This window comes from Candidatus Mycobacterium wuenschmannii, assembly GCF_030252325.1.
In the GTDB taxonomy this organism is placed as follows: Bacteria; Actinomycetota; Actinomycetes; order Mycobacteriales; family Mycobacteriaceae; genus Mycobacterium; species Mycobacterium wuenschmannii.
This window is the reverse complement of sequence record NZ_CP126981.1, coordinates 1,255,022-1,309,972: the sequence shown is the minus strand read 5'-3', so window position 1 is coordinate 1,309,972 and position 54,951 is coordinate 1,255,022. Positions and strand designations below refer to the sequence as shown.

The window sequence follows — 54,951 nt, the reverse complement described above, 5'->3', positions numbered from 1 at the left end:
GCATCGGCCCGCAGGATCGGCGGCGGTTCGTCGGTCAGGGGCGCGGCGGCCACGGCCGCATCTGCCACCGCTTGATAGGTCGTCATGGTGGTGGCGGCCTGAACCCACATGCGCACGTAGTCGGCTTCGTTGACGGCAATCGGAATCGTGTTGATGCCGAAGAAGTTCGTCGCAATCAGCGCTCCATGGACAACATGGTTGGTGGCCAGCTCCGGCAACGTCGGCATCGCGGCGAGCGCTCCGGTGTAGGCCGTCGCCGCTGTCTCGTGCTGCGTCGCGGACGCGGCGCTGTCCGCACTGGCCCGCGTCAGCCACGCGAGGTACGGGGCGTGCGCCGACACGTAGGACTCCCCACTGGGCCCCTGCCAGGCCGCCGCCTGCGTCGAGGCCAGAACCTCGGCGAGTTCCTCGGCAACCGAGGCGTACTCGACGCTCATCGACCGCCACGCCGCCGCTGCGGCGAACAACGAGGCCGGCCCCGGCCCGCTACTCAACAGCGCCGAATGCACCTCAGGCGGCGAGGCCATCCAGATTGGTGCGGACAGCAGGGTGCCTGCGGCAGGCGACGTCATCTCCGGCAACTCCTGGGCTGGACAAGCTATCGGGTCGCCGCCACGCTAAATGACAATGGTTGTCGTTATCAACGACGTTGACGGGATTCATGTCAAAGGCATAAATCCCCTATTCCGCGCCGCGCCCGGTGCTGTGCTGCAACTCGTCGATCAGGCTTGACGCGTCGGCCTTGCTGAGACCGTCGGGCACCTCGCGCCCGGCTTCCTGAGCGAGTGTGTGCAGGTAGCTGCGCTGCGGCCCCGTCATCGGCTCATCGCCGGTCACCCAGTCCGCCGGGTCTTTCTCCGCCGTCTCGTTCGGCGCTTGTTGCGTGTTGTCGCTCATCGTGCGATCACCTCCGGACAGGGAGTAACCTTCGCACGGATGTTCGAAACATCGGTCTAATCCGGTTCGGGAACCGAGGCCTGCCATCGGGCGGCGCGTTGCGCGTCGGTCTGCTCCCACCAGGGCGGCGCGCCGCGCTCCCCCAGCGCGACCTTCGCGGCATGCACACCGGCCCGGGCCGTCGACTCCTGTGGAGTCCCTTTGGTGGAGCGCACCTTTCGACGCCAGGCCATCAAGATGCGTACCAGCTCGTCACGCCGGTCTTGTGGAATCTTGGGGTCGGTGGCTCGCCACTTGCGGCCGTCGATCAGCAGGTAGTGCCCGTCGTCGGCGGTCGGGGGCTCAGCCATGAACGGATGGTAGTCGCGCGGACGCGACCGTTGTCTCCGCTTTGTGGCTACCGTGAGGTGCATGGCGGCATCCTGGAGTAACCGCGTGAAGTTCGCGCTGGCCGGCGAAATTCTCGAGGCGGCGAACCCGCTTCTACCCGGCCACCCCCACCGTCGCGTCGTGGATCTCGTCGCCGATTCGGGCTCGTCGCCGCGGGTCCTGGAGCTTTGTGCGGGCACGGGCTATGCGTCGCGGCTGTTGGCGCGCCTGCGGCCCGACAGCTCGATCGTCGGAATCGATGTCTCGCCGGAGATGATCAGCGTCGGCCGTAAAAAGCTTCGCGCCCAGCGTGTTTCGAACGTCGATTTGCAAGTCGGCGACATCGCCGCGTTACCGTTCGACGACAACTCGTTCGACGCGGTGATGGCGGTGTTCGGGTTACACGAAGTGCCGGAGCCGGCACGCAGCGCGGGCATCGCCGAGTCGATGCGCCTGCTGCGGCCCGGTGGCGTGTTCGCCACCGTCGATCTCGATCGGCCGCCGCCCCCGGCGGGTCTGCTGAGCGATGTCTACCTTGCCGTGATGGAACCGCAGCACGCCAAGGACGTCTGCGGCGATGGCCTTTCCCGGATGCTCACCGCCGCTGGGTTCGATGTGACGTATCACCGCGGTGCTCGGGGCCTGGGGATGGCTCAAACGGTGCTTGCGACAAGCTGATTCATGGCGACGAACGTAAAGCTGTCCCTCGCCCGCCACGGTGCGCGCGTAGTGCTCGGCGCCTTCCTAGTCTTTGCCGGGATCAGCCATCTGACCTTTGCGCGCGACACGTTTCGCGCCCAGGTGCCGCACTGGCTTCCGCTCGACGCCGACTTCGTCATCGTGGCTTCCGGGGTCGTGGAGATCCTGCTAGGCGCGAGCCTCGTGGTGCTGACGCGGTGGCGAGTGCTCCTCGGATGGAGCGCCGCCGCCTTCTTCATCATGATATTCCCTGGCAACCTCTCTCAATTCGTCACCCATACAAATGCTTTCGGATTGGACTCCGATCTCGCGCGTGGCGTGCGACTGCTGTTTCAGCCCGTCCTTGTCGTGTGGGCGCTGTGGTGCACCGGGGCATGGGCTGCCTTTCGCAGCTAGACGGCCCGGCCGAGCGTGCCGCACGCGCGCAGGTAACGTGACCACCGTGAACCTCTCGCGTATCTGCTCCTCTGCCGGCATCGCCGCCTGCGCCGCATCGGCCGTTGTCGCGGTCGCCGCGTGCAGCTCCGACAAGCCGGCCGCGTCGCACACGTCCACCGGACCGGCCAGCGCGCCCGCCATGACCGCGCCCGAGGCGCCGGCGACAACGGACACCGGCTGCCCCACCCAGGCTCCTGCACCAGGCGGTGCGCCGGAGTGGACGGTGAGCGGGGCGACCGGCAGTGTCGCCGTGACCGGTTCGACGGACAAGACCGCACCACTGATCACCGTGACCGAACCGTTCAGCGTTGGCGAGACCCAAGTGCACACGCTGCAGGCCGGCGACGGCCCTGTGGTGGCGCCCGCGGCGACAGTCTCGGTCTGCTACATGGGCGTCGACGGCCGCGATGGAAAGGTGTTCGACAGCTCTTACGACCGCGGCACCCCCGCCCAGTTCCCCCTCGACGGCGTGGTACCCGGCTTCCAGAAGGCGATCGCCGGACAGAAGGTCGGCTCCACCGTGGCCGTCGCGATGAGCTCCGCCGACGGCTACCCCGAGGGCCAGCCCCAGGCCGGCATCCAGAAGGGCGACAGCCTGATCTTCGCGATCAAGATCCTCAGCGCGGGAAGCTGATCTGGTCGATCGCCCGGTAGACGCGCTGTTCGCTGACCGGGCGAGGTGTGCCGAGCTGTTGGGCCCACAGGCTGACTCGTAATTCCTCGATCTGCCAGGCGATCTCGCGGATATCGGTGTCGGTTCGGCGCGCCGCGGGTAGCCCTTCGACAACCTCGTCGTAGGCGTCCTGGACCGCGCGCACGCGCTCCATCCGGTCGCGGTCGGCGTTGGTCGCGTGTGGCAACTGGTCGAGGCGCCGGCGAATCGCGGCCAGGTAGCGGGTGAGGTCGCCGAGGCGTGCGTTACCGGTGCGGGCGACAAAGCCCGGCGCGAGCAGGCGATCGAATTGTGAATGCACGTCGGCGACCGCGTCCGCCTGGGTGGGTGACGCCTGCGTAGGCAGTGCCAGGCGCGCTTCCTGCGCCGCCGCCAGGACCTTCTCGACGCGAGCCATCGTGGCCCGGGTATCCGCTGGGAGGCTTGCGGCCACCAGTTCACGAAGGGCGACGAACTCGTCGTGAGTCCACACCGGTCCGGCGATCGACGCGTCGACCGCCGCCTCTACGCAGTCGTCGATCAAGGCGTGCAGCGACCCATCGGGATTGGTGCCCAGCAGCAACTTGGTGCGTGGGTCGAGTTGCCGTTCAACGCTTTTCGGTGACATCGAAATGGTCAAACGTAGGAGACGGCGCAGGCCGGCGCGCGCCGCCTGTTGCTGCTGGGCGGACGTCGTGAAGACGCGTAGGTCGACGGCGTTACCGGTGTCGATGAAGCCGGGGAATCCGCGGACCGCGCGTCCGTCGACAACGCGCTCGATGACGCGGGGTAACTCCGCGAGCTCGTTCGGCCAGTCCCGCAGCCCTTTTCGTTCGACATCGCTCGCCAGCGCTGTCGCGACGGCCTGTCGGGCCGGCGCCGCCAGCCGCTCCTGCAATGCGGCCAAGTCCTTGCCGCGGGCCAGCTCCGTGCCTTCGGGTGACTCGACGGCGAACGTCACTCGCAGATGTGCGGGAAGTTTATCGAGATCGAACGCGTCGATCGGCACCAGAATGCCGCTGCGGCGCTGCAATTCGCGTTGTAAAGCCGCCAGCAACGGTTCCTGCTCGGTGTCGATCGTGGCAAGCACCGCTCGCGCGGTGTCCGGTGCAGGAACGAAGTTGCGGCGCAACTCTTTCGGGAGAGACTTGATGAGACCCGTGACCAGCTCCTCGCGCAGCGCCGGCACCTGCCAGGCGAACTCGTCGCCGCCCAGTCGGGCAAGCACGTCGATCGGGACATGGACAGTCACGCCGTCATCGGTCGCGCCCGGTTCGAAGCGGTAGGTCAACGGAAGCCGGACGTCGCCGCTCCGCCAGGTATCCGGGCGGTCGGTGTCCGCGTCGTCGACGGTGCGCAACAGGGCGTCGCGAGTGAAGGTGAGTAGCGCCGGTGTCTCGTGTCGTTGCTTGCGCCACCACCCGTCGAAATGACGTGCCGAGACGACGTCGGCGGGGATGCGACTGTCGTACCACGCGAAGACGTCGTCGTCGCTGACCAGGAGGTCGCGCCGGCGCGCCCGCTCCTCCAGTTCCTCGAGTTCGGCGCGCAGTGCGGCGTTGTCGCGGAAGAAGTGATGGCGAGTCTGCCAGTCTCCGTCGACCAGCGCGTGCCTGATGAACAGATCCCGCGCCACCGCCGGTTCGATCCGGGCGTAGCCGGTGCGACGGCGCGCCACCAGAGGAAGGCCGTACAGCGTGACTCGTTCGAAGGCCATCACCTCACCGCGCTTTGCGTCCCAATGCGGTTCGCTGTAGCTGCGTTGCACCAACTCCCCCGCGCTGCGCTCCACGATCTCGGGCTGAACCCGCGCGGCGGTTCGACCGAAGAGTCGGCTGGTCTCGACCAACTCGGCGACGACGACCCAGCGTGGCGGACGCTTGGCAAGCGCCGATCCCGGCACGAGTACGAACCGCGAATTGCGCGCTCCCAGATACTCGCTCGCGTCCTCGCGGCGCATTCCCACGTGCGACAGCAACCCCGCCAGCAGCGCAGCGTGGACCCGGCCAGCATCCGCCGGCTCGTCGCTTTCGGCGATCCCGAGGTCGCGGGCGATGCTGCGAAGTTGGCCGACCAGATCCTGCCACTCCCGGATGCGCAGGTAGTGCAGAAACTCGTTACGACACATCCGCCGAAACGCACTGCCCGATAGAGTGTTTCGCTGCTCACGCAGATAACGCCAGAGGTTCAGATACGACATGAAGTCGGAGTGCTCGTCGGTGAATCGGGCATGGCTCTGGCGGGCCGCCGCTTCACGGTCGGTGGGGCGTTCGCGAGGGTCGGGGATTGTCAATGCCGCGGCCACCACCAGGATTTCGCGCACGCACGCCTCGGTGTCGGCCGCCAGGATCATCCGCGCGAGCCTCGGGTCGACGGGCAGGCGGGCCAGTCGGCGGCCGAGGTCGGTGATGTCGCCCTGTCGATCGAACGCACTCAGTTCCTGCAGCAATTGCACGCCGTCGCGGATGCTGCGTCGGTCCGGCGGGTCCAAGAAGGGAAATTCCTCCACGTCCCCCAATTCCAGCGCCGCCATCTGCAACAGCACCGCGGCCAGGTTCGTCCGCAGGATCTCGGGATCGGTGAAGCGCGGACGCGTGGTGTAATCCTGCTCGGAATACAGGCGGATGCAGACTCCGGGAGCGACTCGCCCGCACCGGCCGGCCCGTTGAGCGGCGGAGGCCTGCGATATCGGCTCGATCGGCAGGCGCTGCACCTTCAGTCGGCGACTGAACCGCGAGATGCGTGCGGTGCCGGGGTCGACGACGTACCGGATGCCGGGCACCGTCAGGGATGTCTCGGCGACGTTGGTTGCCAGCACCACACGGCGTCCGGTGTGCGGCGCGAACACTCTTTGCTGCTCCGCCGTCGGCAACCGGGCATACAGCGGCAATACTTCGGTATTCTTCAGTGCGCTCAAAGCCTCAGCGGTGTCGCGTATTTCGCGCTCGCCGGACAAGAAGACCAAGACATCGCCCGGTGGCTCTGATTCGAGTTCGTGGATGGCGTCGACGATTGCCTCGATCTCGTCGCGGGTTTCGGTTCGCACGATCTCGTCGTCTGGGTCGTCCGGATCCTCCTGTGCCGCAAGCGTAACCGGCACTTCCAGCGGCCGGTAACGTACTTCGACGGGGTACGTGCGGCCGGACACCTCGATCACGGGGGCGCCCCCGAAATGCGCCGCGAAGCGTTGCGGTTCGATCGTCGCCGACGTGACGATCACCTTCAGTTCGGGCCGCCGCGGCAGCAGGTCGCGGAGGTAGCCGAGCAGGAAGTCGACGTTGAGGCTGCGCTCGTGGGCCTCGTCGATGATCAGCGTGTCGTAGCGCATCAGGCGACGGTCGCGCTGAATTTCGGCGAGCAGGATGCCGTCGGTCATGAGTTTGACCAGGGTGCGGTCGCCGACCTGATCGTTGAATCGGACTGTGTAGCCGACGGTTTCGCCGAGCGGGCTGCCCACTTCGTCGGCGATGCGCTGCGCCACGGTACGGGCCGCAAGCCGGCGGGGCTGGGTGTGCCCGATCATCCCCCGCACGCCGCGGCCGATGTCGAGGCAGATCTTGGGCAACTGGGTCGTCTTCCCAGACCCGGTTTCGCCGGCGACCACGACCACTTGGTGATTGCGCAGCGCGTCGGCGATCTCCTGACGCCGTTCACTGATCGGAAGCGCCGGATAGCCAATCGTCGGGACGGTGGCTCGACGCGCGACCACGAGGCTTTCCGCGGCGGTGATCTGGTCGGCGAGCTTGGCCAGTTTCGCAGGATCGGCGCCGCGGATACCTCGTAACCGCCGGCCGAACCGCGCGGCGTCTCGCAGGGTCAGACCGTCGAGGCGCGCGCGCAGGTCGGAGACGGACGGGGCAACCACCCGCGCCACGATAATTGGCGGCTGGTCAGCGGTCTCGCCCCAGGATCGGACGCAGATCGTCGAGGCGGTCGAACAGATGCCAGATGTAGTCCGACGATCCGTCCTCGCGATGCGGATGCAGGTCTTCGAGCAGCGGATCGTCGCGATAGGAGTCGAACGCCTCGCGCGACTCCCACTCGACGAGGATCAGCACCTGGCGAGGCTCGACATCGCCGAGGATCGCTTCCTGAAACTGACCCAGCGCGACGACCCGGCCACCATGGGCGTCGACGGCTGCCGGCGAGCGCCGCGCGTATTCGAGATACTCCGCGCGGTTCGCGACGTTGAAGAGGTTCAATGCGTAGATCGACACCTCGGGACCATACATCGCGGCCCTCGACAAGGACGTGAGCTACTGCGGGTGGGCGGCGATGTAATCCGCCGCCGGGATCGGCGAGGCTTCGGCATATCCGATGGGCAGCAACACATCTCCCGCGGTGGTGCGGCAGTAGACGTCCCACCGGTAATAGCCGGCGAACGCCGCGGGGTCGCCGCCGATCAGCGCGGCGTACTGGTTGACCGCGCGGACGTAGTCGGCGGCGTGGTTGTAGCGGTAGATGGCGTGGTCGTGGTCGTTGGCGAAATTGTTCGCGGCCAGGTAGCGGCCCGCGGCGAGGATGCTGTCGTGCGGAGAGTGGATGTCGCCGCCTTGTCCGTAGGCCGCGAACGTCGCGGGCAGGAACTGCATCGGACCCTGCGCGTCAGCGGTGCTCACTCCGTCGATGCTGCCCAGGCGGGTCTCGACGAGATTGATGGCGGCCAGGTAGTTCCACGCGACGCCGGTGTCCGATTCCGCCTGGTGGTAGTAGCCCAGCAGTTGGTCGGCCGGCGCGGGCGGCACGATGCGCCAGGCCGGCAGCGTCGTGCGGGCCGGGGTGATCGCGTTGAGCGCGCGGCGCGCGTCGACGTTGCGGTCGTACGTGTCGAGCAGCGCTGCGGGGATGCGCGGCCGGGCGGCCGCGTCCCAGTCGGGGTGCAGGCCGAGCGCGCGGTACGCGGCCTGCTGGCGGTGCGCCGCCGCGACGACGCCCGCTTCCCCGGTCGAGGGATCCCGCAGCGCGTGTTCGTCGGCCACCAGGTCGTCGGCGACCTGTGCGGGAGTTGATGCCAGCCGAGGCTGCGCGCCGTCGGGTGGCTTGGGCGCCGCGGCCACCGTCATCGTGGTCGGTGGATTCGGGTCAGCCGCGGCGCTCGGTGCCTGCGGTCCGGGCGGATGCGAGCAGCCCGCGAGTATCAGCGTGGTCGCGGCCAACGCCGGCAACACGGTCGCGCTCGTACGGCTCATCAGTCACTTCCGTCCTGGTTGCCGCCTGACTATAGAGCCCCCGGCAGCGCCGGCAACGGGAATTCGGGTGCCGGGTAGTACGGCTGCTGCGGCGCCGGTTGCGCCGCCGACGCCCCGCCGGCGATGTGCTGCGGGCAGTAGACGCTCTCCGCGATCTGGGTGAACCTGGTTGCCGCCGCGGCTGAGAACCCCGCATTCTGCTCCGACATGCTCTTCGCGATGTCGGGTTCGGAGTGGCCCTGATCCATCAACTGGCAGGCCCGCCGGCCGATCGCGACGGCGTCGGGGCCCGCCTTGTAGGTGATCCCGGCGTTGTTCAGCGCACCCAGGAAGGCGGTGTCCGCGCTCGGGTCGGCGTGGGCCGGCGCAGCCAGACCGATCATGGTCAGTGCGCCTGCGAGGACGACGCGAGTCCACATTCCCCCATCCTCCTCGGAACCGGGGGCGCGCTCTACGTCGATTTCTGAAGTACGGCAGCTATTTCTGTCCCATTCACCTCGGAGATGAAAAGCACGTCGCGCGCCGTAGCTGAGTATAGTCTAGTATATTCAGGGTGACGCCTCAGCTACCCCGCCGTCTTGCCGAGCATCCGACCGTACGCAAGGTGATCGCGGATCAAGCGGATCGCCCCGAACCCAGCGACGTCATCGACGCCGCCTGGCTGCGATCGATCTGCCTGTCGGCAGGTGCCGACGATGTCGCTTTCGCCTCGGTGAACAACCCGGATCTGGCGTCCGAGGCTCCGCATGTCCACCAAGCGCTGCCAGGTGCCCGCAGCTATATCTCGCTGGTAGTCAAGATGAATCGCGAGAATGTGCGATCCACCGCGCGCAGTGTCGCCAATCAGGAGTTCCACCGCAGCGGCGAAATTCTCAACGAGGCCGCTCGGGAGATCACCCGCACTCTGGAGGATCGTCGGTACCGGGCGCTGAACCCGTCGGCGACGTTTCCGATGGAGATGGACCGCTTCCCGGGCCGCATCTGGGTGGTGGCGCACAAACCCGTCGCCGTAGCGGCCGGCCTCGGCGTCATGGGCATCCATCGCAACGTCATCCACCCGCGGTTCGGCAACTTCGTCCTGCTGGGAACCATCCTGGTCGATGCCGAGATCAGTTCGTACGGGCAGCCTTTGGACTACTCGCCGTGCCTGGAATGCAAGCTGTGCGTGGCAGCCTGCCCCGTAGGCGCGATCGGCAAGGACGGCGAGTTCGACTTCTTCGCCTGCTCGACGCACAACTACCGGGAATTCATGGGCGGCTTCACCGATTGGGCGCAGACCATCGCCGACAGCTCCGACGCGGCCGACTTCCGGTCCAAGGTCACCGACTCCGAGAACGCGTCGATGTGGCAGAGCTTGTCGTTCAAGCCCAACTACAAGGCCGCGTACTGCCTCGCGGTGTGCCCGGCGGGCGACGAGGTCATCGAGCCTTACCTCGACGACCGCAAGGAGTTCATGGACCGAGTGCTCAAACCGTTGCAGGACAAGCGGGAAACGCTCTACGTGCTACCCAACTCGGCCGCAAAGGCGTACGCGGAGAAGCGGTTTCCGCACAAACCGGTCAAGGTCGTCGACGGTGGCGTCGCCGGCCGCGCCGCCGATCCGCCCACTGCCTAGGGCACGTCCGACGGCGGCCAGTGGGTCCCCGGGGACACATCGCCCGGGTCCGAATGCTCGCCCCGCGACAACGGCACCCACTGTTCGCTCGGAGCGGGCTGCTTCGATGACGGGAAGTCGCTGAGCTTGCCCGATGGGTGGGCATCCCATTTCGCGAACGTCAGCGGGGTCTGCAGCCACGCGTGCAGCAGGTTGTAGGTCGCCTCGAGCGACTCGATGTGGGTGCGCTCCCAGCCGTGGCTGCCGTCCAGTCCGAAGCCGACCAGCGCGGCCCGGGTGCCCGCGCCGGCCTCGATGGCCGCGGCGGCGTCGGATCGGTAGTAGCGGAACACATCTCGCGCGTAGGGAATCTTGTGTTCTTCGGCGAGGCGGCACAGCTTGCGGGTCAGGTGGTAGTCGAACGGACCGTGCAGGTCGGCCATCGGGATGGTGACGCCGTCTTCGATCGAATGCTGTCCCGGCGCGCACACCGCGTTGTCGACCGACACCAACTCCGCGACGTCGGACGGCAGACCGTCGCTGGCGCCGTGGCCGACCTCCTCGGTGATCGTGACCATGATCGTGGTGCGGTGTGGCAGCACGATCTTCTCTTCGGCGAAATTGCGCGCCAGCGTCAGCGCGACTGCGACTCCGGCCTTTCCATCAAGATGACGCGAAACGATGAAGCCGTCGGCGGCCAGTTCCGGACTGGTGATCAGACCGACGAAATCGCCCACCTGGATGCCGAGCTTGACGAGGTCCTTGCGGCTGGACACCTTGCGGTCGATGCGGACCTCGACGTGCTCCCAGTCGGTCGGCTGGGTGTCGATCTCGTCGCCGAAGGCGTGACCGCTGGCCTTGAGCGGCATGACCGTGCCGGTGATGAACTCCTCGGGGTCGTCGCTGAAGATGCGCACCCGCGCCCCGGTGGCGAACCGGGCCGAGAACGTGCCGACGGGGATCAGCTCGAGGCGGCCGTTGTCTTTCAACGCCCGGACCATGCAGCCGATGGTGTCGGCGTGCACGACCAGGGCGCGGTCGGTGGTCTCGGATTTTCCGGGGAGCTCGGCGATGAGCGCGCCGCGGCGGGTCAACGAGAACGGCACGCCGAAGTCGTTGAAGATGTCGCCGATCAGCTGCATCACGGCGTCGGTGCGTCCGGATGGGCTCGGGGTCTGCAGCAGGGCCAGCAGCGTGTCGATCATCCACGCGCGGTCGGACTTGGGCATGGCCGCGGTTTTGCCCACGTTGTCTCCCTCATGCTCGTTTCGAATGACATCCAACCAGCACCGTTGCTGTGCGTCCGGCCCGCACCGCGGGCTCGACGCTCAGCATCGAACGTAATGGTCAGGTTTCAAGACCGGCGTCCCGGGTGATACCTCTCGCCATGGACAAGACCGGCTTCATCGCGAGTCTGAACGAGGATCTGGGCACCGAATATCAATCGATCGTCCAGTACATCCAGCACGCCGCGACGATCAAGGGGCCCGAGTACCACTCGATCGCCGAGGAGATCGACACCCATCTCTCGCAGGAGTTGGAGCACGCGAAGATCCTGGCCCAGCAGATCGACTTCCTCGGCGGCAAGCCGACGGTAAAGGTGCCGGACGTGCCCGACGTGGCGGACGGTGTCGCGGCGCTGCGGGCCGACGTCGAGTTGGAGGAGCGTCAGCTGCAGCGGTACCGCAAGCGGGTGGCCGAGGCCAACGACTTGGGCCTGCCGGACGTGGCGGAAGCGTTGCGGCCGTTGCTGCAGCAGACCCAGGACCACGTTCGCGAGTTGCAGGACGCACTCGAGGGCTGACCGCCCACCCGCGGCTGGGCGCTGGCAGTATTGCCCGCATGGCTGTCACCGAATCTCGTCAGGTCGTCATCGAGGCGACGCCCGACGACATCATGGACGTGCTGTTCGATCTCGAGTCGCTGACCGAATGGTCCTCGGCGCATCAGCGGGTCGAAATTCTCGAACGAGATGACGAGGGCCACCCGACCAAGTCGCGGCAAGTCGTCAAGATCGTCGGCATCACCGACGAGCAGGTGCTCGACTACTCCGTACATGATGACGGTGTCAGCTGGACATTGGTCAGCTCCAAACAGCAGCGTGCGCAGGAAGGTCGCTACCGGTTGACGCCCGACGGCGACTCCACCACGGTCGATTTCGAGCTGACCGTGGACCCGACCATCGCCATTCCGGGGTTTCTGATCAAGAAGGGCGCCAAGGGGCTGATGGAGACGGCCACCGACGGCCTGCGCAAGCGTGTGCTGAAGGTGAAGAAGGGTGCTAAGTAGCCGGTCCGAGCCAGGTGTGGAGCGCGTCGGTCAGGCCGGCGTCGGAGCCGGCGCCCACCCAGGCCACGTGGCCGTCGGGCCGGATCAGCACCGCACTCGGGCCGTCGATCGTGCCGATAGCCGGAAGTTCCCACGGGCCGGGGTATTTCGCGTCGACGACGCGGAGCCGATCCGCCCAACCCGATACCGAAACGGTGCCGGGGTCGCCCAGATTGACCAGCGCGGCGCGTCCGCCGTGCAGCAGCGTGAAAACCCGCACCGGCTCGTCATCGACGATCAGATCCACATCCGGCATGCGACGCCCGACCAACGGGTGCTCGGCGCCGAGGTCGTAGTGGATGTCGAGCCCGGACATCATCGCGGCGAAGCGCCGGCGGGGTTCGCCCATGGTCAGCAGGTCAGACATGATGTCGCGGAGCGCTTTTGACCGGGCGTCGTCTGGGCGGCGCAGCAGATGCATCTGGGCCATGGTGTTTCGCAGCACGCGCGCGCCGATCGGATGCCGTTCGGCGTGGTAGCTGTCGAGCAGGCTGTCCGGCGCCGCCCCGCTGACGACCGCGGCCAGCTTCCAGCCGAGATTCACCGCGTCCTGGATGCCGGTGTTCAAGCCCTGACCGCCGATCGGATGATGCACATGGGCGGAATCCCCCGCGAGCAACACCCGGCCGGCGCGATACGACACGGCCTGCCTGGCCATGTCGGTGGCGCGGAAAATCCAAGTGGGACTGTGGATTCCGTAGTCCGATCCAAACACGGCCACCAGCGCCCTGCGCAGATCGTCGAGACCGGGTTCGGTGCCGATTTCGATCTCGGCCTCGGTCACCATCACCCGTGTGGGCCCGCCGTCGACCGGTGCGCTCAGCGCATGGACACCGACGGCGTCGTGCCGGATGCCCCACTCGGGTTCCTCGCGGGCGTCGAACGACAACTCGACCTCGGCCAACAGGTAGCTCATCGTCGCGTCCCAGCCGGCGAAATCGATGCCGGCCGATTTCCGGACGGCGCTGCGTCCGCCGTCGCAGCCCGCCAGATAGCCCGCCCGGATCCGGTGATCGCCGGAGATGAGCACATCGACCCCGGTGGCATCCTGGGTGATGCCGAGGACCTCACGCCCGCGGTAGATCGGCACACCCAGTTCGTCGACCCAGTCGCCCAGGATGCGTTCGATGTGGCTCTGCCACAACGCAAGTCCGTACGGGTGGCGCGTCGGAAAGTCGCCGATGTCGAGCCGGATCTGCGCGAAGCCGGCAAGCTGCGCAACTTGGCCGCACGCCAGAAAGCGGTCGGCGATCCCCCGTTGATCGAGCACTTCGATCGTGCGAGCGTGTAAGCCGCCGGCTCGCAACCCGCGCAATTCCTGACTGGCGCGGCGTTCGACGATCGCGACATCGATTCCGGCCAAAGCCAATTCGGCCGCCAGCATCAGACCGGTCGGTCCCGCCCCGGCGATGATCACGCAATGTTCGGTCCGCACGTGACTCCCCCACAGTCGCTGAGTTGTTGCTTTGAGCTGCGATTTTGCGCCGTCACCCGGGTCTTGCCGCAAGCCCCCGGTTGCGCTATATGTTGAAAGTGGAACGGGGTCTGATCTCCGTTCTTCTTTTGTATCTGGCCCAACTGCCATTACCTCTGCATACGATGGCCGCCGTGATCGCACTGCTGTGTGCCATGCCGCTAGAGCTGCGCCCGCTGCGACGACGGCTACGGCTTCGCAAGACCGAGTTCGGCCACGTCGGCCGGACCGGCGACCGGCAGGTGATCGCGACCGTCAGCGGGATCGGCACGGAGTTGGCGCGCGCCGCGACAATCCGCCTGCTCGACGCGGTGGACGTCGACTGGGCGATCGTCGTGGGAGTTGCCGGTGCCATCGACAACCAGACGCCGATCGGGACTTTGGTACACCCTCGGCTGGTGATCGGCGCCGCGGACGGTGCTGTGCATCAGCCGACGCCGCTGCAGATCGGCACTCCCCACGGAAAGCTGTTGACCACCGACGAGTTGCTCCTCGACCACGAGCGGCATGCCGCCCTACGGCGGGACGGCGTGCTGGCGCTGGACATGGAAACCGCTGCCGTGGCGAAGGTGTGCAGCGATCGGGGCGTCCCTTGGTCTGTGGTGCGGGGTATCAGCGACCGGGCCGGCGACGGCACCGTCGACGCGGAGATTTTCGGCCTCACCCGCCCCAACGGCCGGGCCGACGTGCCCGCCGTGGGTCGCTATGTGGTCAAACATCCTGGTGGCCTTGCTCGCCTGCTCCGCCTCGGCCGAGGGTCCAGCCTCGCTGCTCGCCGGGCCGCCGACGCCGCGATTACGGCCGTAAGCAGGTCGATTAATTCTTGATCAAATCCAAATTAGGTCTTGACTGACTCCAGACGGGAGCGAATATTTGGGGTCGTGTCGTCATCGTCGACGGATTTCTCGGCACAGCTACGGTTGGCCGATCTGCGTGTGACCCGTCCCAGGGTCGCGGTACTCGCAGCCGTCCACGACCACCCGCACGCCGATACCGAGACGATCCTGTCGGCGGTTCGCAGCGGCCTTCCCGATGTCTCCCGCCAGGCGGTGTACGACGTCCTCAACGCGCTGACCGCGGTGGGCCTGATTCGCCGGATTCAGCCCCTCGGCATGGTGTCGCGCTACGAGTCGCGAGTCGGCGACAACCACCATCACGTCGTCTGTCGTTCGTGCGGCGTGATCGCCGACGTCGACTGCGCCGTCGGTGACGCGCCGTGCCTGACGCCGTCGGATGAAGACAACGTGCTCGCCGGCTTCGTCCTGGACGAGGCCGAGGTCATCTATTGGGGACTATGTCCCGACTGCTCGACAGTGACGTCCCGATCACAACCGTGATCACAGCCCATTTCACCCACCCCTGAAAGGAACGCAGTGTCCGATACAGCCCAAAAGGGCAGCAACAGCGAGAACCCGGCGCTCGACAGTCCGTCGCCGAAAGGCGATGCGCCACTGACCAACCAGGACTGGTGGCCCAACCAGATCGACACCACCAAGCTGCACCCACACTCCCCGCAGGGCAACCCGCTCGGCGATGACTTCAGCTACGCCGAGGCGTTCGCCAAGCTCGATGTCAACGCGCTCAAGGCCGACCTGACCTCGCTGATGACCACCTCGCAGGACTGGTGGCCGGCCGACTACGGCCACTACGGCGGCTTCTTCATCCGGATGACCTGGCATGCCGCCGGCACATACCGCATCTACGACGGCCGCGGCGGCGGCGGCCAAGGCCTGCAACGCTTCGCCCCGCTCAACAGCTGGCCCGACAACGGCAACCTGGACAAGGCGCGCCGGCTGCTGTGGCCGGTGAAGAAGAAGTACGGCAACAAGATCTCCTGGGCCGACCTACTGGTGCTGGCCGGCAACGTCGCCCTGGAGTCCATGGGATTCAAGACATTTGGGTTCGCCTTCGGTCGCGAGGACGTCTGGGAGCCCGAAGAGATCATCTTCGGCGAAGAAGGCGAATGGCTGGGCACCGACAAGCGCTACTCCGGCAAGCGTGACCTCGCGCAGCCCTATGGCGCCACCACCATGGGCCTGATCTACGTCAATCCCGAAGGGCCCGAAGGTAAACCGGATCCCGTCGCGGCTGCCCACGACATTCGCGAGACCTTTGGCCGGATGGCGATGAACGACGAGGAGACCGCGGCGCTGATCGTCGGCGGCCACAGCTTCGGCAAGACGCACGGCGCCGGCGACGCCGACCTGGTGGGTCCGGAGCCCGAGGCGGCGCCGATCGAGCAGCAGGGTCTCGGTTGGAAGAGCGCCTACGCCAGCGGCAAGGCCGAGGATGCCATCACCAGTGGGCTCGAGGTGGTGTGGACGCCGACGCCGACCAAGTGGGACAACACCTACCTGGAGACGCTGTACGGCTACGAGTGGGAGCTCACCAAGAGCCCCGCGGGCGCCTGGCAGTTCACCGCGAAGGACGGCGCGGGTGCGGGCACCATCCCCGACCCGTTCGGTGGGCCGGGCCGTAACCCGACCATGCTGGTCACCGACGTCTCGCTGCGGGAAGACCCGATCTACCGCGAGATCACCCAGCGCTGGCTCGAGCACCCCGACGAGCTGGCCGATGCCTTCGCCAAGGCGTGGTACAAGCTGTTGCACCGCGACATGGGACCGGTCTCGCGTTACCTCGGGCCGTGGATTCCCGAAACGCAGCTGTGGCAGGACCCGGTCCCGGACGTGGACCACAAGCTGGTCGACGACAAGGACGTCAAGGCCCTGAAGAAGAAGGTCCTCGACTCCGGGCTGTCGGTGCCGCAACTTGTCAAGACGACGTGGTCTGCCGTCGCGAGCTACCGCAACACCGACAAGCGTGGTGGCGCGAACGGCGCACGGATTCGCCTTGAGCCGCAGAAGAACTGGGAGGCCAACGAGCCATCCGAGTTGGACAAGTCGCTGGCCGCGCTGGAGAAGATCCAGCACGAGTTCAACGACTCGGCCTCCGGCGGCAAGAAGATCTCGCTGGCCGACCTGGTGGTGCTGGCCGGGTCCGCGGCGGTCGAGAAGGCCGCCAAGGACGCCGGCTACGAGATCGACGTGCACTTCACGCCGGGTCGTACCGACGCTTCGCAGGAGCAGACCGATGTGGAGTCGTTCGCGGTGCTCGAATCGCGCGCCGACGGATTCCGCAACTACTTCCGCGCCGGTGAAAAGGCACCGCTGGAGCACCTGCTGCTCGAGAAGGCCTACCAGCTCGGTGTGACGGCTCCGGAGTTGACGGTGCTCGTCGGTGGCCTGCGGGCCCTCGGCGCCAACCACGGCGGCAGCAAGCACGGGGTGTTCAGTGACACCACCGGCGTGCTGAGCAATGACTTCTTCGTCAACCTGCTCGACATGAACACCGAGTGGAAGGCGTCGAAGTCCGCGGAGAACGTCTACGAGGGTCACGACCGGTCCTCAGGCACGCTGAAGTGGACGGCAACGGCGAATGACCTTGTGTTCGGGTCGAACTCGGTGCTGCGCGCGCTCGCCGAGGTGTACGCCCAGGACGACAACAAGGGCAAGTTCGTCGAGGATTTCGTGGCGGCATGGGTCAAGGTCGTCAACAACGACCGCTTCGACCTGAAGTAACGCCGGATCAATCAACAGACTGCGCCCCGCGAGCTTCGGTTCGCGGGGCGCAGTGCGTTCGTTTGACAGCGCTACACTCGTCGCCCGATGAGGTATGTGCTGGCCGCGTACGGGAGTCGGGGCGATGTCGAGCCGTGTTCGGTCGTCGGTCGCGAACTGCAGCGCCGTGGTCACGACGTGCGTATCGCGGCACCGCCCAACCTGCTCGCCTTCGTCGAATCGGCCGGCCTCGAAGCGGTCGCCTATGGACCCGACTCGCATGCGCAACTGGACGATGCCGCGGGCTTCTTCGGTGGTCATGCGGGAAATCCGTACGGGGCGCTGCCGGAGGTGGTGCGGCGTGTGAGCCAGGTCTGGCTGGACAAGGGCACGGTGCTGGCGTCGCTGACCGACGGAGCCGACCTGCTCGTTGCGGGAATGAACGAGCAGCGGCTTGCGGCGAATATCGCTGAATACCAAGGCATTCCGTTGATCGCTTTGCACTTTTTCCCGTCCCGCGTCCAGCCGACCGGGGTGGTGCATGCTCAGTTGTCCAAGCGATGTGAGGAGCCGCTGCGTCGCTCGCTCGGCATGGCGGAGGCATCCGAGCCGCCGCCGCCGCTGTTCGAGATCCAGGCCTACGACGAGCGGTGCCTACCCGGGCAGCCCGACCAATGGGCGGAGCCCGGCCGGCCGTTCGCGGGCGCGCTCACCCTGCAAGCGCCCGCAGACGACGACGCCGCCGTGCTGTCGTGGATCCGCGAGGGCACCGCGCCGATCTACTTCGGCCTTGGCAGCACACCGATTTCGCCGCCGGCCGACATCGTCGCGCGGATGATCGCCGCGTGCGCGCGGCTGGGTGAACGGCTGCTGGTCTGCTCCGGGCCCAACGACCTGTCGGCATACGACCACGTCGACGGCGTGAGGTTCGTCAGCGCGGTGAACCACGCGGCCGTCTTTCCCGCGTGCCGGGCGGTGGTCCACCATGGCGGAGCGGGAACCACCGCGGCGGCGATGCGTGCCGGCGTGCCGTCGCTGATCCTGTGGCTGTGGCTCGACCAGCCGGTGTGGGGTGCCGGCGTCGAGCAGCTCAATATCGGTGCAGCCATGAGCTTTTCGGATGCCACCGAGGAGTCGCTGATGGCGAACCTTGCCGCGATCCTCGAGCCGAGGTGTCGCGACCGGGCCCGCAATATCGCCGCCCAGATGATGACGCCGGCCGAAAGTGCGACGTGCGCAGCCGATCTCATCGAGAGCGCCGCGCAGCGCGGTTAGCTCATCGGTTCAGGTCCCACTGCCCGTAGTCCGCCGCCAACACCTCGTCGACGTCGATGTGGATGCCCCCGAGCAGCGGGCCGGGATTCGCGGCGCTGTTGACCACCTCCTGGTACAGCACCGCGGCGGATTCGCGCTGGCCGTGCGACCACGTTCGGGTCTGCCACGCCCACAGGTGCCCCGCGGTGCTGGACCGACCGATGACGCCGTCGTTGATCGCCCAGTGGCACGCCTGGGCGTGCCCGTAGATCCCGGTGCGCTGCGCACCCAGCACGGAGTTGATACCGCGAAACCAGTTGACGGCCGGGCCATTCCAGATATCGAGGTTGATGTCGTCGTCGACGCTGAAGAAGATCGGCGCCGACGCGCTGCCCCCGGCGGCGGAGTGCAGGCGCAGGGCAGTGCGTGCATCGGCCACGCCGCCGTCGAATCCGCGGGTGAAGTCCGAGGGCGCGGTCCCGCCCGGCTTGCCGTACTGAAAGTTGCTGACGATGTGTAAACCCGCCGCGCGCAACGAGTCTGCGTACTCCCGGGTCAGCGGCTTGGCCTCGAAATTCGCGCCGGGCCGTGATTCCGACACGTAGTTCACCACCCCGGCATAACCGGCCGCGGTGATCTCTCCGGGGGCGATCCGGCGTTCGGCAAAATCGATCAGCCGCGGATTGTCGGCTTTGGCTCGCGGCAGGCTCAGCGGGGTCAGGCCCAGCACCGCCGCCGCCGCACTGTATTTCGCAAGATCGCGTCGTGACAGCATCATTCAGCCTCGCCGGGTGAGCAACGCGGTCGCGCTCCAGGGCCGCCGGCCCGGATGGCGCGGATTCGGCTGCGGACCCCACATCGCGGGCCGCACGAACCCCGGCAGCCGGTGAAATCGCTTGGCGGCCGCCATCAGGTGTTCCGCTTCGAGCACCCGCCAGCCCAGGTCCTCGAAGAAGGCCAGCCCGTTGTCGGGTGCGAAGACGAATGGCGCGTTCTGCTGCAGGTCGGCCATCTTCTTGTTCATTAGCCTCCTGAGACCCGGGCCGACGAAGTCGAACATCCACCACGCCACCTCCGGTCGGTCGATGGATTTCGAAAGTGCCCGCACGTCATGGTCTTCCAGGTACATCAGCAGACCCTCGGTCAGCACCAGCGCATTCGTCGCCCCGTCGAGAGCCTCGTCGAGGAACTGTGCGCGCGCCAGCGGGTCGGCGAGGTCGACCGCCGCGCGGGTCAGCCGGCACCGCGGCGTCTGGTCGGCGAGCAATTCCGTCTTCTCGGCGAGCAGCGGCGCCAGATCCGCTTCGACCCAGCCCAGATCAGGCGGCAGGTCCAAGCGATACGGCCGGGTGTCGAGGCCGGCCGCCAGGTTCAGCACCCGGTCGCAGCCGTTGCCGATCGCCTCGGCGATCGCGTCGTCGATGATCTTCGTGCGGGCCACCAGCCACCAGCCGTTGCGACTGGTCCTCGGGGTGTTGGCGACGATCGCGTGCCCCTGCTCCCCCGCCAGCAGGCCCGCGAGCGGGTCGTGGAACAACGCGTCGGCCCGTGCCGATTCGGTCGCTCGATACAGCGCGGTCCACCTGGCCGTGTCCGAAACGTGGGTGATCACATGCCCGGCGTCTGACATACGTTGCGTTATAGCATTCGGCCGCTGGTGAAACCGGGGTTGGGTCGTGTACAAGGGTCTGATGGACGTTCCGGGGGCCAAGTCCATCGATCCGTCCGTGCTGCGTGAGGCGGTGACACGGCGGTTGTATCGCCGGGCGGTGATGACCGCGCAGATCACCGTGCCCGCGGTGCCCAGCATGATCGACGAGTACGTGACGATGTGCGACAACGTTTTTGCCGCTGCGGGCGTCCAATACACCCCCGAACAATCCGCCCAGCTGAGGTCGGTGCTGACCGCGGAATTGGACAAGGCCTACGCGGCGTCGTCGCGGTCGAACATCGTGATCTCGTTCCACGCTCCGTTCGGCGTCGGGATGAACTACCGGGTCGCTACGGAATCCGTGACGCTGGGCGGCGCCTACGACGGCTGGGTCGAGACCCGCGAGGGACCGCTGTTCGGCACCGAACCCGACGCCCGGGTGTGGGCGCTGGCCGCGGAGATGGCCGACGCGGAAAGCCGTCCGGTGCTCGACATCGGCGCCGGCACCGGCCGCAATGCCTTGGCCCTGGCGCGGCGCGGACACCCCGTCGACGCCGTCGAGATGAGCCCCAAGTTCGCCGACATCATTCGCGCCGAGGCCGAGCGCGAGTCCCTTCAGGTACGCGTGCTGGACGGCGATGTCTTCGAGACCATGGACGGCGTCCGCCGCGACTACCAGATCATCGTGCTTGCCGAGGTGGTCCCCGACTTCCGTACGACGGGCGAACTACGGGGAATTTTCGAACTCGCGGCGGACTGTCTGGCCCCGGGCGGATGCCTGGTGTTCAACGCATTCCTGGCTCGCGACGGCTATGTTCCGGACGAGCCGACGCGCGAACTCGGTCAGCAGTGCAACACGATGATCTTCACGCACGACGAGTTAAGCTCTGCCGCAAAGGATTTGCCGCTTGAACTCGTCGGTGACGACTCCGCCTACGAGTACGAGCACACTCATCTGCCAGCCGATGCCTGGCCGCCGACGAGCTGGTTCGAGGGATGGGCCAGTGGTCTAGACGTGTTCGACGTCGACCGTGACGACTCGCCCATCGATTTGCGCTGGCTCGTCTACCGGCGGGCGTGAGTGCTCGCGAAACAGCGGCCAGGGCTGTCGTTGCGACCTAATGTCGACCGCTGCTTCTGTTTCGCGATGCGGCGCCGCCGCTGCTAGGGTGCTGTGCCTATGCCGGAGATGGATCGTCGCTCGTGGTTGTTGATGGCGGGAGCCGGCGTGCTGGCAGCCGCCGTCCCCGTCGCGGAGGCCGGGGCGCGCCCCAGACCACCCGCCGCCCCCGCGGGCGGCTACCTCTTCGTCGACGAATTCGACGGTCCCGCCGGATCGGCCCCCGACGCCTCGAAATGGGCGGTGGCCACCGCGCGTGAACACATCAAAGACCCGACGCACTGGGAGCTGCCCGAAAATATCGGCCAGTACCGCAACGATCGGCGCAATGTCTTTCTCGACGGCAACTCCAACCTGGTGCTCAAGGCAGCGAAGGACGGGCCCACTTTCTACAGCGGGAAGGTCCAGAGCCACTGGCGCGGCGGCGTCGGCCACACCTGGGAAGCGCGCATCAAGCTCGACTGCCTGACCCCCGGCGCGTGGCCCGCGTACTGGCTGGGCAACGACGATCAGGGCGAGATCGACATCGTCGAGTGGTACGGCAATGGGAACTGGCTCCCGGCCACCACCGTGCACGCCAAAGCCAACGGCGGCGAGCATGTGTCCGAGCGGATCACCATCGACAGCGCCTGGCACACCTGGCGATGCCAGTGGGATGCGACCGGCATCCGGTTCTGGAAGGACTACGCCGAGGGCGCGGCGCCGTACTTCTCGGCGTCGGCGGACTCGCTGCCCGATTGGCCGTTCAACGGCCCCAATTACACCGTGTATCCAGTGTTCAATCTCGCGGTGGCCGGCTCCGGGGGCGGCGATCCCGGGCCGGGACACTACCCAGCGCAGATGCTGGTCGACTACATCCGGGTCTGGTAGCCGCCGGAATGCGAATGGCGGGGCGAACCCGTAGGTTCACCCCGCCATCGGCGTAGGTCAGAAGCCGTTGCAGGTCGCAGCGACGTTGTTGATCACCGGGTAGAACACCGTGGCCTGGCCCGGGTGCTTGGCCGCTTCCTGCTGCGCCTTCACACGGCGGGTGCCGGGATCCGAAGCCAGATAGTCCTGCAGGAACTGGATTGCATCGGGGTGGCTGTCCAGGATGTTGGCGTAGCCCGGGTTCTGCTGCTGCAGCGCCGCGTGGACCTGTCCGTAGTTGCAGGTGGTGTTGATCGCCTGCTCCGACAGGCCGTCCGCGGACGCGATCCCCGCGCCAGCGAGCGCCGACAGTGCCAAGCCCCCAACTACACCAGCCAGTTTGCTCATCGAACGCGTGACCATATGTGGAACACCTTCCGGGATACGAACCGCCGAACCTCGGCGTCGAGAATCTCAGCTTACCGGACGGTAGGAGTGTCGGGATTTCTCGAAGACTTGACTCATAGACCTCACAGGTCACACTTAGCTTTCCTAAGCGCGGGTAGCTTCGGGTGATGACCGCAGGCCCGGTCCGCGCCCAGGCGGTGGACTTCTACCGCGTCGTCGGAGTCATCCTGATCGTTCTGGGCCACTGGATAGCCGGATCGGTGACCTACCGGGATGGCACGTTCGGCCGTCAGAACCCCCTGTTGGACCAGCCCTGGACGCAGTGGCTCACGTGGCTCTTCCAGGCCGTGCCGATGTTCTTTCTGGTTGCGGGCTATGCCGGCGCCGTCTCGTGGGGCAATCGCCGAATCGGCGACGAGATGACCCGGCAGGTCTGGGTCCGGCATCGGCTCTCCCGGGTACTCGGCCCGTCCGCCGTCTACGTCGCCGTGGTGTCGGTCAGCGTGGTGGCGTTCCACGCGGCCGGGACGGCAGCGTCGCTGCTGGAATACGCGGGCTGGGCGGTGGCCATGCACCTGTGGTTTCTCGCGGTCTACCTCGTCGTCGTGTCGTTGACGCCGATAGCGATTGCGGCACAACACCGTTGGGGGCTTCGCGCGCCGGCCGCCCTCGCGTTGGGCGTGGTCGCGGCGGACATCGCCGCGCTGGCGGCCCATCTCCCCTACGTGAACCTCGTCAACTACCTGCTGTCTTGGGGACTGCTCTATCAACTCGGGATCGCTTGGCAAAGTGGGCTTTTGGCCGGGCCCAGGGCTGTCGCGCTGGCGATCGGTTCGGCGGGAGCGCTGTGGCTGTTGATCTGGCTCGGTCCGTACCCGGTCAGCATGATCGGCGTTCCCGGCCAGGCCGTGCAGAACACCGAACCGCCCTCGGTGGCGATGGTTGCGTTCGGCTGCGCGCAAGCGGGGCTGGTGATCGCCGCCGCGCCGGTCGTCGAGCGCGCACTGCGCGGTGCGGCGGTTCGGCGCGTGCTGGCCCGGGCCAACGCCAATGTGATGGCGTTGTACCTGTGGCACATGATTCCGGTGGTGATCGTCGCGGTGATCGCCTACCCGGCCGGATGGTTGGCGCAACCCGAGCAGGGCGGCGTCGCATGGTGGCTCGGCCGGCTGGAATGGGTGGCCGTCCTCAGCGTGGTGACTGCCGCGGAGCTCGCGCTGCTGTGGTGGGGTCGGCGGGTGTTCGCCGCGCCGCTGCCGGGTGCCGCTGTGCTGGCGCGGCGCTGGGCCGAACCGGCGATGGTGGCCGGGGTCGTGCTGGCGTCCTACGGGTTCTCGGCCTTGGCCGCGGCGGGCTTCGCGCCGAGCGGGCGATTTCCAGGTCTGACCTCGGCGATATTCGCTGCCGGGGTGCTACTGGTGGCGCTGCGCTCGCGTGCTCCGGCCGCGGCAACATCGTTGCGGCACTGACTGTTTGGTGGCTACCTCACGAATGCGAGGTAGCCACCACAACCGTCAGGACGCGGAGTTGAGCGCGGCCAGCGCGGCGTCGTAGTTCGGCTCCTGGGCGATCTCGGGCACCAGTTCCTCGTAGGCGACGTTGCCGTCGGCGCCGATGACCACGACCGCGCGGGCGAGCAGGCCTGCCATGGGGCCGTCGGTGATGGTGACGCCGTAGTCCTGACCGAAGCTGTCCCGGAACGCCGAGGCGCTCTGCACGTTCTCGATGCCCTCAGCGCCGCAGAACCGCGCCTGGGCGAACGGCAGGTCGTTGGACACGTTCACCACCGACACGCCGCCCGCGGCGGCACTCTGGTTGAACTTGCGGACACTGGCCGCGCACACCGGGGTGTCGACCGACGGAAAGATGTTCAGCAGCACCGGTTTACCCTGGAACTGGTCGCTGCTCAGCGCGCCCAGATCCGATCCGGTCAAGGTGAACGCAGGGGCCTTAGCTCCGACAGCCGGCAGGTCGCCGACGGTGTTGATCGTGTTTCCGCGCAAAGTTATCTGTGCCATGCGCACAGTCTGCCAAGTTCCGCGGATCGGCATTGGATCGGGGCCGCCGAGACGGGCCGACATCGGTCCGACGCCACGCCGTACGCGCTGCAGGTTGTGGTGGCCGCTATATATATTGTCTGACTGTGCCCGAGATGAATCGACGCAACGTCATGATGACGTTCGGGGTTGGCGCGCTGGCCGCCGCCGTCCCCGCCCCGAAAGCCCTGGCCTACACGTCGCCACGAGTGCCGGCGCCGACCGCTCCCGCGCCCGGCGCGCAGACCGGCGGCTATCTCTTTCATGACGAGTTCGACGGACCGGCCGGCTCGGCCCCCGACCCGTCGAAGTGGGCGATCTCGGCCCACCGCACGCCGATCAGGAACCCGGTCGGTTTCGATCGCCCGGAGTTCTGGGGCCAGTACCGCAACAGCCGCGAGAACGTCTTCCTCGACGGCAACTCGAACCTCGTGCTGCGCGGCACCAAAGAGGGCAACAAATTCTTCGGCGGACTGGTCAGCGGCAACTGGCGCGGCGGCATCGGCACCACCTGGGAAGCCCGGATCAAGCTCAACTGCCTCACCGGCGGCGCGTGGCCGGCCTGGTGGCTGTCCAACGACTTCCCGGACCGCCAAGGCGAAGTCGACCTGATGGAGTGGTACGGCAACGGCGAGTGGCCGGCCGGCACCACCGTGCACGCCGACCCGTTCGGCACCGCCTTCGAGACGCGCCCGATCGGCGTGGACGGCGGCTGGCACACCTGGCGGGTGACCTGGAACCAGGGTGGGTTCTACTTCTGGCAGGACTACGCCGACGGCATGGAGCCGTACTTCACCGTTCCCGCGACCGGCATCGAGGATCTCAACGACCCGATCCGCAAGTGGCCGTTCAACGATCCGGACTACAACCTGTTCCCGGTGCTGAACCTCGCGGTCGGCGGCTCCGGTGGTGGCGACCCCGCCTCGGGCAGCTACCCCGCCGAGATGCTGGTCGACTGGGTGCGCGTCTTCTGACCCGTCGTCGTCAGCGTCGTGCCTGACGCACCTTGTAGGTCGAGGGCCAGGAGTGCCGGGTCTCGTCGCCGACCAGCGCCGTGCCTTTGCCGCCGACCTTGACGGCGTAAGCCTCTTCGCCGGCCCCGACTTCACGGTTGGCGTGCTCCTGGGCCAGGTAGTAAAGCTCGTCGATGGTGGCCTCGTGGTAGGCGACGAACGTGGTCTTGCGCTCGATGTCGCCGGCGCTGGCGATCATCCAGTCCGGCAGGACGCGGGTGGCCAGCGCGCCCAGGCCGAACAGCACGGCCGGCAGTACCCGGTACCCGAGGTAGGACGCCGTCGACTGGGCGCCCGGGAGCGTCACCGCGACGACCGAGACCGACACCGTCATGCCCGCGAACACGGCGATCCAGATCCAGGTCAGCCGCGCGGTGATCTGGCCGAACACGTCGCTGTTGACCATCGACGGGGGTTGGTTCGAAGCGGCGTACTCGTGCACGAACGACGCACCGAATTGTCGACCGAGCAGCGTGGTCGCCAGCAGCGCCGCGAAACTCAGCGGCAGACCCCATCGCTGCAGCGCCGGGCCGCCGGCTGTCGCGGTCAGCACCGTCAGAACCAAAAACGTTGCACCAGAACCTATTTCGAGCGACCGGCGGGGTGTCCGGGCGAGATATCCGGCGGCCAGTCCGGCGACGGCTGTCGCGAACGCGACGACCGCCGCGATCAGTGGCGGCGCGTCACCCACCAAGATCCAATAGACGATCCACGGTGCGAAGCCAAACAGAATGCCCACGGTCGGTCAGTGTATGGGCGCGGATACGGCGGCGGGAACGTAGGGTAGCCGAGCGGCTAAGAACGGGCGGTCGCCTCGGCTAACCTGAGTCGGTGCCGGACCAGCAGCTACACCCAGCGCGATCGCTGAGCAGCGTCGCGCGCACTCCTGCGCAGGCCCGCATCCTGGCTGCGGCGCTGGACCTGTTCGCCGACCACGGGGTGAGCGGGACGTCGCTGCAGATGATCGCCGATGCGATCGGAGTCACGAAGGCGGCTGTCTACCACAAATTCAAGACCAAAGAAGAGATCGTCGTGGCGGTCGCCGAGACGGAAATGGCGGCGCTCGAGGTCGCGCTGGAGGCAGCCGAAGCCGAGGGCGACTCGGTGCGCGCTCGCAAGGTGCTGCTCATCGAAGTGGTGGGAATGGCGGTCGAGCGCCGCCGCTGGGTGATGAGTCTGCAAAACGACCCGGCGATGGTGCGGGTGCTGGGCGAGCACGCGCCGCTACGTGACCTCACCACCCGGCTGTACGCGATCCTGCTCGACGAGCCCGACGACACCGAGATGCGCATCGCCGCCGCGCTGTTCTCCGGCGCGATCGCAAGCACGGTCGTCAGCCCGTTGGTCGACAGCATCGACGATGCCACCCTGTGCTCGGTACTGATTGCGCTGCTCTCGCGGATGTTCCGGCTGCCCGATTGACCACCGGCCCGGTGATCGAAAGCTGTTCAGCCGGTGAGTTTTTGCGCCAACTCCCACGCGGCCCCGGCCATGCCGCGATAGCGGTCGCGATATTCGTCGGTGCCCGCCCGCGCATCCGCGGCGTTGCCCTGCACCCCCCGGCGCCAGACGCCGGCCGTGATGGAGGCCAACCGGAACATCGAGAACACCACGAACACGTCGAGCGAGTCGGGAAGCTCCCGGCCGGCGTGCGCGCAGTAGCTCTGCAGGAAGGCGTCTTGGCTGGGATGCCCACTGTCAGCGAGGTTTTCGTCCAAGACGCCGCTGCGCCCGCCCGGCACGTGGTAGGCCACGCAGAAGTAGCCCAGGTCAGCCAGCGGATTGCCGATCGTCGACAGCTCCCAGTCCAGCACCGCCACCACACGCGGTTCCGTCGGGTGCAGCAGCACGTTGCCCAACCGATAGTCACCGTGTGCGATGCACGCCGGCGCGTCGTCGGGCGGTAGGTGCTCGGGTAGCCAGGCCGCCAGTTCGTCCATCGCGGGCATGTCCTCCATGCGCGCGGCGTCCCACTGTCGGGTCCAGAGCGCGACCTGCCGCTGCATGTAGCCTTCCGGTCGACCGAATCCCTCGAGTCCGACTGCGCGCCAGTCGACTCGGTGCAGAGCGGCAAGCACCCGGGCCAAATCTTCGTAGACCGCGGCGCGGTGGGCCGGAGTCTCCTCGCGCATCACCCGGTCCGGGAAGACCCGGCCCGGCACATGATCCATCACGAAAAAGTTTGTGCCGATTACGGATTCGTCGTCGCAGAGCAGCTGCATGCGCGGTACCGGCACGTCGGTGTCGGCCAGTGCGGCCATGACGCGATGCTCGCGCTCGACCTCGTGCGCCCGCGGTAGGAGCTTGCCCGGCGGCTTCTTGCGCAGCACGTATTCGCCGCCGGCAGTGCGTAGATGAAATGTGGGATTGCTCTGCCCGCCCTGGAATTGGCGAACCTCGAGGTGACCGTCGAAGCCGGGCAACCGGCCGTGCAGATAACGCGCCAGCGCCGCCTCGTCGAAGCGATGTGCGGGCAGTACCGGAACCAGCTCAGCCATTCCCGCCATCCGCGACCCCTTTGTCGTCCCGTGCGTTTCGGCAAACCCTACAGAGCGGCGCACCCATGACGGCAGCCAGACGGCGTCGCCTCGATTAGGGTCCGGGACATGGACATCTCGTGTGCGTTCGCGACCTCATCGCAGACCCCGGAGCACGTCGAACTGGCGGAGTCGCTCGGCTACCGGCGGGCCTGGCTCTACGACTCCCCCGCGCTGTATCCCGACGTCTGGATGATTCTGACTCGGTGCGCCGAACGGACGTCGAGAATCGGCCTGGGTCCGGGTGTGCTGGTTCCGAGCCTGCGGCACCCGATGGTCAACGCCGCGGCCATCGCCGAACTCGTCGACCAGGCGCCGGGCCGGGTCGCGGTTGCGATCGGGTCGGGCTTCACCGGGCGGTTCTCGTTGGGTAAGCGGCCCCTGCCGTGGCGGTACGTCGCCGACTACGTCCGCTGCCTCAAGTCGCTGCTGGCCGGCGAGACGACGGAATGGGACGGCGCCATGATCCGGATGATGCAACCGTCCGGCTACGGGTCGGCGCGACCGATCGAGGTGCCGATCCTGATCGGCGCCGATGGCCCGAAGGGACTCGCGGTGGCCGCCGAACTGGGCGACGGTGTGTTCTCGGCGGCCGTGCCACAACCCGATGCCGTCGACGCCGCCGACTGGCGGGCGCTGCTGTCCTTCGGCACCGTGCTCGACGACGGCGAGGAACTGTCGTCGGCACGGGTCATCGACGCGGCCGGACCGGGCGCGCTGATGCTCTATCACGCGTTCTACGAGCGCGGCGGCGCGGCGGCGGTCGACGGGCTGCCCGGCGGCCTCGGATGGCGGCAGGCGATCGAGTCCCACCCGGAGAACGAACGGCACCTCGCCATCCACGAAGGCCATCTGGTGAAGGCCAATGCCCGCGACGAGCCGTACGTCGCCGACCTCATTCCGATGGCCTCCAGCCTGTCGTTGACCGGCACCGCCGAACACGTTGCGGAATGGCTGAACGGCCTCGCCGCCGTCGGGGTCACCGAGGTCGCGTATCAGCCCTGTGGATCCGACATCGCACGCGAGTTACGAGCCTTCGCATCCGCTTCCGGCGTCGCTGGCTGAGGCCGCGACCGAATGCGGGCTATTTCGAGCTGATTTCGTCTTCGTACTTCTTCGCCATGTGTGCGACGGCGTCGATCTGAGACTGGGCGAGGCCTTCACGCGCCTCGCTGGCGCGGGCTGCGGCATCCAACGTCGGCTGCGCCTGCCCCTGAAAGTGCGGCATGACCTCAGCGGCGAACAATTCCGCCGACCGCCTGGTGGCGGCCGGGTTGGCCCACTCGTGGCCCATCTGCAGCATGCAACCGAAACCGCCGGACTGGTCCCACATCCGCTGTACCTGTTCGCGGGCCCGCTCGGGTGTGCCGATCACGCCGGCGCCGTTGTCGTTGATGACGTCGATCATCTCGTCGATCTGCTCGCCGGGCATCGTCATCTGCGGGAACGCCGCCACCTTCTGGAAGTAGTTAAACCACGGTGCCAGACCGAATTTCACGTCCTCGCGGGCCTGCTTCTCGGTCTCGGCGATGTGAAACGGGCTGACCAGGCTCCAGTTCCTGCGATCGACCGCCGTGCCGAAGACGGCCGCGCGCTCCTCGACGATGTCCCAGTGGTACTGCAGGGCGTTGAATCCGTCGACGGTCAGCGTCGCCCCGATCGACAGCAACCCGATGCCGTGCTTGCCGGCCAGCCGCGCACCGGTCGGTGAGGCGACCGCGGCCACCGCCAGCTGGACGCCGCCCTCGGAGTACGGCGCGAGTTGCAGGCGGGCGTTGTGCAGTTCGTGGGTCGGCGTTTTCGCCGATACCGTCTCGCCGCGCAGCAGTCGCACCACGATGTCGAGGTTGGTGTCCAGCAGTTCGCGGGTGTCGGTCGGGGTCAGGCCGATCATCGACGAGTCGCTGGGCAGCGATCCGGGGCCGACCCCGCCGATCACTCGGCCGTGGGTGAGGTGGTCCAGCATCATCAAGCGATCGGCCACCCAGAGCGGGTTGTGGTAGGCGAGCGAAATGACGCCGGTGCACAGCTTGATCCACTTGGTCCGCTCCGCTGCGGCGGCGATGAAGATCTCCGGCGACGCGATGATTTCGCTTCCGGCGGAATGGTGTTCGCCGATCCAGGCCTCGTCGAAGCCGAGCGCGTCGAGGTGCGCGACGAGTTCGAGGTCACGCTGCATGGCCAGCGTCGGATTGGTGCCCGCGCGGTGGAACGGAGCAATGAAGTACCCAAAGCGGAGCTTGGCCATGGCGGTCCCCTAGCGGTCGAGTTGCCCCGACCCTAATCCCGTCCGCGCGCCGGGACTACGGAGTCAGCGCTTCCGGCAGAAGCTCACGGAACGTGGACGTTCGGCCCGCCCGGGATGCTGCCGCCGCCGCCACCCGGGCCGCCGCCTCCGCAGCCGACTCCGGGCAGACAGCCGCTGCCGCCGCCGGGCCCGCCGCCGCCGCTCGGGCCGCCAGGGATGCTGCCGCCGCCGCCACCCGGGCCGCCGCCGCCGGTGGGACCGCCGGGGACGCTGCCACCGCCGCCGTTGGGTCCTCCGCCACCGTTGGGTCCGCCGCCCCCGGTGCCACCGCCGCCCGGGCCTCCGGGCGCCGGCGCCACGCTCGACGACGGCGTGGTCGTGGTGGTCGTCGTCGTACTGCTGGGGCCGCCTTTGTCACCGCCGCCGCAACCGACGGCCAGCGCCATCAGGGCCGCGCCGCAGGACAGCGTCATTGCCGTGCGAACAGACTTCATGTGTGATCCCCACTCTCGACTGGTGCACCCGGAGGTACCCCTGACGAGCGGGCGTGAAACGGGCGGAGGTCAGCCTCGTCGCGACAGCTGCGCGTGGATCAGTGGGGCGATCTTCTCCGCCATGTAGGCGTGTCCGGCGTCGTTGGGGTGCACGCCGTCGGGTCCGATCAACTCGGGCCGCCCGACGAACCAGCCGTCGCTGATCGGGTCGACGAACGTCGCGCCGAAGTCGTGGGCCTGCCCGCTGAGAATGTCGCGGATGTAGAGGACATCCATCGGTGGGTCGGAGTCGGTCCACGGTGGGCCGATCACCAGCAGCTTCGCCGACGGCGCGATCCGCCGGGCCAGGTCCAGGGTGTCGTGCGTCATCGCGGTCATCTGCAGCGGGTCGACGCCGTGGTCGTTGCGGGAGCCGAAGAACACCACCAGCGCGTCGTCAGGGTGGACGGCGCGATTCGTCAGGTCCTCGAAGACGCTGCCGTGATCGCCGCGGACCACGTATCCGGCCCGTCCCTCGGAGGCCACATCGGGCGCGACCTGAACACCCTGGCGGGCCAGTGTCGACCACGTCCGGTTGGTCCAGGTGTTCGGTCCCCAGCCGCCTTCGTCGGTGCCCGTCGTGTAGGAGTCCCCGATGACAGCAACGTGGTCGATGGGCGTTCCGCGGGCGACGGTCTGGAAGGGCTGCGGTGCGGCCGGGCCGTGAGTCACCATCCCGGCCGTAACTGCCGCGACGACAGCTGTAGCCAGACGACCGACCGTTACCTGCACTGTCCACCACCTCGGCCGCGTGTCACATCCGTACAAGCGGAATCGTAAAAGTACGACGCTGGATTTCGCTGTCGACGCGCGGACATCTGGGCTGTCGACGAACGCGGGGCCCTCGGGCCTCGCGCCTCAGGCATGTTACTTGATCATCGAGCGGCGCAGTATCGGTCGCGTCACAGCACCAGGGGTCAGCCGGCGCGCGCCGACAGCGGCTTCGGGCGATCCTCGTTCGGGCCGTCGATCGACTGCAGCTTGCCGGTGCGAGCCGCGTCTTCGGAGTCCCCGGCGTCGACCACCGGCCGGCCATCGCCGACCATCCTGCGCATCCAGAGGCGGGCCGGCTCCTCGACAACGTGGTAGAGAATGGCGGCGCCGACCAGCGTCACCGCGAGGACCGCGGCCAGCAGCAGCCTTCCCTGGCCGCCGAACATGGTCAGCTCGAATTGCTGCGCCGTCCAGATCCACGCCGTGTGCACCAACTCGTGAACCATGTAGAGGCAGAACGAGATCTGTCCGCCGTACACCAGCGGCCGGGTGGCCAGCAACGCCGGCAGGCTGCCGGTGCCGATCGCCAGCGTCAGCACCAGCGGTACGAACAGGATGTCCACCAGTCCGCCGGTGTCGGACACCCCGTGTAGCGGATGCGCGTCCGCCCAGTAGAGGAAGCCCACCACGCCCGCGATCAGCAGAGCCGACGCGAAGCCGGCCACCGTGCGTCCCCGATCGGTGAGCTTCAGGCGGCTGACCGCCGCGGCGACCAATGCTCCCGCGGTGAATTGCATGACGATGCGGGGCAGCCAACTCCACGGCGTGTAGAACTGGCCGGTCACCAGCAGCGACACCACCGGAGGCAGCGAGGCGGCGACCCCGAGCCAGACCAGGTTGCGGGCCCGGGTCGCGCGGGCCATCCGGAAGATCACCAGCACGATCAGCCCGAACAACAGATAGGCCAGCCACTCCGCGCTGATCGACCACGCCGGGCCGTCCCAACTCGAGTCGTCGAAGAACGGCTGGAACCACAGCTGCGTCATCAGGACCTGCCGAACGTAGCTGATCGCGGTGAAGCGGTAGATCTCCTGCGACGGGATGTGACCGACGTGCAAGGTGAAGATCACCCACAGCGCGGCCAGGTGCAGGGTGACCAGATAGACCGGCCACACCCGCGCCAATCGGAGCCAGAGGAAATGCAGTGTGGCGCGCGTCGACCACGCCCCGCCCATCCGGTCGAGGTAGTTCCAGGTCAGGACGAACCCGCTGAGAATGAAGAAGAGGTCGACGCCCTGGGCGCCGCAATTGAGCACCGGAGTGAGTGCGTCGAGGAAACCGGGGGCCGCGTCACGCAACAGCGGACGAAAGTGAAACAGCACGACCCAGACGGCGGCGACGATGCGAAGTCCCGTGAGGGCCTTGATATCTCCGCTGCGCACAACAATCTTTCCGTGAGACCACAGGTGTTTCGTTCACCACTACGTCTTTGACGACGGCGTTGGCAGGGTATCAGTGCCCCTGAGCGATAGCGAGTCGTCGCTCGGTGCGTCTCGGCGGCAAATATGCAGGCAGGAACACGGAAGTGATCGTTGCGCATCGGCGTTGGCGTTACCGTCAGCACCAATCCGCACGCCGGGAGAGATCATGCCGCTGTTGTACGTCGACCAGTTCCGGACGGGAGAGCCGTCGTGAAGACCCGGCTGACCGAACTCTTCGGCATCGAGCACCCGATCGTCTCCGCGCCGATGGCGCTGATCTCCGGGGGCAGGCTCGCCTCGGCCGTGACGGCGGCAGGCGGCCTCGGTCTGATCGGCGGCGGCTATGGCGACTCCGACTGGCTGCAGCGCGAATTCGGACTGGCCGACGGGGCGACGGTCGGATGCGGCTTCATCACTTGGAGCCTGGCCCGCAGGGCCGAACTGCTCGACGAGGTCCTCGAACACGACCCGGCGACGGTGATGCTGTCGTTCGGCGACCTGCAGCCGTTCGCAAAACAGGTCCATGCCGCCGGGATCCCGTTGATCGCACAGGTCCAGACCCTCGAGCACGCGCGTCAGGCGCTCGACGCGGGCGCGGAGATCGTGGTCGCGCAGGGCGGCGAAGCGGGCGGCCATGGCATGACGGTGCGCTCGACGTTCACGCTGGTGCCCGAGGTCGTCGACCTGGCCGCCGGACGCGCTCCCGACGCGCTGGTGCTCGCGGCGGGTGGCATCGCCGATGGACGCGGGCTGGCGGCGGCACTGATGCTCGGCGCCGACGGGGTCGTGGTGGGCACCCGGCTGTGGGCGTCCCCCGAGGCGCTGGTCTCGCCGCGGGCCCACGAGCGGGCGATCGGAGCCAGCGGCGACGACACCTATCGCACCCGAGTCTATGACCATGTGCGCCAACTCGATTGGCCGCTGGAATACAACGAACGCGCGTTGAGCAATCCGTTCGTCGACCGGTGGCACGGGCACGAAGCGGAATTGCTGGCCGCGCTGCCCGGCACGATCGAGACCTACGAGAATGCGGTCGCCGCAGAGGACTTCGAAGCTGCGGCCATTCTGATCGGAGAGTCGATCGGCCTGGTCGACGCCGTCCGGCCGGCCGGGGACATCGTCGCCGGCATCGCCTCGCAGGCGGACCGAATCCTGAAAACGGCCAAGCGCTTTACCGGAGAAGGGTGACCGACGATGGACCTCGCAACGGTGGACGAACTGCTGACCACGACCCGGTCGGTGCGCCGGCGCCTCGACCTGAGCAGGCCGGTCGGCCGCGACGTGATCATGGAATGCCTGCAGATCGCGATGCAGGCACCCACCTCGAGCAATGCGCAGGACTGGCGATGGCTGGTGATCACCGACGCGGGTAAGCGGGCCGCGATTGCCGACATCTACCGCAGCATCGGCGAGCACTACCTGCCCCGGATGGCGGCATCGGAATCGGACCCGCAGACCCAGCGGGTGCTGAGCAGCGCGATGAGCCTCACCGAGTCGCTCGCGGACGTGCCGGTGCACGTCATCCCGTGTCTGCAGCGCAGATTCGACGGCAACGACCTGGTGGTGGCGTCCTCGGCGTGGGCGTCGATCATCCCGGCCGGGTGGAGCTTCATGCTGGCGCTGCGGTCCCGCGGCCTCGGATCCGTCTGGACCACAATGCATTTGGCCAAGGAGCGCGAGGTGGCCGAGCTGCTAGGCATCCCCGACACCGTCACGCAGGCCGCACTCTTTCCGGTGGCGTACACCGTCGGCACCGACTTTCGGCCCGCCTCGCGGCCACCGGCCGACACCGTGACGTACTGGGACCACTGGGACCGCGGCTGAGCGAAACCGGCCTGTGCAGTGGGTGGGCGAAAACGTTTCTTAGCAAAGTATTAAACGCCCTAACAAGTGACCTTAGAGTAGCCAATTAGCGTCTCAATCAGGTTGGGGTCGCCGCCGATCCCGATACCGCAAAAGCAGTGTTTGGGAATGGGGGCCCGTCGCATGAAGAACTCGGCTAGCACGAAAACTACGCACGTGTCGCCGCGACACGCCGACCTTCCTTTCGACTGCGACGGGGCGGCGGTTCGGGCCCAGTGCCGCCACCTGGCCACGGTCGTGACGATCGCCGGCGCGATCGATGCCAGCAACGTCGATCAGGTGATCGCGTACTCGGAGCGCTTCAACCTTCCGGACAAGCCATTCGTCATCGACCTGACGGGTGTGGAGACCTTCGGAGCCCAGGCTGTGCGACTGCTGTACGCAGTGGACGAGGCCTGCAACGCTGCGGGGCTGGAATGGGCACTGATTCCCAGCCAGGCTGTGAGCCTGACCTTGCTGCTGACTCACGAGGACGACAGGTTCCCGACCGCGACCACGGTCCACGAGGCGCTGCACTACTTCGCCGACGCCACCACGGCCCGTCGCCGGCTGTTGCTCCCGTTGTTCAACAAAACCGCCTAGTCGCGCATTCGCGCACCGCCGCGATTTCCGCAGAGTCCGTATGCTGCTATTTGTGACGTCTAAGCCAACTCTTGCTGCCGCGCTGATGACGCTGGCCTGGGGCGTATCGACCGCTGTCGCCGGCGCCGATCCCACGCCCTCGCCGTCGCCCGGCCCCGCCCCTGCTCACGCGGGGGCGCCGGCCCCGGCCAAGACGACCATCGACAAGGACGGCGTGTACAACGTCGGCACCGACATCGTGCCCGGCGTGTACACCTCGGCCGGCCCCGTCGGCACCGGGGTCTGCTACTGGAAGCGGCTGGGCGAGGACGCCAAGCAACCCCTCGACAACGCGATGAGCAAGAAGCCTCAGGTCGTGCGTATCGAGGCGACCGACAAGACGTTCAAGACAAACGGCTGCCAGATGTGGCAGAAGAACGACGCCGCGGTCCCCGACCCCGGTAAGTCGCCGGAGCAGGCCGGTATCGGGCTGGGCATTCTCAACACGCTCATCGGCGGTGGCGGCGGCGCGCCGGCCCCGCAACAGCCCGCCCCCGCCCAGCCGGCTCCACCCAAGTAGCCGCGAGGCCGACCGACCCCATATGCAGACCGTCGAATACGCCGCCGGACGCTGCGCGGACGTATTCGGAGAACCGTCTCAGCCCACCGTGTTGCTGTGGCACGGGCAGCAAGCCGACGCGCGCGCCTCGGTCCGCGCGCTCGCCGAGCTGATCGCCGGACACGGCCTAGGTGTCGTTGCCCCAGACTGGAATTCTCACGCCGCAGACGGTGGCCGCGCCGATCTGCTGGCCTCGGTGCACTTCACCCGTGACCGGGTCGACGACCCCGACCACCTCGTGCTGACCGGCTGGTCGATGGGCGGCCTCGCGGCGGCGGCGCTGACGATCCAGGCCAATCAGGTCGGTATGCGTTTCGCCCATACCGTCTGTCTGGCAGGTGCATTCATGGTGCCCGACCCGATCTTCAACGAACTCCCGGCGAGTCTGCTTCGGGACGCCGCGCAACCGACGCCCTTCACGCTGCTATCCGGCGCCGACGATCCCGTCATCCCGCTCGCGGTCGCCCACGACTTCGCCGGCGCTCTGCGGGGCGCCGACTGGCCGGTCGCGGTCCGCGAGTTACCCGCTGACCACGGGTCGATCGCCGGGGCCGTCTACGACCCGGCCGCGCGCGCCTATCACGCCGTGACCGACGCCCGCTCGTTAGACGTCGCCACTGTCGTCGCGGCCCACATCGCCGAGGCTGCCCGGGCCGATCGCTAACGGCGACAGCCAATCCCGCAGCTTGGCGTACACCAGTGGGTGGTTGAGCAGGTCGAAGTGATTCAACCCGGTCAGCACCAGTCCCTGTTCTGCCAGGAAGGGGACGCGCCGTGATCGGCCAAGTCCCGCAGCGCTTTTCGAGCGCACCAGATGGTCGCCCGCCAGCATCCCGAGCAGGGTCGGGGTCACCGTTGTCGACACGTAGTGATAGGTGGCGTGCGGCAGAAACGGCGCCTCGTGGCAGCGGTCGCGCAGAAACTCGTCCGGATCGGTGTCGGCCCAGTCCTCGTCGAGGCAGGCGCCGAACCGCAAATCCTTCACGCCGTCGCTGCGGGCGTTCAAAAATGCTGCGATCGCCCGGGTTTCGGGCAGTTTGGCCAGCGCCCACGCCGCGATGTTCACGCCTTTTTCCAGGTCCGCACCGAGATGCGGCGAACCCAGGCACACCACGCGGGTGACCGCGCCGGCCCAGTCGTGCTGCTGCTCGGCGCCGTAGTAGCACGCGCTGCGCACCACCAGTCCACCCATCGAGTGGCCCACCAGCACGAGTTCGGAGATCGGAACCGGCCACTGGTCGCTGAGCAGGTCGAGTAATCCGGCGAGGGTCCGGCCGTTGATCGAGATGTGCAATCCGCTGTTGTAGCGCAACAGGATTGGGCTGAAGCCGAGGTCGGCCTGCAATCGGGCGCCGTAGCCGCGGACGTCGTCGGTGTCGCGCGGCACTCGCGACCATCCCCGCTCGGTCATGCACCAGCCGTGCACGAAGACGACGACCCGGCCGGTCGCGTCCGGGTAGGCGGCCGCCAGCGCATCGGTGGTGAGCGCCACCGGCTTTCCGTCGCGGCGAATCACCATCGCGCCGGCGAGTGGATTCTCGAGATCGGTCAACTCGTCGCCGTAGATGCCGTTGACCGCGGCCAGTACGGCGCCGATCGAGTCGCTGCGCGATTCCAGCGCCTCGTCGACCTCGTTACCCCAGATCTCCGCCGCCACGCGGCCGGCGACGCGACTCGCGCCGCGCAGTCCGCGGTCGACACCGGTGTAGACCGCCCGCGAGATGCCGTCGTGGATCACCCGCGTCGGTTCCGCCGACGGGCCGATGGAGTCGAAGACCCTCGTGGAGATGCCGTCGTGCATGCCCCGAACCAGGGTGGTCAGTACCGAGGTCGCCTCCCCCGCCAGTTCACCGACGGCGCGAATATCGCTGCGTTGCATATGGCCCCCGCTCGGGTAGACAGATGTCAAAATGGCCTGGCAACTTGCCGAACTGCCTGAACCCCGTGGCTGGAGTCGGTTCTGAGCTGCCGGTTTGATCGTTCAGTATACAAACGTTTACTGTATGCGCCAGTGGCCGAACTGTTCGGGCACTACCCGCATCCGGGCGCAACGCCTGATAGGAGCACTGATGGACACGACCTTTTCGCTGGACCTGTCCGATGAAGTAGTGCAAGTCCGCGACTGGGTGCACGAGTTCGCCGACTCGGTGATACGCCCCGCCGCGGCCGAGTGGGACGAGCGCGAAGAAACGCCGTGGCCGATCATCCAGGAAGCCGCCAAGGTCGGCCTCTACACCCCGGACCTGTTCGCGCAGATGGCCGGCGAGGCGAGCGGGCTGGGCATGCCGACCGTCTTCGAGGAGATGTTCTGGGGCGACGCCGGTATCGCGTTGTCCATCATGGCGACCGGTCTGGCCGCGGCGGCACTGGCCGCCAACGGCACCCCGCAGCAGATCGGTGAGTGGCTGCCGCAGATGTTCGGCAGCCCGGGCGACCCGGCGCTGGCCGCGTTCTGCTCATCGGAGCCCGGCGCCGGCTCCGACGTCGGCGCCGTTCGCACCCGGGCGAAGTACGACGAGGCCTCCGGCGAGTGGGTGCTCAACGGGACCAAGACCTGGGCGACCAACGGCGGGATCGCCAACGTCCACGTCGTCGTCGCATCGGTCGAGCCCGAGTTGGGCACCCGCGGTCAGGCGACGTTCATCGTGCCCCCCGGCACCAAGGGCCTGTCGCAGGGCCAGAAGTTCAAGAAGCACGGCATCCGTGCCTCGCACACCGCCGAGGTGGTGCTCGACGACGTCCGCCTTCCCGGTGAGCTGATCCTCGGTGGCCGCGAGAAGTTCGAAGCGCGGATCGCCAGAATCAAGGAGGGGCATCGCACCTCGAGCCAAGCCGCGATGATGACATTCGAACGTACGCGCCCGACCGTGGGTGCGATGGCTCTCGGCATCGCCCGTGCCGCTTACGAATACGCGCTCGACTACGCCGGCCAGCGTGAGCAGTTCGGCCGCAAGATCGCCGAATTCCAAGCTGTCGCATTCAAATTGGCCGACATGAAGAGTCGCATCGACGCGTCGAGGATGCTGGTATGGCGGGCCAGTTGGATGCAGCGCAACAACAAGCCGTTCACCTCGGCCGAGGGATCGATGGCGAAGCTGTACGCCAGCGAGACCGCGGTCTACGTCACCGACGAGGCCATCCAGATCCTCGGTGGTAACGGCTACACCCGCGACTATCCGGTCGAGCGGATGCACCGAGATGCGAAGATCTTCACCATCTTTGAGGGCACCAGCGAAATTCAGCGGCTGGTGATCGGGCGCGCGATCACCGGCCTGCCCATTCGCTGACGCAGCCGACTAGTTGTGGGCGTGGGCCTCGTCGCCGGCTCCGTTGAGAGCCAGCGCCTCGTCCCAATCGGTGCCGTTGGTGCCGTTGACGTGCTCATCGGCGGCCGGCGGCGCGGCCTCGAATTCGCCCTCGTCCAATCCGGCGACCACCCGGATCGCGGCGATCAACTGCTCCACCAACGGCGTCTCCGAAGCGGTGGGCGTGCCGCCTTCTTCGAGCTCGTCGGGTAGCTCACGCCGCAGCCCGAACCCGTTGGCGGCCTCGTGCGCCGACAGTTTCGCGTGTACGCGGGCGTTGTAAAGCTGTTGTCCCAGAGTCGATCCGGGGGCATCGGCGGTCCGCTCCATCAGATCGTCGTAGCGCCGCCGGACGTCGCTGAGCGCCATCATCACGGTGGGGGTAGGCCTGCTGTGGCTGGCCGCCTCGGTCAGCGCGGAACGGAGTTTCCGCATACCGGTCAGCACGATTTCCGCGCGCTTCTGAAATTTCTTGTCTTCGGGGAACGGCAGCGAATCAATCGCCGCCCGGTACATGTGCATCGCCGCTTCGGCGAGATTCACAATTGTTTGCGCTTCACCTTCGTGCTTATCGAATTCGCCCATGATCCCTCAACTCTTTGATGGTCTTCAGCTCAAGTCGCGACGGGCTGCCACCACTTCTCTTGTACCGACAGCTCCCGAGAAGAGGTTATTGGTAACGGCATCGACTCGACAACCGTGGTACGCACCCAGTTGCCTGCCGGACCGACCTCGTCGAGTGCCAGAACGGGATAACCGCAGTTGGCGCCCACTATTCGTGTAACACTGCCGTCATGGCTTATTCGATCGCCCGCCCGAAGCTGGAGGGCAACATCGCCGTCGGCGAGGATCGTCAGCTGGGATTCGCCGAGTTCGGCGACCCGCAGGGGCGCGCGTTCTTCTGGCTGCACGGAACACCTGGCGCGCGTCGGCAGATTCCGGCCGAGGCGCGTCAATACGCCGAGGACAATCACATTCGCCTGATCGGCATCGATCGGCCCGGTATCGGTGCGTCAACCCCGCACCAATACGAGAATGTCCTCGCTTTCGCCGACGACCTGCGCACGATGGCCGACATTCTCGGTATCGACAAGATGACCGTCATCGGCCTGTCCGGCGGTGGCCCGTACACGCTGGCCTGCGCGGCCGCGATGCCCGATCGGGTGATCGCCGTCGGTGTGCTCGGTGGCGTCGCACCGACCGTCGGGCCCGAGGCGATGGGCGGCGGCTTGATGGGGCTGGGGACGATGGTCGCCCCGCTGTTGAGGGTCGCGGGCCTGCCGATCCGGTTGGCGGCCGCCGGTTTCATCAGGCTGCTCAAGCCAGTGGCCGAACCGGCGCTCTACCTCTACGCCGGGGTGTCCCCGGAAGGCGACCGCCGGCTACTGGTGCGCCCGGAATTCAAGGCGATGTTCCTCGACGACTTGCTCAACGGTTCCCGCAAGCAGCTGGCGGCGCCGTTCGCGGACATCCTGGTCTTCGCCAAGGACTGGGGTTTTCGGCTCGACCAGGTCAAGATTCCGGTCCGTTGGTGGCACGGGGACAAAGACCACATCGTGCCGTTCGCGCACGGACAACACGTCGTCAGCCGATTGCCCGACGCGGAGTTGTACACCCTGCCCGGCGAAAGTCACCTCGCCGGACTGGGATTCGCGGAGGAGATTCTGCGCACCATGGTCGAGTTGTGGGACAGCATCGAAAAGAAGTGAATTCTCGTTTAGCGCGCGACACCACCGCGTGCCGTGTGATAAACGGTGCGAGTGCCTGGTAACCCACCGCTGACCAAGGACCAACGCAACTCGTTCCTCGCCGCGATGCTGGGCTGGACGATGGATGCCTTCGACTACTTCCTCGTGGTCCTGGTCTATGCGGATATCGCGAAGACGTTCCACCACAGCAAGGCCGAAGTCGCGTTCTTGACCACCGCCACGTTGCTGATGCGACCGGTGGGCGCGCTGCTGTTCGGGTTGTGGGCCGACCGGGTGGGGCGACGGCTGCCGCTGATGGTGGACGTGGTCTTCTATTCGATCGTCGGCTTTTTGTGCGCGTTCGCGCCGAACTTCACCGTCCTCGTCGTGCTGCGACTGCTGTATGGCATTGGTATGGGCGGTGAGTGGGGTTTGGGTGCCGCGCTGGCGATGGAGAAGGTTCCCGTCGAGCGACGAGGGTTCTTCTCCGGCCTGCTACAGGAGGGTTACGCATTCGGCTATTTGTTGGCCACGGTGGCGTCGCTGGTGGTGATCGACCACCTCGGGCTGTCCTGGCGGTGGCTGTTCGGGCTGAGCATCATCCCGGCGCTGATCAGCCTCATCATCCGCTACCGGGTACAGGAGTCCGAAGTCTGGGAGGCCGAGCAGGACCGAATGAAGTTGACGCGCACCAGGATTCGCGATGTGCTCCGCGACGCCAAGGTCGTACGACGGTTCGTCTATCTGGTGCTGTTGATGGCGGCGTTCAACTGGATGAGCCACGGCACCCAGGACGTCTATCCCACGTTCCTGTCGGCCACGCACGACGGCGGTGCCGGCCTGTCCCACGCCACCACGAAATGGATTGTGGTGGTGTACAACCTCGGAGCCATCGCCGGCGGGCTGATCTTCGGCTCGCTGTCGCAACGATTCGGCCGCCGTCACACCGTGGTGTTCTGTGCCGTGCTGGGGCTGCCGATCGTGCCGCTGTTCGCCTACTCGCACACCGCGGCGATGCTGTGCCTTGGCTCGTTCCTGATGCAGTTCGCCGTGCAGGGCGCCTGGGGCGTGATTCCCGCGCACCTGACCGAAATGTCGCCCGACGCCATCCGGGGCTTCTACCCCGGGGTCACCTACCAGTTGGGAAACCTGCTGGCGGCGTTCAACCTGCCGATCCAGGAACGGCTGGCCGAAACCCACGGCTACCCGTTCGCTCTCGCGGCAACAATCGGACCCGTACTGATCGTGGTCGCGGTCTTGACCGCGGTCGGCCGCGACGCCACCGGTATCCGCTTCGGCAGCAGCGAAAGCAGTGCGACGCCGACCGCTGACGGCGGATAGGCTCAGCCGTATGTCGGGCGGCCTCAGGCGGTTCATTCGCGGCGAGCTGGTTGGGTTGAAGCTGCCCCAACTGTGGCATCTCGTCGCGGGCGTGGTGGTGGCGGTGGCGGCGTTGTTCGGCGGGCTCGACGACGTGGAAGCCAAGCCGACGGTGTTCAAGGTCGACCAGCCCTACAGCGACGGCGAATTCACGATGACCGTGAAGCGGGCGGTCCTGCTCGACGACGTGCGGGCCGGCGAGCATGTGCTCCTGCCGGCGGTGCCGGGTCGGAGCTATCTCGGCCTGTCGAGCAGGATCCGCAACGATGGGCCCATCCGGGGTCACCTGGACACCGGCGTCGGCGGTCCTGAATTCGACCTGCAGCTGCCCAACAAGGAATTCGCCGGCGCCTACCGCATCGCCGACGGCTCCATCGTTGCGAGTATGGGACCGAAGCTCTCCGACGACCTGCTCTTTCTCTGGAAGGTGCCCACCGGCGAGGTCAAGCCCGATTCCACTGTGACGGTAAGGGTTTCGAAGAAGATACTTCAGCAGATGGTCGTCACCTACGGCCTGGACTGGCTGCCCAGCGACACGGTTTTCGCGCAGGTCGTCGTGCCGGTGGTGAAACGATGAGCGGCATCCGTGACCGACTGGCTCGCCACGCGACGTTACCGGCGACGGCCGTGCTGATCGCCGCCTCGGCGTGGCTGTGGCATCACCTGCCGGTGCCGACTCAGGTGTACGCCCCGTTCGACGTGCACGGCGCGCTCGGAGCCGAGGTGCGGGGAAAGGAAATGGCCGTGACCGTCACGGGGGTGCGGGTCGCGCCGAAAGGAAAGTTTGCGACCGGCCCATACAGCTCGCGGACGATGTCCGCGACGGGAGTGTGGTTGGTGGTCGACGCGACGCTCTCGGCGATCGAGTCGTCGACCAATCCGGCGGCCGAACTGCGGGTGGGTCAGAACACTTACATGCCGTCGATGCGTCCCGCGCCCGGATACGGCGTTCGGGTTGACCCGGGCTTGCCGCAGCACGGCCACTGGGTGTTCGACGTCGCGCCGGAGTTGCTGGCGCCCAAGGTCAGTAGCCCGCTGCAACTGTTGGTCCATGTCGGTGGCGAGGACCGCCTCAGCAGCCAAGTGGTGATCGATCTCGACACCCGTCCGCTGGAGCGCAGCGACAAGGTCACCGTCCAGCCCTACGAGATAGGTCCGGCTCAGTGACCAGGATCTGGGTCAGGAATCTGATCGCGCTCGCCGTGGTAGCGGTCGCGATCGTGATTCTCGGCGTTTTCGAGCTGTACCCGCCGGTCAGTACATATCGGAGAACGATCGAGCCCGATCTCACCGTTACGCGCGAGGCGAGCGTTCCGCTGCGCGGTCAGACCTGGCGGCTGGGGTCCGTGCGACGCATCACCGCCCTGCCGAAAAAGGTCTTCGGGCCGTCAATTCCGAAGGGCGCGTTGTTAATCGCCGTCACCCTCGAGCGGTCGGGCCCTCCGATCGACGAGCCGTGCGTCGGTTTCCTCACCGACGGGCATCGGCGGTGGCGAGACCAGGCTTCCTCCGGCGAATCCTTCCCGGTCAGCCCCGACGCCACCGGTTTCTGTAGCAGGCCCGGTCCCCTGCAATTCAACTTCTTGCTGCCCAGCGACGTGGCTCCCACCGCGCTGGATATCACCGGCGCGCGCGACGCCATCCTGCTCCGCATCACGCTCTAGATCGACGAGCTGCACGCGGGTGGCGTGCAGCCAGCAATAGCCGAAAGCACTGGCAATCAAAGCAATTCGTAGGGGCATCACGATCAACTGCGAGATCCGATCCAGAATGGGCAGGTACGCCGTCCAGAACTGCCAGTCGTGCGGCCCGACCAGCCAGGCCATCCCGCGAAGCAAAAAGCCGTGGTCGTTCGACGGTCCGTAAAAGCTACCGGTCGGATCGAGCCACGCCAGGGCGAGGTAGCCCAACACGTAGGCAGCCAGCGCGAGCGGACCACCGTGCAGGATCAACTTGGCCGAGTCGACGATCGGCTGGTAGCGCCCCGTCTTCGACATCGCGTAGTCGGAGACTTTGGTCCGCAGGGACGTGGGCATGACGGTCCACCGGCGTTGGAAACCGCCGGACGGCAGCATTTTTTCAAGCACCGCCGTACCGCGATCGCCAAACGTCCGCCGTGCCGCGGCACGCCAGTCCGCCTGCGTCGACACGCCATAGACGATGCCGATCACGGCGAGCCACATCAACGGCACCCCCGCGCCGCCGAAGACCGTCTTCACCGACCAGGTGAGGCCGTGCCAGGCGACCTGCAGCGGCTTCACATGCGAGAACAGCTCCGCTCGAGTGCTGGTGAACCACACCACGATTCGACGTTTCGCCAGCCACCCGGACGGGTTCACCAGGAAGGTGAAACCGGCCGACAGCGAGTAGCTCAGTACCAGGAAGACCCAGAGCGAGTCGACGTAGATACGCACGGCCGTAAGCCATCTCGGCAGCCGCCCGGCGAAGTAGCGCAGCGGATAGCGCAGGATGACCGCGCCGACGATCACGATCCAGGTGGTCTTCGGCACGTCGAGCGCGTGCGCCTTGACCCCGTTGAACGCCTCGTCCATCTGGTAGTCCAGCACGCGCGCCATGTAGGCCAGCCAGTCTTCCTTGAACAGCTGCCAGGCCAGGTAGATCGCGAAGAACGGCGCGATGATCGAGGAGAACAGGGCGGCGCCGCGCAGCGACGGCCGGGGCAGGTCGGCGAGCACCGGGACACCGCGGCGCACAACCAGGAACATCGCCACATACGACCCCAGCGTCGCCAGCCCCGCGAACGGCATGATCATCGCGGCCCAGAACGCATTGTGATGCCCCACGGCGGCGGCCCACTCGACCGTCCCCCACCGGGCCAGGATTCCCACCAGATAACACGCGGCTATCTGCGGCCAGTACCGCCATGCCAGCACGAATGGCCGAACCAGGTAGGACACCTGGTCATGTTAACGGGGTTGTGCGAGCTCTTGACGCAATAGATGCATCGCCACCGTCGTCGATCGCTCCCGAATGTCGTTGCGATTGCCCGGCAGTCGCAGCGTGCGCGTCGACGGCGGCTCGCCGGCCAGCGCCACGGTGAAACAGACCGTGCCGACCGGCTTCTCGTCGGTGCCGCCGCCGGGCCCGGCCACGCCGGTGATCGCCACCGCGGTGTCGGCGTTGAAGCGCTGCAGGGCGCCCGTTGCCATCGCCTCGGCGACCGGTTCGGACACCGCGCCATGCGCGTCGACCAGAGCCGGGTCGACCCCGAGCAACTCGGTCTTGGCGTCGTTCGCGTAGGCCACCAGTCCCCCGGCGACGTAGGCCGACGAGCCGGATCGTTCGGTGAGCCGCGCGGCGAGCAACCCGCCCGTGCAGGACTCCGCTGTCGCGATCCGGCGCCCGGTCAACAATTGGGCGATCTGGTCGTCGACCGTGGCGCCGTCTTCGGAGAAGAGTTGCTGCCCGTGCCGATCCCGGAGCAGTCGCGTGAGGCGCTCATAGGTGTCGGCGGCGCCGGGCTCGTAGCGGGTGACCATCTCGATCTCACCGCGGCGCAGGCAGGTGGTGATCTCCAGCGCGCCGAATTCAGGCACGTCGTGCTCGGCCGCGCGCAGCGTCTCGGCCAGGCCGGACTCCGGCAGCCCGAACATCCTGATGGTGTCCTGGCGGTAGACGGTCCGGCCGGCGATGGCCTGCCGCACCTCCGGCAACTCCTCGGCGGTCCGCCACATGGGTTGCAGCTCACGCGGCGGCCCCGGCAGGACGACGACCGTTGGCTTACCGGGGATCACCACGCCGGGGGCGGTGCCGACCGGCTTCATCACCACCGCGCCGACAGGGACCATCGCCTGTTTACGGTTGGCGGCACGGATCGCGTCGAAGTCGCCCGTGCCGATGCGCGACATCAGCTTCTTCAAGATCTCGGCGATCGTGTTCTCGAGATCGTCGTCCAGCGCCAGCTCGCGGCCGCAGAACCGGGCGACGGTCGCCACCGTCATGTCGTCGGCGGTGGGTCCCAGGCCGCCGCTGGTGACGATCAGGTCGACACCCTCGCCGGCCAGGAACCGCAGCTGTGCCTCGATGTCGGCGTCGCGGTCGCCGCAGATCGTGATGTGTGCGAGTTCGACACCCAACTCGAGGAGTCGGTCGGCCAACCAGGGACCGTTGAGGTCGGCGACCCGTCCGGTCAACACCTCGGTTCCGGTGATGACGATGCCCGCGCGTGCGCTCACCGCTACGACATTAGGCGCGTGGCGTCAGGTGTCGCTCCACCGACTCGACCTTGCTGGTCATCGCGTCGGTGACGCCGGTCCGCCAGTCGGCCTTGATCACCACGCTGACGCGCGCGGACCGGGCGGCCACCGCTTCGACGGCCCGCTCGACCACCGCCATCACCTGACCCCAGCTCTCGCCCTCGACCACGGTGAACATCGCGTCGGTCTTGTTCGGCAACCCCGACTCACGGACGACCCGGACGGCTTCGGCCACGATCTCGCCGACCCCCTCTCCGACTCCGAGCGGGGTGACCGAGAATGCGACCAGCACTGACATCTGGCGAGCCTACGTGGCAGCATCGGGCCGTGCGGGTTCTGGTGCAACGCGTCGCGTCCGCGACGGTGTCGGTGGACGGCGACGTGGTCGGCTCGATCCGGCCTGCCGGTCAGGGTCTGCTGGCTCTGGTAGGCGTGACGCATGACGACGACGGAGGCAAGGCCCGGCGGCTCGCCGAAAAGCTCTGGCAACTCAGGATTCTCGACGATCAGAAATCCGCTTCCGACGTCGCCGCGCCGATCATGGTGGTCAGCCAGTTCACGCTGTACGCCGATACTGCCAAGGGTCGCCGCCCGTCGTGGAATGCTGCTGCGCCGGGTCCGGTGGCCGAGCCGCTGGTCGACGAGTTCGTGCTGGCGCTGCGCGGCCTGGGCGCCGAGGTCGTGACCGGGACCTTCGGGGCCCACATGCGGGTCGAGTTGGTCAACGACGGCCCGGTGACCGTGCTGCTCGAGCTGTAGCGGCGTCGAGTGTGCATGTAGTGCATGCGATTTCGGGCGATTTCGCCCGATAACCTACACGGTCGGCGGCTCGACCAGCTCGACGTAGCGGGTCCCCCGGCCGTCGCGCTCCCACAGCACTCCGCCGCCGGCGGTGATGCCCGCGTGGATCAGTTCGCGCTTGAGGATCTTGGTGGTTGCCGTCTGTGGCAGCGCGTCGTTGATCCGCACGAACCGCGGCCATGCCTTCGGCGAGAGATCGGGTTGGGTGGCGAGGAATTTCTCGAACTCGTCGGGGGTGAGGGACTGGCCGTCGTTGAGGACGATTGCCGCCATCACCTGGTCGCCCACGGTGTCCCGAATCCCGTACACCGCAACCTGATTGACCGGGCCCAGCCGCTGTAGGATGCGTTCGATCGGTGCGGCGGCCAGATTCTCGCCGTCGACGCGCAGCCAATCCGAAGTACGGCCGGCCAGGTAGATCCAGCCGTCGGCGTCGCGGTAGGCCAGGTCGCCCGACCAATACATGCCGTGCCGCATCCGCTCGCCGGTGGCGGCGGGATCGTTGTAATAGCCGGCGAACGGTCCGGAGCCCTCGGTGTTCACCAACTCCCCCACTGCGTCGTCGAAGTTGGCCAGGGCCCCGTGCTGGTCAAAAATCGCTGTTGCGCATTCGGTTACGCTCTGCGCGTCGTATATCGCCACCCCGGGATAGCCCTTGCCGATGGAGCCCGCCGGCGTGCCGTCCTCGCGGGTGATGATCACCGCGAACTCGCTGGACCCGAAGCTGTCGACGACGCGGCAGCCGAACCGCCGCGCGAACTCGTCGATGTCGCGGTCGGTCGCCTCGTTGCCGAAAGCGACGCGCAGGGTGTTGTCGGCGTCGTCGGCCCGCTCCGGGGTGGCCAGCAGCAGGGCCAGCGGCTTGCCGACATAGTTCATATAGGTGACGCCGTGGCGGCGGACGTCGGTTAGGAACCTCGTCGTCGAGAACCGCGCGGGCACCATGGTCGCGCCGCTGTTGATCGCGACCGCCCAGCCCGCGGCCACGCCGTTCGAGTGAAACAGCGGCATCGCCAGGTAGCACACATCGTTCGCGGTGACGTCGTACTGGCCGACCAGGCTTGCGCCGCACATGATTCCCATCACGTGCGAGAAGCGGACCGCCTTCGGGTCGCCGCTGGTTCCCGAGGTGAAGATCATCATCAGCGTGTCGTCGAAGCCGACCTCGCGGTGCGCGACGAGTGGCGGCGCGACGGCGACCGCATCGCGGTAGCGCCCCGAGCCGACGTCGAGAACGAGGATCCCGGCCAGGTCCAGACCGTCCAGCAGACCCAGGTGCACCGAATCGACAAGCAGCAGTTGGCAATCCGATCGCCGGATGTCGGTCAGCAGGCCGGTGCCGCGCCGGGTGGTGTTGATCCCGCACAGCACGTATCCGCCGAGTGCGGCGGCCGCCATCGCGCGCAGCATGGCCGGCGTGTTGCCCAGCAGCGCCCCGACGTGCATCGGACGAGACGGGTCGGCGAGTCCGATCAATGCCGACGCTTCGGCCGCGGCCTCGGTGAGATGTTCACGCCAGGTCCAGGTTTGGTCGCCGAACGCAACCGCCGGGCCGTCGTCCTGCATTCGGGAGCGCAGCAACTGTTGCACGGTCTCAAACATCGGCCGGCCGATACTTCAGCAGGGTCACGTCGCCGGCATCGTAGAACACCGGGGTCACGCGCATGCCGACGCGGACGTCGTCGGGGTCGACGTCGACCAGTTCGGTGCTGAACCGCGGGCCGGCGTCCCACTCGACGACGGCAGGGATCTGCGGCACCGCATCGGCCCATGGTGGACCGGTGGGCCGGCGCGCGATCGTGAACGTGTATACCGTTCCAGCGCCGTCGATTTCGCGCCACTCCAGGTCGTCGGCCAGAGTGCCCGGCGCCAGCGTGCGAGGGTAGAACACGTGGCGTCCGAGCGACGGCGAGAACTGCACCAGGATCCGGTGCTCGGTGAGCGCCTGCCAGAACGGCGCCGACACGGGTGTGGGCTCGGGAAGCGGTATGGCGTCGGTCATCTCAGTCACCCCCAAACACCAAAGCAACCTGTTCGCTCATGATGCCGCCGGTGCCGCTGACGAACGCATGGTCACAGTCGGCCACCTGCGCGGCGTTCGCCCGGCCCATCACCTGGCGGGCCGCGTCGACCACGTGGTGCATGCCGCCCGCCATGCCGGCCTGCCCATAGGACAGCTGTCCCCCGGCGGTGTTGAGCGGAAAGTCGCCGGCGAATGTGAGATCACGTTGGTGAACCCATTGCATGCCTTCGCCTTTGCCACAGAATCCGGCGTCCTCCAGCGTCATCAGCACGGTGATCGTGTAGCAGTCGTACAGCGAGGCCATGTCCATGTCCGACGGGGCGAGGCGCGCCATCGCGAACGCCCGCTCGGCGGAGCGTGCGACCGGCGTCGTCATCAGGTCCCGCGCGTAGGTCGCGGTCTTGAACGCGATGTGTTCGCCGAATCCCTTGATCCACACTGGTCGATGACGGCCGCGGCGCGCGATGTCCGCGTTGGCAATGAGTACACCGACGCCGCCCTGGACGCGCATCACGGTCTCCAGCATGTGAATGGGATCGGCGATCATCGGGCTGGCCAACACGTCGTCGGTGGTGAGGGGCTTGCCGTGGAACACCGCGCCGGGGTGCGCGCAGGCGTTGGTCCGCTGGTCGACCGCGATCTTCGCCAGAGCGGTTGGGTCGTAACCGAATAACGCGGCATAGCGCTGGGCGATCTGCGCGTACGGTCCGTTCTGGCCCACGTTGCCGTACGGGATCTCGAACTCGGCCTGCGGGGACCCGTATTTGCCGCTCGACGCGCCGAGCCAGCTCGGCGCCACGGGTGGACGCCGGGTGGAGGCCGGCAGGATCGCGGATCCGGGGACGACGGCCAGCACCGCGTCGCAGAGTCCGAGTTCGACGGCGACCGCGGCCCGCCACACCATGCCCGCGGAGGTGGCCCCGCCGAGGTCGACGCGCTCGCCGAAATTGACCGGCAGGCCGAGGTATTCGGCCAGCGTGGCCGGCGCGAACATGTCGGATTCCGCGAGGCCGTGGCAGATCAGGCCATTGACCAGGCCGGCGTCCACCCCGGCGTCGTCGACGACCATCTTGGCCAGCGCCGCGTACTGGTCGAGGGTGAACGACGGCGGTTGCGTCTGCTTTCGCTCGGCGGGCAGCTCGGCGATGCCGACGATCGCCGCTTCGCCCCGCAGGCCCGTCATGGTCGATCCCCGCGCATGGGCAGCGCGACGGTGGCGGTGCCCGGCATCAGTACGGTGTCGTTGCGGCGTCCGGCGATGTCGAGGTCGACCAGACCGACGTTGTCGGACAACCGTTTTCCGGTGACTGTGCCGCCGAAGGTCAGCTGCTGACCGGCCAGGGCAACAGCCCGGTTCTGCACGGAATACTCGACCAGGCGACCGCGGCCGCCGATCCAGTCGGTGATGGCGCGGGCCAGCAGCGCGGCCTGCAGTGGTCCCTGCACGAGGACGTCGTCGTAGCCCTCGGTGGTTCGGGCCCAGTCCTTGTCGTAGTGGATGCGATGGCCGTTGTACGTTGCGGCGCTGAAGAAGAACATCTGCCGCTCGTCGGGCGTCGCGGTCAGCGTGGGCAGCACGTCGCCCAGCTGGACGTCCTCGTAGAAGATCTGGGTCACGTCGTTTCCTAGGGCCGGGCGATCATCGACGTCGTTGCCTCGGCGAGCAGTTCGCGATGCTGGTTGCGATAGGTCGTGTGCCAGGTCACCAGGACGAAATCGCCGGAGCGGCCGTGCTTTTCCACGATCGACTCGATGGTCCGGACCATCTCTATCTCGTCGCGGTGATACGCGGGACCGTGAAATGTCGTGCTCTCGCCGCCGGCCATCCGCTTGGGTGCACGCGGAAACGCGAGGCTGCCGGAGACCGCGCCGGACGACCCGTCGGGCCGCAACTCATCCAGCGGCGTTACGCCCAGGATGGCGTACTGCAGGTACAGCGGCGGACAGACGACGTCGCGATGGCCTTGCGCGCGAGCGTAATCCGGGTCGAACCAGAGCGGATTGCGGTCGCCGACCGCGACGGCCCACCGCTGCCAGTCGCGCCGGTTGACTTCACCCGACGCCGTGGCGGCAACGGTTCCCACCCGCGCGGCCGACTCCTCGTCGATCAGGCTCACGACTCCTCCATCCACGTCGCGGCGATGTCCGCACCGCCGCCGAGTGTCGACAACACCCGGGCCCGTTCGGAGAACAGGTGCAGGTCGGTGTCGACGACATAGCCCATGCCGCCGTGCAATTGGTGCGCGTCAAGGGTGATCAGCTTGGCCGCGGCGCCGGCATGCATCCGCGCGATCGCGGTCTGCCGGTTGGCGGTGTGGCCCTGCCCGATCGAGAACACCGCCGAGTGGGCGGCCAGTCGGGCCGCGGCCAATGCGATGTGCATGTTCGCCACCAGATGCTGCGCGGCCTGAAACGACGCGATGGGACGGCCGAATTGCTTGCGCGCCTTGGTGTATTCGACCGTGCGCTGCAGCGCTGCCTCGCCGACGCCGACCAGGTCCAGCGACTGCAGCGCCACCGCGGCGTTGGCCACCCGGCGTAGGTCCTCGACGGCCAGGCCGGATTCGCCCAACACCGCGGTGCGATCGGCTATCTCGACGTCTTGGAAGACGAGCCGGAAAGCCCGGTGGCCACCCATCAATGGCTGCGGCTTGAGACCGACCGCTTCGAGCGGGACGACGAAACCGAGTGTCAGGTCGGGGGCCGAGGCCGTCACCACCACGTAGTCCGCGAGGTCGGCGTCCGACACGAAGTCGACCGCTCCGTCGAGTCGCCACACCTCGCCGTCCGACCGGGCCCGCAGCGTCGGCGTGACGTCCGCGGCGTTGCGGACACTCGACAAACAGGTTGTGGCGCTGAGCTTTCCGTCGGCCAACGACGGCAGCCACGCGGCCTGCTGGTCCGGTCCGCCGAGTACCTGGATGGCGAACGCCGCGTGGAGGGTGCCGTGCACGATCGTCGGGCACAGGGCGCGACCTGCCTCGACGTAGAACACCCCGAGGTCGGTCAGCGCGCCTCCCGCACCGTCGTGCTCGGGCGGGACCAGCAGCCCGAACACCCCGGCGTCGGCCAGCGCCTTCCACAACCTATCGGGCTTGGTCCGGCCGTCGTGCATCTCGCGGACCAGGCTGACCGGGCATTCCGCGTCGAACAGCTTCGACAACATCGACGCCAGGTCGCGCTCGTCGGAACTGGGCAGGAGCTTCATGTCGTCACCGCCCGTACGACGGCATGCCCTGGCCACGCTGGGCGATCACGTCGCGCAACACTTCGTTGGTGCCGCCGCCGAAGCGCATCAGCGGCGAGATCCGGTAGAGCCGCTCGAACTTGCCGCCGACCGGCGCGCCCGGACTGCGGTACGCCATCAAGCCGTCGGGGCCGAGCATGTCGATGGCCAAATCGGCTATGCGCTGGCGCAATTCGCTGCTGAACACCTTCTCGACGCTGACCTCGACGGTCGGTATCACCCCGCTGTCCAGCATCGAGGCGGCCTGGTAGCCCATCAGCATGGCCGCCTCGACGTCCGCCTCGGCCTGGGCGAGCCGGCGCCGGAAACTGGCCAGCCGCGCCGGGCCGGCCGATTCGATCAGATCGTCGAGGGCGCGGCGCAGGTCCCCCGCGTTGGTCAGCGCCCCGCGCTCGAGATCCAGCGCACCGGTGATGTAGGTCCAGCCGCGATTCAGCTCGCCGATCAGGTTGCCGACGGGGACGCGCACCTCGTCGAAGAAGGCCTCGTTGGTGCGATAACCCGACCAGGCGTACAACGGCCGGATCTCGATACCCGGCACATCGGTCGGCACCATGATCACCGAGATCCCCCGGTGTCGCACCGCGTCGGGATCGGTTCGTACACAAAGCCATTCGTGGGTCGCACGATTGGCCACGCTGTTCCAGATCTTCGACCCGGTGATCACCCACTCGTCGCCGTCGCGGACCGCGCGGGTGCGCAAGCTGGCCAGGTCGGTGCCCGCCTCGGGTTCGGAATATCCCACCGCGCAGATCAATTCGCCGCGTGCGATCGGCGGCAGGAATTCGCGCTTGTTCTGCTCGGTGCCGTGGCGCATGATCATTGGCGCCACCGACGTCACCGTGAGGTCCGGGCCCGGGACACCCCAGTACTCGAACTCGCGCATCAGCAGGTGCTGGTACACCGCGCCGAGACCGAGACCGCCGTACTCGGACGGCCAGTTCAGCCCGAACCAGCCGCGCTCGCCGATCGCGCGACGGAACGCCGCGACCTCCCCGCCCGGGAATTCTTGGCCGTGCTCGGCGAGTTCGGCCCGCAGTGCGGGTGTGACGTTGTCGGCGAGGAACGCGCGCACCTCGGCCAGCCAGGCCGTCTGCCCCTCGTCCAGTTCGAAATCCACCATCCTCTTACTAGCCGCTTCGCTGTGGTTGCGCCCGCGAATTCGAAAAGGAACTTAAAGTCGTAGGTCGGCGGGTAGCTCCTCGAGAGTGCAACCAGCGACGGGTCCACCCGGGAAATGTGTCGGCAGTTGCACTTTCGCGGACAAGCGTTGACGGGAAAGGCGCGTGATGCAGTTCTGGTCTGGCACACCGTTCATGGGGACCAGCGACGCGCTGGCGATCGCGCGGATGCTCGACGAGTGCGGCTACGACGGGGTGATCTGCGCGGATCATCTGATCTACCCGCGCAACCTAACGTCGCCCTACCCGTCACCGGCCGGGGTGCCGCCGTGGCAGCCGGAGACGGCGTGGCCGGACTCGTGGATCATGATCGGCGCGATGGCGTCGACCACCCAGCGGCTGCGGTTCTCCAACGCCATCTACGTCGCACCCTCCCGGCCGCTCGTCGAGGTGGCCAAGCAGGTGGCCACCGCCGCGGTGATCTCCGAGGGCCGGGTGTCGTTGGCCGTCGGCGCGGGCTGGATGCGCGAGGAATTCGACTTGCTGGGGCAGGATTTCAGCACCCGCGGTAAGCGTCTCGACGAGATGATCCCGGCGCTGCGGGCGCTGTGGCAGGGCGGCTGGGTGTCATGGAGTGGTCGCTACTACGAGGTACCCGAGTTGATGCTCGAGCCGCATCCACCGACCAAGGTCCCGATCCTGTGCGGCGGCGAGTCCGAGGTGGCGCTGCGTCGGGCCGCCCGGCTGTGCGATGGCTGGGTCGGGACCGCCTACACCTGGGACGACGCCGTTCGATACGTCGAGAAGATCACCGCACTTCGCCGCGAATACGGCCGCGACGCAGAGCCTTTCGAGATCATGCTGGCGCTGCTGGAGATACCTTCGGTCGACCTCTTCCGGCGCGCCGAAGACCTCGGCATCACCGCCGTGATGTGCGCGCCGTGGATGGGCGAAGGTGTCGAGCCGAGCGACCGCGACGGCTGTCGCGCCGCCATCGAGCGGTTCGCCGAGACCGTGATCGCGCGGTGCCGCTAAGGCTCAGAACTTGTGCGGGACGTCGTTGACCAGGCCGCCGTCCATGACGA

General features: G+C 67.3%; 60 protein-coding genes (2 of these 60 only partly in view). 28 read left to right on the top strand and 32 right to left on the bottom strand.

Annotation, left to right across the window (positions count from 1 at the left end; translation table 11 throughout):
- The 3 genes from PT015_RS06370 to PT015_RS06360 form a co-directional block, all read right to left on the bottom strand.
- A protein-coding gene (locus tag PT015_RS06370) for a PPE family protein (RefSeq protein WP_285190961.1) crosses the window boundary here: on the bottom strand, positions 1-545 show its 5' end (the start). Its footprint begins 1,054 nt before the window's first position; 545 of the gene's 1,599 nt are visible here — the first part of the coding sequence; its start codon is at positions 543-545; its stop codon lies off the left edge, out of view.
- 136 nt (positions 546-681) lie between these two features.
- On the bottom strand, positions 682-897 hold the full coding sequence (locus tag PT015_RS06365; RefSeq protein ID WP_285189661.1) for a DUF3072 domain-containing protein: 216 nt from the start codon (positions 895-897) through the stop codon (positions 682-684).
- A 56-nt stretch (positions 898-953) separates the two neighbouring features.
- Positions 954-1,247, bottom strand: a complete 294-nt coding sequence (locus PT015_RS06360) for a hypothetical protein (protein ID WP_285189660.1) — start codon at positions 1,245-1,247, stop codon at positions 954-956.
- A gap of 61 nt (positions 1,248-1,308) precedes the next feature.
- On the opposite strand from PT015_RS06360, the gene PT015_RS06355 reads away from it, so the two are divergent.
- The 3 genes from PT015_RS06355 to PT015_RS06345 are packed head-to-tail and all read left to right on the top strand — an operon-like array spanning position 1,309 to position 3,037.
- Positions 1,309-1,944, top strand: coding sequence for a class I SAM-dependent methyltransferase (locus PT015_RS06355; RefSeq protein WP_285189659.1), 636 nt, complete (start codon positions 1,309-1,311; stop codon positions 1,942-1,944).
- A gap of 3 nt (positions 1,945-1,947) precedes the next feature.
- Positions 1,948-2,361 (top strand): DoxX family protein, encoded by a 414-nt coding sequence (locus PT015_RS06350; RefSeq protein ID WP_285189658.1) that lies wholly within the window; start codon positions 1,948-1,950, stop codon positions 2,359-2,361.
- Positions 2,362-2,407: 46 nt separating this feature from the next.
- Positions 2,408-3,037, top strand: a complete 630-nt coding sequence (locus tag PT015_RS06345) for an FKBP-type peptidyl-prolyl cis-trans isomerase (protein WP_285189656.1) — start codon at positions 2,408-2,410, stop codon at positions 3,035-3,037.
- On the opposite strand, the gene hrpA is transcribed toward PT015_RS06345, so the two are convergent.
- From hrpA to PT015_RS06325, 4 genes are all read right to left on the bottom strand, one after another.
- Positions 3,021-6,929, bottom strand: a complete 3,909-nt coding sequence (gene hrpA, locus PT015_RS06340; RefSeq protein WP_390887941.1) for an ATP-dependent RNA helicase HrpA — start codon at positions 6,927-6,929, stop codon at positions 3,021-3,023. The two genes, PT015_RS06345 and hrpA, sit on opposite strands and share 17 nt — an antisense overlap.
- A 16-nt stretch (positions 6,930-6,945) precedes the next feature.
- A complete protein-coding gene (locus PT015_RS06335; protein WP_285189654.1) occupies positions 6,946-7,272 on the bottom strand; it encodes a DUF1330 domain-containing protein in 327 nt (108 codons plus the stop codon).
- A gap of 39 nt (positions 7,273-7,311) precedes the next feature.
- On the bottom strand, positions 7,312-8,118 hold the full coding sequence (locus PT015_RS06330; RefSeq protein WP_390888000.1) for a lytic transglycosylase domain-containing protein: 807 nt from the start codon (positions 8,116-8,118) through the stop codon (positions 7,312-7,314).
- 155 nt (positions 8,119-8,273) lie between these two features.
- A complete protein-coding gene (locus PT015_RS06325; RefSeq protein ID WP_285189652.1) occupies positions 8,274-8,663 on the bottom strand; it encodes a DUF732 domain-containing protein in 390 nt (129 codons plus the stop codon).
- Positions 8,664-8,797: 134 nt separating this feature from the next.
- On the opposite strand from PT015_RS06325, the gene PT015_RS06320 reads away from it, so the two are divergent.
- Positions 8,798-9,859, top strand: coding sequence for an epoxyqueuosine reductase (locus tag PT015_RS06320; protein WP_285189650.1), 1,062 nt, complete (start codon positions 8,798-8,800; stop codon positions 9,857-9,859).
- Here the strand turns inward: PT015_RS06320 and PT015_RS06315 are convergent.
- Entirely contained in the window at positions 9,856-11,085 is a 1,230-nt protein-coding gene (locus PT015_RS06315; RefSeq protein ID WP_285189648.1) for an osmoprotectant NAGGN system M42 family peptidase, read from the bottom strand. The two genes, PT015_RS06320 and PT015_RS06315, sit on opposite strands and share 4 nt — an antisense overlap.
- A 140-nt stretch (positions 11,086-11,225) precedes the next feature.
- Between PT015_RS06315 and PT015_RS06310 the strand changes: the two genes are divergently transcribed.
- Both PT015_RS06310 and PT015_RS06305 read left to right on the top strand, forming a co-directional pair.
- Positions 11,226-11,642: a ferritin-like domain-containing protein gene (locus PT015_RS06310; RefSeq protein WP_285189646.1), complete on the top strand. Its 417-nt coding sequence runs from the start codon at positions 11,226-11,228 to the stop codon at positions 11,640-11,642.
- A gap of 38 nt (positions 11,643-11,680) precedes the next feature.
- A complete protein-coding gene (locus PT015_RS06305; RefSeq protein ID WP_285189645.1) occupies positions 11,681-12,127 on the top strand; it encodes an SRPBCC family protein in 447 nt (148 codons plus the stop codon).
- Here PT015_RS06305 and PT015_RS06300 read toward each other — a convergent pair.
- A complete protein-coding gene (locus PT015_RS06300; RefSeq protein ID WP_285190960.1) occupies positions 12,120-13,550 on the bottom strand; it encodes an FAD-dependent monooxygenase in 1,431 nt (476 codons plus the stop codon). The genes PT015_RS06305 and PT015_RS06300 overlap by 8 nt on opposite strands.
- Before the next feature lie 224 nt (positions 13,551-13,774).
- On the opposite strand from PT015_RS06300, the gene PT015_RS06295 reads away from it, so the two are divergent.
- From PT015_RS06295 to PT015_RS06280, 4 genes are all read left to right on the top strand, one after another.
- On the top strand, positions 13,775-14,467 hold the full coding sequence (locus tag PT015_RS06295) for a 5'-methylthioadenosine/S-adenosylhomocysteine nucleosidase family protein (RefSeq protein ID WP_285189644.1): 693 nt from the start codon (positions 13,775-13,777) through the stop codon (positions 14,465-14,467).
- A gap of 54 nt (positions 14,468-14,521) precedes the next feature.
- Positions 14,522-14,977, top strand: coding sequence for a Fur family transcriptional regulator (locus PT015_RS06290; protein ID WP_285189643.1), 456 nt, complete (start codon positions 14,522-14,524; stop codon positions 14,975-14,977).
- A gap of 36 nt (positions 14,978-15,013) precedes the next feature.
- Positions 15,014-17,218, top strand: a complete 2,205-nt coding sequence (gene katG / locus PT015_RS06285) for a catalase/peroxidase HPI (protein ID WP_390887940.1) — start codon at positions 15,014-15,016, stop codon at positions 17,216-17,218.
- Positions 17,219-17,305: 87 nt separating this feature from the next.
- Positions 17,306-18,472, top strand: coding sequence for a glycosyltransferase (locus PT015_RS06280; protein ID WP_285189642.1), 1,167 nt, complete (start codon positions 17,306-17,308; stop codon positions 18,470-18,472).
- Position 18,473: 1 nt separating this feature from the next.
- On the opposite strand, the gene PT015_RS06275 is transcribed toward PT015_RS06280, so the two are convergent.
- Both PT015_RS06275 and PT015_RS06270 read right to left on the bottom strand, forming a co-directional pair.
- Positions 18,474-19,226 carry a DUF1906 domain-containing protein gene (locus tag PT015_RS06275; protein ID WP_285189640.1) on the bottom strand — a complete coding sequence of 251 codons (753 nt, stop codon included), beginning with the start codon at positions 19,224-19,226 and terminating at the stop codon, positions 18,474-18,476.
- A gap of 3 nt (positions 19,227-19,229) precedes the next feature.
- Positions 19,230-20,081 (bottom strand): class I SAM-dependent methyltransferase, encoded by an 852-nt coding sequence (locus PT015_RS06270; RefSeq protein ID WP_285189639.1) that lies wholly within the window; start codon positions 20,079-20,081, stop codon positions 19,230-19,232.
- Between the two features lie 61 nt (positions 20,082-20,142).
- On the opposite strand from PT015_RS06270, the gene PT015_RS06265 reads away from it, so the two are divergent.
- Together PT015_RS06265 and PT015_RS06260 are read left to right on the top strand one after the other, a co-directional pair.
- Entirely contained in the window at positions 20,143-21,183 is a 1,041-nt protein-coding gene (locus tag PT015_RS06265) for a class I SAM-dependent methyltransferase (RefSeq protein ID WP_285189637.1), read from the top strand.
- Between the two features lie 99 nt (positions 21,184-21,282).
- Positions 21,283-22,092 carry a glycoside hydrolase family 16 protein gene (locus PT015_RS06260; protein ID WP_285189635.1) on the top strand — a complete coding sequence of 270 codons (810 nt, stop codon included), beginning with the start codon at positions 21,283-21,285 and terminating at the stop codon, positions 22,090-22,092.
- A gap of 57 nt (positions 22,093-22,149) precedes the next feature.
- On the opposite strand, the gene PT015_RS06255 is transcribed toward PT015_RS06260, so the two are convergent.
- Positions 22,150-22,479 (bottom strand): hemophore-related protein, encoded by a 330-nt coding sequence (locus PT015_RS06255; RefSeq protein ID WP_285189632.1) that lies wholly within the window; start codon positions 22,477-22,479, stop codon positions 22,150-22,152.
- Positions 22,480-22,646: 167 nt separating this feature from the next.
- Here PT015_RS06255 and PT015_RS06250 point away from each other — a divergent pair, with 167 nt between their 5' ends.
- The gene (locus tag PT015_RS06250; protein ID WP_285189630.1) at positions 22,647-23,948 is read left to right on the top strand and encodes an acyltransferase family protein; all 1,302 of its coding nucleotides are present in this window, start codon (positions 22,647-22,649) and stop codon (positions 23,946-23,948) included.
- 45 nt (positions 23,949-23,993) lie between these two features.
- Here the strand turns inward: PT015_RS06250 and tpx are convergent, their stop codons facing one another.
- On the bottom strand, positions 23,994-24,497 hold the full coding sequence (gene tpx / locus PT015_RS06245; protein WP_285189628.1) for a thiol peroxidase: 504 nt from the start codon (positions 24,495-24,497) through the stop codon (positions 23,994-23,996).
- Between the two features lie 119 nt (positions 24,498-24,616).
- Between tpx and PT015_RS06240 the strand changes: the two genes are divergently transcribed.
- Complete coding sequence (locus PT015_RS06240; protein ID WP_285190958.1) at positions 24,617-25,489, top strand: glycoside hydrolase family 16 protein; 873 nt, start codon at positions 24,617-24,619, stop codon at positions 25,487-25,489.
- 10 nt (positions 25,490-25,499) lie between these two features.
- Here PT015_RS06240 and PT015_RS06235 read toward each other — a convergent pair whose 3' ends face one another.
- On the bottom strand, positions 25,500-26,267 hold the full coding sequence (locus PT015_RS06235) for a hypothetical protein (protein ID WP_285189625.1): 768 nt from the start codon (positions 26,265-26,267) through the stop codon (positions 25,500-25,502).
- A 92-nt stretch (positions 26,268-26,359) separates the two neighbouring features.
- Between PT015_RS06235 and PT015_RS06230 the strand changes: the two genes are divergently transcribed.
- The gene (locus PT015_RS06230; RefSeq protein ID WP_285189624.1) at positions 26,360-26,950 is read left to right on the top strand and encodes a TetR/AcrR family transcriptional regulator; all 591 of its coding nucleotides are present in this window, start codon (positions 26,360-26,362) and stop codon (positions 26,948-26,950) included.
- Between the two features lie 26 nt (positions 26,951-26,976).
- Here PT015_RS06230 and PT015_RS06225 read toward each other — a convergent pair whose 3' ends face one another.
- On the bottom strand, positions 26,977-28,026 hold the full coding sequence (locus PT015_RS06225) for a phosphotransferase (protein WP_285189623.1): 1,050 nt from the start codon (positions 28,024-28,026) through the stop codon (positions 26,977-26,979).
- Between the two features lie 108 nt (positions 28,027-28,134).
- Between PT015_RS06225 and PT015_RS06220 the strand changes: the two genes are divergently transcribed.
- Complete coding sequence (locus PT015_RS06220) at positions 28,135-29,130, top strand: LLM class flavin-dependent oxidoreductase (RefSeq protein WP_285189622.1); 996 nt, start codon at positions 28,135-28,137, stop codon at positions 29,128-29,130.
- A 19-nt stretch (positions 29,131-29,149) separates the two neighbouring features.
- Here PT015_RS06220 and PT015_RS06215 read toward each other — a convergent pair whose 3' ends face one another.
- The 4 genes from PT015_RS06215 to PT015_RS06200 all read right to left on the bottom strand — a co-directional run bounded on the left by PT015_RS06215 (position 29,150) and on the right by PT015_RS06200 (position 33,002).
- A complete protein-coding gene (locus PT015_RS06215; protein WP_285189620.1) occupies positions 29,150-30,313 on the bottom strand; it encodes an LLM class flavin-dependent oxidoreductase in 1,164 nt (387 codons plus the stop codon).
- An 83-nt stretch (positions 30,314-30,396) separates the two neighbouring features.
- The gene (locus PT015_RS06210; RefSeq protein WP_285189618.1) at positions 30,397-30,807 is read right to left on the bottom strand and encodes a hypothetical protein; all 411 of its coding nucleotides are present in this window, start codon (positions 30,805-30,807) and stop codon (positions 30,397-30,399) included.
- Between the two features lie 69 nt (positions 30,808-30,876).
- Positions 30,877-31,521, bottom strand: a complete 645-nt coding sequence (locus tag PT015_RS06205) for an Rv0518 family GDSL lipase (protein WP_285190957.1) — start codon at positions 31,519-31,521, stop codon at positions 30,877-30,879.
- A gap of 242 nt (positions 31,522-31,763) precedes the next feature.
- Positions 31,764-33,002, bottom strand: coding sequence for an acyltransferase family protein (locus tag PT015_RS06200; protein ID WP_285189617.1), 1,239 nt, complete (start codon positions 33,000-33,002; stop codon positions 31,764-31,766).
- Positions 33,003-33,308: 306 nt separating this feature from the next.
- Here PT015_RS06200 and PT015_RS06195 point away from each other — a divergent pair, with 306 nt between their 5' ends.
- The 5 genes from PT015_RS06195 (at position 33,309) to PT015_RS06175 (ending at position 36,748) form a co-directional block, all read left to right on the top strand.
- On the top strand, positions 33,309-34,229 hold the full coding sequence (locus PT015_RS06195) for an NAD(P)H-dependent flavin oxidoreductase (protein ID WP_285190956.1): 921 nt from the start codon (positions 33,309-33,311) through the stop codon (positions 34,227-34,229).
- 6 nt (positions 34,230-34,235) lie between these two features.
- Positions 34,236-34,865 (top strand): nitroreductase family protein, encoded by a 630-nt coding sequence (locus PT015_RS06190; RefSeq protein WP_285189616.1) that lies wholly within the window; start codon positions 34,236-34,238, stop codon positions 34,863-34,865.
- 195 nt (positions 34,866-35,060) lie between these two features.
- Positions 35,061-35,486 (top strand): STAS domain-containing protein, encoded by a 426-nt coding sequence (locus PT015_RS06185; protein WP_285189615.1) that lies wholly within the window; start codon positions 35,061-35,063, stop codon positions 35,484-35,486.
- An 85-nt stretch (positions 35,487-35,571) separates the two neighbouring features.
- Entirely contained in the window at positions 35,572-36,045 is a 474-nt protein-coding gene (locus PT015_RS06180; RefSeq protein WP_285190955.1) for a hypothetical protein, read from the top strand.
- Between the two features lie 22 nt (positions 36,046-36,067).
- Positions 36,068-36,748: an alpha/beta hydrolase gene (locus PT015_RS06175; RefSeq protein ID WP_285189614.1), complete on the top strand. Its 681-nt coding sequence runs from the start codon at positions 36,068-36,070 to the stop codon at positions 36,746-36,748.
- Here PT015_RS06175 and PT015_RS06170 read toward each other — a convergent pair.
- Positions 36,689-37,963, bottom strand: coding sequence for an esterase/lipase family protein (locus PT015_RS06170; protein WP_285189613.1), 1,275 nt, complete (start codon positions 37,961-37,963; stop codon positions 36,689-36,691). The two genes, PT015_RS06175 and PT015_RS06170, sit on opposite strands and share 60 nt — an antisense overlap.
- Before the next feature lie 190 nt (positions 37,964-38,153).
- Here PT015_RS06170 and PT015_RS06165 point away from each other — a divergent pair, with 190 nt between their 5' ends.
- On the top strand, positions 38,154-39,371 hold the full coding sequence (locus PT015_RS06165) for an acyl-CoA dehydrogenase family protein (protein WP_285189612.1): 1,218 nt from the start codon (positions 38,154-38,156) through the stop codon (positions 39,369-39,371).
- A gap of 9 nt (positions 39,372-39,380) precedes the next feature.
- Here PT015_RS06165 and PT015_RS06160 read toward each other — a convergent pair whose 3' ends face one another.
- Positions 39,381-39,974: an XRE family transcriptional regulator gene (locus PT015_RS06160; RefSeq protein WP_285189610.1), complete on the bottom strand. Its 594-nt coding sequence runs from the start codon at positions 39,972-39,974 to the stop codon at positions 39,381-39,383.
- Positions 39,975-40,183: 209 nt separating this feature from the next.
- On the opposite strand from PT015_RS06160, the gene PT015_RS06155 reads away from it, so the two are divergent.
- The 4 genes from PT015_RS06155 to PT015_RS06140 all read left to right on the top strand — a co-directional run bounded on the left by PT015_RS06155 (position 40,184) and on the right by PT015_RS06140 (position 43,624).
- Entirely contained in the window at positions 40,184-41,098 is a 915-nt protein-coding gene (locus PT015_RS06155) for an alpha/beta fold hydrolase (protein ID WP_285189608.1), read from the top strand.
- A gap of 105 nt (positions 41,099-41,203) precedes the next feature.
- On the top strand, positions 41,204-42,418 hold the full coding sequence (locus tag PT015_RS06150) for an MFS transporter (RefSeq protein WP_285190954.1): 1,215 nt from the start codon (positions 41,204-41,206) through the stop codon (positions 42,416-42,418).
- 10 nt (positions 42,419-42,428) lie between these two features.
- Positions 42,429-43,034 (top strand): hypothetical protein, encoded by a 606-nt coding sequence (locus tag PT015_RS06145; RefSeq protein ID WP_285189607.1) that lies wholly within the window; start codon positions 42,429-42,431, stop codon positions 43,032-43,034.
- Positions 43,031-43,624 (top strand): hypothetical protein, encoded by a 594-nt coding sequence (locus PT015_RS06140; RefSeq protein WP_285189606.1) that lies wholly within the window; start codon positions 43,031-43,033, stop codon positions 43,622-43,624. The genes PT015_RS06145 and PT015_RS06140 overlap by 4 nt, the downstream gene beginning before the upstream one ends.
- A 242-nt stretch (positions 43,625-43,866) precedes the next feature.
- Here PT015_RS06140 and PT015_RS06135 read toward each other — a convergent pair whose 3' ends face one another.
- The 3 genes from PT015_RS06135 to PT015_RS06125 are packed head-to-tail and all read right to left on the bottom strand — an operon-like array spanning position 43,867 to position 46,972.
- A complete protein-coding gene (locus PT015_RS06135; protein WP_285189605.1) occupies positions 43,867-45,375 on the bottom strand; it encodes a hypothetical protein in 1,509 nt (502 codons plus the stop codon).
- Positions 45,376-45,384: 9 nt separating this feature from the next.
- Positions 45,385-46,653: a competence/damage-inducible protein A gene (locus PT015_RS06130; protein WP_285189604.1), complete on the bottom strand. Its 1,269-nt coding sequence runs from the start codon at positions 46,651-46,653 to the stop codon at positions 45,385-45,387.
- Positions 46,654-46,663: 10 nt separating this feature from the next.
- The gene (locus tag PT015_RS06125; RefSeq protein ID WP_285189603.1) at positions 46,664-46,972 is read right to left on the bottom strand and encodes an MTH1187 family thiamine-binding protein; all 309 of its coding nucleotides are present in this window, start codon (positions 46,970-46,972) and stop codon (positions 46,664-46,666) included.
- Between the two features lie 29 nt (positions 46,973-47,001).
- Between PT015_RS06125 and dtd the strand changes: the two genes are divergently transcribed.
- Complete coding sequence (gene dtd / locus PT015_RS06120) at positions 47,002-47,433, top strand: D-aminoacyl-tRNA deacylase (protein ID WP_285189601.1); 432 nt, start codon at positions 47,002-47,004, stop codon at positions 47,431-47,433.
- 54 nt (positions 47,434-47,487) lie between these two features.
- Here the strand turns inward: dtd and fadD1 are convergent, their stop codons facing one another.
- From fadD1 to PT015_RS06085, 7 genes are read right to left on the bottom strand one after another with little or no spacing between them, the layout of a single operon-like run.
- Complete coding sequence (fadD1, locus tag PT015_RS06115; protein ID WP_285189599.1) at positions 47,488-49,077, bottom strand: fatty-acid--CoA ligase FadD1; 1,590 nt, start codon at positions 49,075-49,077, stop codon at positions 47,488-47,490.
- A complete protein-coding gene (locus PT015_RS06110) occupies positions 49,070-49,477 on the bottom strand; it encodes a Zn-ribbon domain-containing OB-fold protein (protein ID WP_285189598.1) in 408 nt (135 codons plus the stop codon). The genes fadD1 and PT015_RS06110 overlap by 8 nt, the downstream gene beginning before the upstream one ends.
- A gap of 1 nt (position 49,478) precedes the next feature.
- Positions 49,479-50,681: a thiolase family protein gene (locus PT015_RS06105; protein ID WP_285189597.1), complete on the bottom strand. Its 1,203-nt coding sequence runs from the start codon at positions 50,679-50,681 to the stop codon at positions 49,479-49,481.
- On the bottom strand, positions 50,678-51,115 hold the full coding sequence (locus PT015_RS06100; protein WP_285189595.1) for a hotdog family protein: 438 nt from the start codon (positions 51,113-51,115) through the stop codon (positions 50,678-50,680). Before PT015_RS06100 ends, PT015_RS06105 begins: the two co-directional genes overlap by 4 nt.
- Positions 51,116-51,123: 8 nt before the next feature.
- Positions 51,124-51,609 carry a MaoC family dehydratase gene (locus PT015_RS06095; protein WP_285190953.1) on the bottom strand — a complete coding sequence of 162 codons (486 nt, stop codon included), beginning with the start codon at positions 51,607-51,609 and terminating at the stop codon, positions 51,124-51,126.
- A 2-nt stretch (positions 51,610-51,611) separates the two neighbouring features.
- A complete protein-coding gene (locus PT015_RS06090; protein WP_285189594.1) occupies positions 51,612-52,706 on the bottom strand; it encodes an acyl-CoA dehydrogenase family protein in 1,095 nt (364 codons plus the stop codon).
- Positions 52,707-52,710: 4 nt separating this feature from the next.
- Positions 52,711-53,865, bottom strand: coding sequence for an acyl-CoA dehydrogenase family protein (locus tag PT015_RS06085; protein WP_285189593.1), 1,155 nt, complete (start codon positions 53,863-53,865; stop codon positions 52,711-52,713).
- A 169-nt stretch (positions 53,866-54,034) separates the two neighbouring features.
- Between PT015_RS06085 and PT015_RS06080 the strand changes: the two genes are divergently transcribed.
- Complete coding sequence (locus PT015_RS06080) at positions 54,035-54,901, top strand: TIGR03619 family F420-dependent LLM class oxidoreductase (protein WP_285189592.1); 867 nt, start codon at positions 54,035-54,037, stop codon at positions 54,899-54,901.
- 3 nt (positions 54,902-54,904) lie between these two features.
- Here the strand turns inward: PT015_RS06080 and PT015_RS06075 are convergent, their stop codons facing one another.
- On the bottom strand, positions 54,905-54,951 hold the end of the coding sequence (locus tag PT015_RS06075; protein ID WP_285189591.1) for a glucose 1-dehydrogenase. Its footprint extends 691 nt past the window's final position; only the last 47 of its 738 coding nucleotides appear in the window; the start codon falls outside the window, past its right edge; its stop codon occupies positions 54,905-54,907.

Bases quoted from the DNA above. Each gene is read 5' to 3' on its own strand.
- PT015_RS06365 (WP_285189661.1), bottom strand. From the start codon at position 897: ATGAGCGACAACACGCAACAAGCGCCGAACGAGACGGCGGAGAAAGAC.
- PT015_RS06360 (WP_285189660.1), bottom strand. From the start codon at position 1,247: ATGGCTGAGCCCCCGACCGCCGACGACGGGCACTACCTGCTGATCGAC.
- PT015_RS06355 (WP_285189659.1), top strand. From the start codon at position 1,309: ATGGCGGCATCCTGGAGTAACCGCGTGAAGTTCGCGCTGGCCGGCGAA.
- PT015_RS06350 (WP_285189658.1), top strand. From the start codon at position 1,948: ATGGCGACGAACGTAAAGCTGTCCCTCGCCCGCCACGGTGCGCGCGTA.
- PT015_RS06330 (WP_390888000.1), bottom strand. From the start codon at position 8,118: ATGACGGTGGCCGCGGCGCCCAAGCCACCCGACGGCGCGCAGCCTCGG.
- PT015_RS06325 (WP_285189652.1), bottom strand. From the start codon at position 8,663: ATGTGGACTCGCGTCGTCCTCGCAGGCGCACTGACCATGATCGGTCTG.
- PT015_RS06310 (WP_285189646.1), top strand. From the start codon at position 11,226: ATGGACAAGACCGGCTTCATCGCGAGTCTGAACGAGGATCTGGGCACC.
- PT015_RS06305 (WP_285189645.1), top strand. From the start codon at position 11,681: ATGGCTGTCACCGAATCTCGTCAGGTCGTCATCGAGGCGACGCCCGAC.
- PT015_RS06300 (WP_285190960.1), bottom strand. From the start codon at position 13,550: ATGCTGGCGGCCGAATTGGCTTTGGCCGGAATCGATGTCGCGATCGTC.
- PT015_RS06280 (WP_285189642.1), top strand. From the start codon at position 17,306: ATGAGGTATGTGCTGGCCGCGTACGGGAGTCGGGGCGATGTCGAGCCG.
- PT015_RS06275 (WP_285189640.1), bottom strand. From the start codon at position 19,226: ATGCTGTCACGACGCGATCTTGCGAAATACAGTGCGGCGGCGGCGGTG.
- PT015_RS06270 (WP_285189639.1), bottom strand. From the start codon at position 20,081: ATGTCAGACGCCGGGCATGTGATCACCCACGTTTCGGACACGGCCAGG.
- PT015_RS06265 (WP_285189637.1), top strand. From the start codon at position 20,143: ATGGACGTTCCGGGGGCCAAGTCCATCGATCCGTCCGTGCTGCGTGAG.
- PT015_RS06260 (WP_285189635.1), top strand. From the start codon at position 21,283: ATGCCGGAGATGGATCGTCGCTCGTGGTTGTTGATGGCGGGAGCCGGC.
- PT015_RS06255 (WP_285189632.1), bottom strand. From the start codon at position 22,479: ATGAGCAAACTGGCTGGTGTAGTTGGGGGCTTGGCACTGTCGGCGCTC.
- PT015_RS06250 (WP_285189630.1), top strand. From the start codon at position 22,647: ATGACCGCAGGCCCGGTCCGCGCCCAGGCGGTGGACTTCTACCGCGTC.
- tpx (WP_285189628.1), bottom strand. From the start codon at position 24,497: ATGGCACAGATAACTTTGCGCGGAAACACGATCAACACCGTCGGCGAC.
- PT015_RS06225 (WP_285189623.1), bottom strand. From the start codon at position 28,026: ATGGCTGAGCTGGTTCCGGTACTGCCCGCACATCGCTTCGACGAGGCG.
- PT015_RS06220 (WP_285189622.1), top strand. From the start codon at position 28,135: ATGGACATCTCGTGTGCGTTCGCGACCTCATCGCAGACCCCGGAGCAC.
- PT015_RS06215 (WP_285189620.1), bottom strand. From the start codon at position 30,313: ATGGCCAAGCTCCGCTTTGGGTACTTCATTGCTCCGTTCCACCGCGCG.
- PT015_RS06210 (WP_285189618.1), bottom strand. From the start codon at position 30,807: ATGAAGTCTGTTCGCACGGCAATGACGCTGTCCTGCGGCGCGGCCCTG.
- PT015_RS06205 (WP_285190957.1), bottom strand. From the start codon at position 31,521: ATGGTGACTCACGGCCCGGCCGCACCGCAGCCCTTCCAGACCGTCGCC.
- PT015_RS06195 (WP_285190956.1), top strand. From the start codon at position 33,309: ATGGCGCTGATCTCCGGGGGCAGGCTCGCCTCGGCCGTGACGGCGGCA.
- PT015_RS06190 (WP_285189616.1), top strand. From the start codon at position 34,236: ATGGACCTCGCAACGGTGGACGAACTGCTGACCACGACCCGGTCGGTG.
- PT015_RS06180 (WP_285190955.1), top strand. From the start codon at position 35,572: ATGACGCTGGCCTGGGGCGTATCGACCGCTGTCGCCGGCGCCGATCCC.
- PT015_RS06175 (WP_285189614.1), top strand. From the start codon at position 36,068: ATGCAGACCGTCGAATACGCCGCCGGACGCTGCGCGGACGTATTCGGA.
- PT015_RS06170 (WP_285189613.1), bottom strand. From the start codon at position 37,963: ATGCAACGCAGCGATATTCGCGCCGTCGGTGAACTGGCGGGGGAGGCG.
- PT015_RS06165 (WP_285189612.1), top strand. From the start codon at position 38,154: ATGGACACGACCTTTTCGCTGGACCTGTCCGATGAAGTAGTGCAAGTC.
- PT015_RS06160 (WP_285189610.1), bottom strand. From the start codon at position 39,974: ATGGGCGAATTCGATAAGCACGAAGGTGAAGCGCAAACAATTGTGAAT.
- PT015_RS06155 (WP_285189608.1), top strand. From the start codon at position 40,184: ATGGCTTATTCGATCGCCCGCCCGAAGCTGGAGGGCAACATCGCCGTC.
- PT015_RS06150 (WP_285190954.1), top strand. From the start codon at position 41,204: ATGCTGGGCTGGACGATGGATGCCTTCGACTACTTCCTCGTGGTCCTG.
- PT015_RS06145 (WP_285189607.1), top strand. From the start codon at position 42,429: ATGTCGGGCGGCCTCAGGCGGTTCATTCGCGGCGAGCTGGTTGGGTTG.
- PT015_RS06140 (WP_285189606.1), top strand. From the start codon at position 43,031: ATGAGCGGCATCCGTGACCGACTGGCTCGCCACGCGACGTTACCGGCG.
- PT015_RS06125 (WP_285189603.1), bottom strand. From the start codon at position 46,972: ATGTCAGTGCTGGTCGCATTCTCGGTCACCCCGCTCGGAGTCGGAGAG.
- fadD1 (WP_285189599.1), bottom strand. From the start codon at position 49,077: ATGTTTGAGACCGTGCAACAGTTGCTGCGCTCCCGAATGCAGGACGAC.
- PT015_RS06110 (WP_285189598.1), bottom strand. From the start codon at position 49,477: ATGACCGACGCCATACCGCTTCCCGAGCCCACACCCGTGTCGGCGCCG.
- PT015_RS06105 (WP_285189597.1), bottom strand. From the start codon at position 50,681: ATGACGGGCCTGCGGGGCGAAGCGGCGATCGTCGGCATCGCCGAGCTG.
- PT015_RS06090 (WP_285189594.1), bottom strand. From the start codon at position 52,706: ATGAAGCTCCTGCCCAGTTCCGACGAGCGCGACCTGGCGTCGATGTTG.
- PT015_RS06080 (WP_285189592.1), top strand. From the start codon at position 54,035: ATGCAGTTCTGGTCTGGCACACCGTTCATGGGGACCAGCGACGCGCTG.